General features: G+C 39.8%; 39 protein-coding genes, 3 pseudogenes and 1 riboswitch. Of the genes and pseudogenes, 4 read left to right on the top strand and 38 right to left on the bottom strand.

Features of this window, described 5'->3' with window-relative positions; genetic code table 11:
• Positions 1–158: 158 nt before the first annotated feature.
• The 16 genes from pflA to HMPREF9957_RS04850 form a co-directional block, all read right to left on the bottom strand.
• Entirely contained in the window at positions 159–953 is a 795-nt protein-coding gene (gene pflA, locus HMPREF9957_RS04925; protein WP_001288289.1) for a pyruvate formate-lyase-activating protein, read from the bottom strand.
• 125 nt (positions 954–1078) lie between these two features.
• Positions 1079–2329 carry a diaminopimelate decarboxylase gene (locus HMPREF9957_RS04920; protein ID WP_000856504.1) on the bottom strand — a complete coding sequence of 417 codons (1251 nt, stop codon included), beginning with the start codon at positions 2327–2329 and terminating at the stop codon, positions 1079–1081.
• 66 nt (positions 2330–2395) lie between these two features.
• Positions 2396–3223 carry a pur operon repressor gene (purR, locus tag HMPREF9957_RS04915; protein ID WP_004242125.1) on the bottom strand — a complete coding sequence of 276 codons (828 nt, stop codon included), beginning with the start codon at positions 3221–3223 and terminating at the stop codon, positions 2396–2398.
• Positions 3224–3488: 265 nt separating this feature from the next.
• Positions 3489–4430 carry a 3'-5' exoribonuclease YhaM family protein gene (locus tag HMPREF9957_RS04910; RefSeq protein WP_000703193.1) on the bottom strand — a complete coding sequence of 314 codons (942 nt, stop codon included), beginning with the start codon at positions 4428–4430 and terminating at the stop codon, positions 3489–3491.
• Entirely contained in the window at positions 4420–5676 is a 1257-nt protein-coding gene (locus HMPREF9957_RS04905) for a DNA recombination protein RmuC (protein ID WP_000444775.1), read from the bottom strand. The genes HMPREF9957_RS04910 and HMPREF9957_RS04905 overlap by 11 nt, the downstream gene beginning before the upstream one ends.
• Position 5677: 1 nt before the next feature.
• Positions 5678–6340 (bottom strand): thiamine diphosphokinase, encoded by a 663-nt coding sequence (locus HMPREF9957_RS04900; RefSeq protein ID WP_000006124.1) that lies wholly within the window; start codon positions 6338–6340, stop codon positions 5678–5680.
• The gene (gene rpe / locus HMPREF9957_RS04895; RefSeq protein ID WP_000085014.1) at positions 6303–6959 is read right to left on the bottom strand and encodes a ribulose-phosphate 3-epimerase; all 657 of its coding nucleotides are present in this window, start codon (positions 6957–6959) and stop codon (positions 6303–6305) included. The genes HMPREF9957_RS04900 and rpe overlap by 38 nt, the downstream gene beginning before the upstream one ends.
• Before the next feature lie 10 nt (positions 6960–6969).
• A complete protein-coding gene (gene rsgA / locus HMPREF9957_RS04890; protein ID WP_004242116.1) occupies positions 6970–7848 on the bottom strand; it encodes a ribosome small subunit-dependent GTPase A in 879 nt (292 codons plus the stop codon).
• 1 nt (position 7849) lies between these two features.
• Positions 7850–8722, bottom strand: a complete 873-nt coding sequence (gene rsmA / locus HMPREF9957_RS04885; protein ID WP_001216880.1) for a 16S rRNA (adenine(1518)-N(6)/adenine(1519)-N(6))-dimethyltransferase RsmA — start codon at positions 8720–8722, stop codon at positions 7850–7852.
• A 130-nt stretch (positions 8723–8852) separates the two neighbouring features.
• On the bottom strand, positions 8853–9161 hold the full coding sequence (locus HMPREF9957_RS04880; protein ID WP_000333263.1) for a hypothetical protein: 309 nt from the start codon (positions 9159–9161) through the stop codon (positions 8853–8855).
• Positions 9154–9795 carry an ABC transporter ATP-binding protein gene (locus HMPREF9957_RS04875; protein WP_000565537.1) on the bottom strand — a complete coding sequence of 214 codons (642 nt, stop codon included), beginning with the start codon at positions 9793–9795 and terminating at the stop codon, positions 9154–9156. Before HMPREF9957_RS04875 ends, HMPREF9957_RS04880 begins: the two co-directional genes overlap by 8 nt.
• A gap of 1 nt (position 9796) precedes the next feature.
• Positions 9797–11827 (bottom strand): bacteriocin-associated integral membrane family protein, encoded by a 2031-nt coding sequence (locus tag HMPREF9957_RS04870; protein ID WP_000825233.1) that lies wholly within the window; start codon positions 11825–11827, stop codon positions 9797–9799.
• Between the two features lie 713 nt (positions 11828–12540).
• Positions 12541–13020: a hypothetical protein gene (locus HMPREF9957_RS04865; protein ID WP_000790986.1), complete on the bottom strand. Its 480-nt coding sequence runs from the start codon at positions 13018–13020 to the stop codon at positions 12541–12543.
• A gap of 341 nt (positions 13021–13361) precedes the next feature.
• Entirely contained in the window at positions 13362–14273 is a 912-nt protein-coding gene (locus tag HMPREF9957_RS04860) for a helix-turn-helix domain-containing protein (RefSeq protein ID WP_000904847.1), read from the bottom strand.
• Between the two features lie 71 nt (positions 14274–14344).
• Positions 14345–14905: a ribonuclease M5 gene (gene rnmV, locus HMPREF9957_RS04855; RefSeq protein ID WP_000659992.1), complete on the bottom strand. Its 561-nt coding sequence runs from the start codon at positions 14903–14905 to the stop codon at positions 14345–14347.
• The gene (locus HMPREF9957_RS04850) at positions 14905–15678 is read right to left on the bottom strand and encodes a TatD family hydrolase (RefSeq protein WP_000575603.1); all 774 of its coding nucleotides are present in this window, start codon (positions 15676–15678) and stop codon (positions 14905–14907) included. The genes rnmV and HMPREF9957_RS04850 overlap by 1 nt, the downstream gene beginning before the upstream one ends.
• A gap of 157 nt (positions 15679–15835) precedes the next feature.
• Between HMPREF9957_RS04850 and HMPREF9957_RS12485 the strand changes: the two are divergent.
• Positions 15836–15991, top strand: a pseudogene (locus HMPREF9957_RS12485) (amino acid permease); the annotation flags it as partial.
• A 274-nt stretch (positions 15992–16265) separates the two neighbouring features.
• Here the strand turns inward: HMPREF9957_RS12485 and HMPREF9957_RS12480 are convergent.
• From HMPREF9957_RS12480 to HMPREF9957_RS04820, 5 genes are all read right to left on the bottom strand, one after another.
• Positions 16266–17614 (bottom strand): IS3 family transposase gene (locus HMPREF9957_RS12480; RefSeq protein ID WP_141562067.1). Its coding sequence is split into 2 segments (ribosomal slippage): positions 16266–17173 and positions 17173–17614, totalling 1350 coding nucleotides; the frame shifts between segments, so codons are not numbered across the junction.
• Positions 17615–17667: 53 nt separating this feature from the next.
• A complete protein-coding gene (locus tag HMPREF9957_RS04835; protein WP_000748908.1) occupies positions 17668–19614 on the bottom strand; it encodes a peptide ABC transporter substrate-binding protein in 1947 nt (648 codons plus the stop codon).
• A gap of 138 nt (positions 19615–19752) precedes the next feature.
• Complete coding sequence (gene rpmH / locus HMPREF9957_RS04830; RefSeq protein WP_000831905.1) at positions 19753–19887, bottom strand: 50S ribosomal protein L34; 135 nt, start codon at positions 19885–19887, stop codon at positions 19753–19755.
• A 534-nt stretch (positions 19888–20421) separates the two neighbouring features.
• Complete coding sequence (locus HMPREF9957_RS04825; protein WP_001245371.1) at positions 20422–21621, bottom strand: ABC transporter permease; 1200 nt, start codon at positions 21619–21621, stop codon at positions 20422–20424.
• On the bottom strand, positions 21618–22511 hold the full coding sequence (locus HMPREF9957_RS04820) for an ABC transporter ATP-binding protein (RefSeq protein WP_000895278.1): 894 nt from the start codon (positions 22509–22511) through the stop codon (positions 21618–21620). Before HMPREF9957_RS04820 ends, HMPREF9957_RS04825 begins: the two co-directional genes overlap by 4 nt.
• Positions 22512–22627: 116 nt before the next feature.
• Here HMPREF9957_RS04820 and HMPREF9957_RS13465 point away from each other — a divergent pair, with 116 nt between their 5' ends.
• Positions 22628–22750: a hypothetical protein gene (locus HMPREF9957_RS13465; RefSeq protein ID WP_004242147.1), complete on the top strand. Its 123-nt coding sequence runs from the start codon at positions 22628–22630 to the stop codon at positions 22748–22750.
• On the opposite strand, the gene pheT is transcribed toward HMPREF9957_RS13465, so the two are convergent.
• The 13 genes and pseudogenes from pheT to HMPREF9957_RS04755 all read right to left on the bottom strand — a co-directional run bounded on the left by pheT (position 22747) and on the right by HMPREF9957_RS04755 (position 37973).
• Positions 22747–25152 carry a phenylalanine--tRNA ligase subunit beta gene (gene pheT, locus HMPREF9957_RS04815; protein ID WP_000961522.1) on the bottom strand — a complete coding sequence of 802 codons (2406 nt, stop codon included), beginning with the start codon at positions 25150–25152 and terminating at the stop codon, positions 22747–22749. The two genes, HMPREF9957_RS13465 and pheT, sit on opposite strands and share 4 nt — an antisense overlap.
• Positions 25153–25228: 76 nt before the next feature.
• Positions 25229–25738, bottom strand: coding sequence for a GNAT family N-acetyltransferase (locus HMPREF9957_RS04810; protein WP_000619936.1), 510 nt, complete (start codon positions 25736–25738; stop codon positions 25229–25231).
• Positions 25738–26784, bottom strand: a complete 1047-nt coding sequence (gene pheS, locus HMPREF9957_RS04805) for a phenylalanine--tRNA ligase subunit alpha (protein WP_000103743.1) — start codon at positions 26782–26784, stop codon at positions 25738–25740. Before pheS ends, HMPREF9957_RS04810 begins: the two co-directional genes overlap by 1 nt.
• A gap of 486 nt (positions 26785–27270) precedes the next feature.
• Complete coding sequence (locus tag HMPREF9957_RS04800) at positions 27271–28686, bottom strand: glycoside hydrolase family 1 protein (protein ID WP_000974188.1); 1416 nt, start codon at positions 28684–28686, stop codon at positions 27271–27273.
• Positions 28687–28698: 12 nt separating this feature from the next.
• Entirely contained in the window at positions 28699–30537 is a 1839-nt protein-coding gene (locus HMPREF9957_RS04795; protein WP_000120572.1) for a beta-glucoside-specific PTS transporter subunit IIABC, read from the bottom strand.
• A 17-nt stretch (positions 30538–30554) separates the two neighbouring features.
• Positions 30555–31393 (bottom strand): annotated as a pseudogene (licT, locus tag HMPREF9957_RS13460) (BglG family transcription antiterminator LicT).
• Positions 31394–31619: 226 nt separating this feature from the next.
• Positions 31620–32270, bottom strand: a complete 651-nt coding sequence (locus HMPREF9957_RS04785; protein ID WP_033685717.1) for a phosphatase PAP2 family protein — start codon at positions 32268–32270, stop codon at positions 31620–31622.
• Positions 32260–32823, bottom strand: coding sequence for an ECF transporter S component (locus HMPREF9957_RS04780; protein WP_000185834.1), 564 nt, complete (start codon positions 32821–32823; stop codon positions 32260–32262). Before HMPREF9957_RS04780 ends, HMPREF9957_RS04785 begins: the two co-directional genes overlap by 11 nt.
• 159 nt (positions 32824–32982) lie before the next feature.
• Positions 32983–33201, bottom strand: a riboswitch (FMN riboswitch).
• Positions 33202–33260: 59 nt separating this feature from the next.
• Entirely contained in the window at positions 33261–33764 is a 504-nt protein-coding gene (locus HMPREF9957_RS04775; RefSeq protein ID WP_000181385.1) for a tRNA (cytidine(34)-2'-O)-methyltransferase, read from the bottom strand.
• Positions 33765–33956: 192 nt separating this feature from the next.
• The gene (locus HMPREF9957_RS04770; RefSeq protein ID WP_001148082.1) at positions 33957–34787 is read right to left on the bottom strand and encodes an energy-coupling factor transporter transmembrane component T family protein; all 831 of its coding nucleotides are present in this window, start codon (positions 34785–34787) and stop codon (positions 33957–33959) included.
• On the bottom strand, positions 34772–36454 hold the full coding sequence (locus HMPREF9957_RS04765) for an ABC transporter ATP-binding protein (protein ID WP_000656557.1): 1683 nt from the start codon (positions 36452–36454) through the stop codon (positions 34772–34774). The genes HMPREF9957_RS04770 and HMPREF9957_RS04765 overlap by 16 nt, the downstream gene beginning before the upstream one ends.
• 167 nt (positions 36455–36621) lie before the next feature.
• Entirely contained in the window at positions 36622–37170 is a 549-nt protein-coding gene (locus tag HMPREF9957_RS04760; RefSeq protein ID WP_000403160.1) for an ECF-type riboflavin transporter substrate-binding protein, read from the bottom strand.
• A gap of 18 nt (positions 37171–37188) precedes the next feature.
• A pseudogene (locus HMPREF9957_RS04755) lies at positions 37189–37973 on the bottom strand (SAM hydrolase/SAM-dependent halogenase family protein).
• A 187-nt stretch (positions 37974–38160) separates the two neighbouring features.
• Here HMPREF9957_RS04755 and trkA point away from each other — a divergent pair.
• Together trkA and HMPREF9957_RS04745 are read left to right on the top strand one after the other, a co-directional pair.
• Positions 38161–39510: a Trk system potassium transporter TrkA gene (gene trkA, locus HMPREF9957_RS04750; protein WP_000691696.1), complete on the top strand. Its 1350-nt coding sequence runs from the start codon at positions 38161–38163 to the stop codon at positions 39508–39510.
• Between the two features lie 3 nt (positions 39511–39513).
• A complete protein-coding gene (locus tag HMPREF9957_RS04745; protein WP_004242118.1) occupies positions 39514–40953 on the top strand; it encodes a TrkH family potassium uptake protein in 1440 nt (479 codons plus the stop codon).
• Between the two features lie 125 nt (positions 40954–41078).
• Here the strand turns inward: HMPREF9957_RS04745 and HMPREF9957_RS04740 are convergent, their stop codons facing one another.
• The 4 genes from HMPREF9957_RS04740 to HMPREF9957_RS04725 all read right to left on the bottom strand — a co-directional run.
• Complete coding sequence (locus HMPREF9957_RS04740; RefSeq protein ID WP_000359755.1) at positions 41079–42758, bottom strand: PTS lactose transporter subunit IIBC; 1680 nt, start codon at positions 42756–42758, stop codon at positions 41079–41081.
• Positions 42759–42826: 68 nt separating this feature from the next.
• Positions 42827–44239, bottom strand: a complete 1413-nt coding sequence (gene lacG / locus HMPREF9957_RS04735; protein WP_000429434.1) for a 6-phospho-beta-galactosidase — start codon at positions 44237–44239, stop codon at positions 42827–42829.
• Positions 44240–44248: 9 nt separating this feature from the next.
• Entirely contained in the window at positions 44249–44593 is a 345-nt protein-coding gene (locus HMPREF9957_RS04730) for a PTS sugar transporter subunit IIA (protein ID WP_000836780.1), read from the bottom strand.
• A 167-nt stretch (positions 44594–44760) separates the two neighbouring features.
• Positions 44761–45868: DUF4838 domain-containing protein (locus tag HMPREF9957_RS04725; protein WP_000294311.1), on the bottom strand; the 1108-nt coding region annotated here is incomplete at its 5' end.

The following is a 45868-nucleotide window of genomic DNA, read 5'->3' as shown; positions in this document are numbered from 1 at the left end:
CTAGGAAGCTAGCCGCAGGTTGCTCAAAGCACTGCTTTGAGGTTGCAGATAAAGCTGACGTGATTTGAAGAGATTTTCGAAGAGTATAAAATTTTGTTTTATTTAATTATATATATTTGTGTAAACTTAAAAGCCCGATGTTTCCATCAAGCTTTTTTTTATCCATGTACACGTTTCATATAGTCTTGGTAACTTTCGGTATCCATGAGTTGTTTAGCGTTCTTGACGCGGTCTGCTGTTGGAGGTTTGACCCCTTCGAGGGAATATGGAATTCCCAATTCACGCCATTTAAACTCACCCATAGTATGATAAGGTAGAATTTCAAACTTATCAACATTTTTGAGGGTCTTGACGAACTTCCCAAGTTCAATCAAGTCATCATCTCTATCTGTCAATCCTGGAACTAGCACGTGGCGAATCCAGACAGGTTTTCCAATATCTGATAGATACTGGGCACAAGCCAAGATATTTTTATTGGTTTGGCTAGTAACAATCTTGTGCTGTTCTTCGTTGATTTCCTTGATATCCAAGAGGACCAAGTCAGTGACAGCCATGAGTTTGTCAAACTTTTCAAGGTAACGTGGTTTATTACGGAAAGGCAGTGCACAGGTATCCAAGGTACAGTGGATTCCTTGTTCCTTGGCCTTGGTAAAGAGGGCAATCAAGAAATCAATCTGCAAGAGGGCTTCTCCTCCACTGACTGTAATCCCCCCCTTATTTCCCCAGAAACCGCGGTAGCGCAAGGCTTCCGTCAAGACATCATCTACCGTCCGTTCACGTGACTTATTGGACTCCATAGCCCAAGTGTCCGGGTTGTGGCAATACTGGCAACGCATGTGACAGCCCTGCAAAAAGACAATAAAGCGAATACCAGGCCCATCTACTGACCCAAAGCTTTCTGTCGAATGCACCATTCCTGTCACTTGTCCATAATCAATTGTTTCTTCAGACATATCGTTACCTTCCTTGAAAACGTTTTATAGTTTTATTATATCACGACTTGAAGGAAAAACAAGATTTTTGCCTATTTTTTAGAAAGCAATCTGTTTTTCAATTTTATTTTCAATTAATTATCATTTTATTCTTCAAAATCAAAGCCATACAAGGTTGCAAAGTAGTCCTCAGGGCGCTCTGCACGGCGGATTTGACGGGCTTTTCCTTCTTCGGTATAGAGGATTTCCGCAGAACGAAGTTTGGCGTTGTACTGGTAGCCCATTGAAAAACCGTGAGCACCTGTATCATGAATTACCAGCAAATCACCGATTTCTGTATGAGGCAGTTCGCGATTTACTGCAAATTTATCATTGTTTTCGCAGAGTGAGCCGACCACATCTACCACTTCAGCTAGTCCATCTGGATGGGTCACGTTAGTAATGTGATGATAAGCTCCGTACATAGCTGGGCGCATAAGGTTGACTGCTGATGCATCCACACCGAGATAGGTACGGTAGGTTTCCTTCTTATGAGTCACTCTTGTGACCAAAGCACCGTGAGGGGCTAGCATAAAGCGACCCAATTCGGTGAAAATCTTGACCTGACCAAGACCTGCTGGCGTAAGAACCTCTTCATAAACCTTACGAACTCCCTCACCAATCAAGGCAATATCATTTGGCTCCTGGTCTGGACGATAGTTGACACCAATACCGCCAGAAAGATTGATAAAGTCTAGCGAAATGCCCAACTTTTCCTTGATTTCAACAGCCAATTCAAAAAGCTGACTCGCCAACTCTGGATAATAGAGATGGGTGACGGTATTGGACGCTAGGAAGGAGTGAATCCCAAAAGTCTTAGCTCCTTTTTGCTTCAAGATAGCAAAAGCTTCAAAGAGCTGGTCCTTGGTCATGCCAAACTTGGCTTCTCCAGGATTGTCCATAATGTCTGTCCCTAGTTCAAAAACACCGCCAGGATTATAACGACAAGAGATAATTTCTGGAATGCCTGCTGCACGCTCTAGATGTTCAATATCTTCAAAGGCATCCAAGTTAATGGTCGCACCCAATTCACGCGCATAGGCATATTCCTTATCTGGCGTGTTGTTTGAAGAGAACATAATCTCAGAACCAGGGAAATTCAGTTTATGACTCATCAAAAGTTCTACATAACTAGAGCAGTCCACACCGCAACCTTCCTCTTGGAGAATTTTTAAAATAGCTGGTGTTGGAGTAGCCTTAACTGCAAAATATTCCTTAAAGCCCTTGTTCCACGAAAAGGCTTGGTTGACGGCTCTTGCCTTCTCACGAATCCCCTTCTCATCATACAAGTGAAAGGGAGTCGGAAACTCAGCAACAATCGTTTCTAAGTCTTCTTTATTGATAAATGGTGTTTTCATAAGTTTCCTTCTATTCTATTTGCAAAGAAAGGCTGGGACAATCGTTCCAACCTTTAGTTCTATCTCTTATTTATCTTCGTCAAAGATATTACCAACCTCAACATCGATGGCTTGGTTCTTGACATCAATATTGGTTACCTTCAAGAGTGACTTGTAATCAAACTGCTTTTCACGTTCTTCTTGGGCATTATCCGCAAAGACTGCTACACCTGCCAATTCTGAATCAAACTCGCGCAAGAGACTAATCATCCCATTGACCGTTCCGCCACCTTTCAAGAAGTCATCCACAATCAAGACACGGCTGCCTGCCTTGAGACTGCGTTTTGAAAGGAACATTTTTTCAATGCGGTCACCACTTGAACCTGAAACATAGTTGACACTAACCGTTGAACCTTCGGTAATTTTCAAGTCACGGCGCACAATAACAAAAGGAACATTGAGGACATTGGCAACTGCATTTGCAAGTGGAACACCCTTAGTCGCTACTGTCATAACCGCATCAATTTTTTGGTCCATAAAGCTCTTGGCAATAATGCGACCAATATTTTTCAAGATAGCTGGTGTGCTAAGTAAATCGGACAGATAGATGTAACCACCTGGCAAGATACGGTCACTTTCTGACAACTTGGCACGCAAGTCTTCAACCATTTCCTTAGCATCCTGATTCGAAATAGACGGTGTAAAGATAACACCTCCGCCAGCCCCAGTTACTGTCTGGATATGACCGATTTCAATTTCCTCAAAGGCGCGTTTGATAATCACGATATCTTCTGAGATGGATGATTTAGCAGATTCATACTTTTCAGCAAAAGTATTGAGACTAGTTAGTTTATAAGGATTATTAATCAAATAGTTGGAAATGACAACCATCCGATCACTTCTTCTTAATTTCATTTCTATTTCCTATTCCATTTTTATTCAAAAAATCAAAAAGCAAACTGGAAAGCTGGTCGCTGGTGGTTCAAAACACTGTTTTGAGATTGTCGATAGAACTGACAAATCCTGTAATATACCTGCATATATACATACGACAAGGCGATACTACCCTAGTTTGAAGAGATTTTCGAAGAGTATTCATTTTTGTCTTTTACTTATTATACCATATTCACATAAAAAACGAACATTCTTGTCCTAAAAAATGCTCATTTTTCTTAAATTATTAATCTAAATCTGGTTTATAGAAGGAACGATTGTCCATAGCGAAGATTTTATTGGTCATCTCTCCCTTATCCACCAAAGCCAGAGCTGTTGACATCATCATCATGCTAGCATCCAGATTGTCAATCATATGGATAATCTCTGCTTCCATAATGCGTGGACGGACTGGGCTTCCATACTCAAGTAAGCCGTGGTGACTGAGGATGACGTGACGAAGCAGAACGACTTCTTCCTTGGTATCATCAATACCAAGTTCCATAACTGTTTTAGTAATTTCGCTATCAATTAGAGCAATATGCCCAAGGAGATTGCCTCTGACTGTGTACTCGGTCTGGTCTGGTCCCGTCAACTCGATAACTTTGGCCAAGTCATGCAGCATAATCCCCGCATAGAGCAGGCTCTTATTGAGCTGAGGATAGACTTCGCTAATGGCATCTGCCAAACGCACCATGGTCGCCGTATGATAGGCCAAACCCGTTTCAAAGGCATGGTGATTAGTCTTGGCAGCGGGATAGGAGTAAAATTCCTTATCATACTTGGTGTAGAGCTTTCGGACAATCCGTTGCCAAACAGGATTTTCAATTTTGAAAATCATTTGCGACATGTAGTCACGGATTTCCTTGACATCAACTGGTGACTTGACCTTGAAATCAGCTGGATCATTGGGTTCGCCAGCTTGAGGCAAGCGTAGGGTGATTTGATTGACCTGTGGAGTGTTGTTATAAACTTCTCGGCGCCCTTTCATGTGAACAACCTTACCTGCTGTAAAGGCCTCAACATTATGAGGTTGGGCATCCCAGAGTTTCCCTTCAATCTCGCCACTATCATCTTGGAAGGTAAAGGCTAGGTAGTTTTTCCCAGCTCGAGTTTGCCTCAGGTCAGCTGATTTGATTAGATAAAAGCCTTCAAACAGCTCATCTTTTTTCATGTGACTAATCTTCATATTCTTCCTCATTTTCTTGGAAATGGAGTAGATCAAGCGCAGGCTCACCTTCTGATAATTCAATGTGACGGAGCGTTCGCTCGATAGCTGTAGTGCGACGGTTTAATAATTCATCAATATTGCCAGAGGCATGTTGGAGGTGTTTTTGTGCCTTAACCAAAATCCCACCAAACTTGCCAAACTCGGTCTTGACACTGGCAAGAGTCTTGCTGATATGGTCGGCACTCTTTTGGATATTGAGAGTCTTGAAGCCAACCGATAGGGAATTGAGGAGGGCTGATAGGGTACTTGGACCTGCGACAATAATCTGCTCCTCCCGTCTCAAGTCATCAAAGAAGACCGGATTGCGGACGATTTCTGAGTAGAGACCTTCTGTCGGAACAAACAGAACTCCAAAATTGGTCGTCCGAGGCGGTGCTATGTACTTGCTCTTGATATCCTTGGCAAAGCGCTTGACGCTTGCTAGGAGTGACTTGCGACAGCGTTCAATCTCATCCTTGTCACCCACTTCATAGGCTTCTTCCAAGCGGTAATAATCAGCCAGTGGAAACTTAGAGTCAATTGGTAGATAGACGTATTCCTGGTCGCCTTGTCCAGGTAACTTGATGGCATACTCCACTCGTTCACTGGAGTTTTCAACCGTTGCGTATTCTCGTTCATACTGGGCAGGTGTCATAATGTCTTCGATGATTTGCCCCAGTTGCAATTCACCCAGAATTCCTCGTGTTTTGGTGCCAGAGAGAACTTTGTTAAGAGCTCCAACATCACGGGCAACTGTCTGCATTTCTCCAAGACCACGATTGACCGACTCTAGTTGCTTGGAAACTGTCTCAAAGGAAGCCTGCAAGCGTGTCTGCAAGGTCTTTTCCAACTTTTCCTCGACCGTTTGGCGCATTTGTTCCAAACGTTGCTCATTGGATTCCTGCAAGGCTTGGAGACGTTGGTCAGTCTTGTCTCTGGTTTGGAGGAGACTATCTGTCATTTCTTGACGGACTTGAGTCAGACCTTGGTGCAATTCGATTCGCACTTCCTGCAAACGGTCGCTGACAGCCACTTCCAAATCTTTTTGATCCAACTGGCTGGCTTGTCTGGCTTGTTCAAAACGGTAATCCAACTGGTCTGACAAGTGATCTGCCTGATCCTCCAAGCTCTTGCTGAGATGTTTTTCCTGCTTATCCTGCCTCTGCCAAATCAGAAAGAGTCCAGCTAGGTTGGCAATCAATAATAGAACAAGTAAACTTTCCATTCTACCTCCTGTCCTTGCTATGCAGTACAACCACATAGCCATCTGGGCAAGTCACCGACACTTCCCTATCTATATATTCGTTAGAAGCGTACACTTTTTTAAAGAAAAAATTTTCCTCTGTCAACTCATACTTGGCTCCGAGAATGGTCAGCTGGCTATCCCGAACCGGCATAAAAGCTAGATAGTCGTAGTCTGAACGGGGTTCTAGCTGACTGGTCCCTTCTGGACAATAGGCAATCAAATTTTGCTCATCTTCAATCTCTATTTGACGCATATAGGGAGCCAACTTGGGATTGCTAGGTAGAAAGACGTTAGCCAGCATATGATCAATACGACCACCCAAGGCACCGAAAATAGTGACCTCAGCCTGAGGATTGTTCTCAAAAATAGTCAAGAGAGCCAATTCCAGATCTGTATCATCCTTTTCTGGTCGGGCTTGAACAAAATGCTGGGCACATTTTTGAATCACCTGTCGCTCTTCTTCGGTCACAGAATCAAAATCTCCGACTGCTAGATCTAGAGGAAGTTTTTCCTCTAAAATCCAGAGCGAGCCTCGATCTACACCGACAAAGCAATCAAAGTCCGTCCGATAGTGACCGCGGTCTCCGCCTGCAAAAACAGCAACCCTAGTCCAGTTGTTTTCTGAGAGTTTGTACTCGCTCATTGACATCTCCCTTAAAGACATAGGAACCTGCTACAAAAACGGTCGCACCAGCTTCTTTAGCCTGAGCAATAGTTTGGTTATCAATCCCGCCATCCACTTCGATTTCAAAGTTCAAGCCTTTTTCATCACGAAGAGCAACCAACTCACGAACCTTATCCATTGTTTCTGGCAGAAAGGCTTGCCCACCAAAGCCTGGGTTAACTGTCATGACTAGGACTTGGTCAACTAGATGAAGCACATGCTTAATCGCTTCAACTGGCGTACCAGGGTTAATGACAACCGAAGGCTTAACTCCGAGTGAACGAATTTTTTGGAGGGCACCATGAATATGAGGCGTTGCTTCCACATGGATACTGATGATATCCGCACCTGCACGCGCAAAGTCTTCTAAATGATGCTCTGGGTTTGACACCATCAAGTGGCAATCGAAAACCATCTTACTATGAGGACGAAGACTCTCGACCACACCCGCACCAAAACTGATTTGTGGCACAAAGTGCCCATCCATGATATCGATATGGGCATATTCTGCACCAGTTGCTTCTAGACGTTTGATTTCGCGTTCAAAGTTGGCATAATCTGCTGCCAGAATTGACGGAGCAATCTTGTATTGAGACATAGGTTTCTCCTTATTTTGGAATTTTTTTGCTGACTTTTTTGTAGGTTTCTCTACGATTTTCAATTTCGCTCAGAAATTGCAGGTAGTTGTCAAAACGGAAGGGCGCAATGGTACCTTCTTCAACTGCTGGCTTAACCGCACAAGAAGGCTCATGGGTATGGGTACAAGTACGGAACTTACAATCTCGGCTAACACTAGCAATCTCTGGAAAGGCCTGATTAAGGTCTTCAGACGTTGTAACTTCATAATCCAGCGATGAAAAGCCTGGTGTATCTGCGATTTTACCCCCATTGAGGTTGTAAAAACTAACAGCTCGAGTGGTATGACGCCCGCGACCCAGACTGTCTGAAATTTCTCCTGTTTCAAGATTGAGATCTGGTGCGATTTTATTGAGAAGAGTTGATTTCCCAACACCTGTCTGCCCCATGAAAACTGTAACCTTGCCTGTTAACAAAGGCAGGAGTTCCTCTTTACTGGTCACAAAGTCATAGCCGATGTCACCATAGGTCTGCTGGTAAAAATCCAGTTCTCCCCCGTCTTCCAACAAATCCATTTTAGAAATATAAATGATAGGATGGATGCCCTTGTGTTCTAAAAGAACCAAGAAGCGATCCAGCAAATTGCTGTTGAAGTCCGGTTCCTTGACGGACATGATCACCACGGCTTGGTCAATATTAACAATAGGCGGACGAACCAAACTGTTTTTCCGTTCGTAAATTTTGAGGATATAGCCTTCTGAATTTTCCTCGGCAGAAAAATCTACCCAGTCCCCAACGTAAGGAGTATGACCTTTTTTACGAAAATTCCCACGCGCCCGTGTTTGATAAACCTGACCATCACTTTCCACATAGTAGAACCCAGCCAAGGCTTTAATGATTTGTCCCTGCATCTTAGAGTCCTTGCCCTTTAAGTGCATCTGCTAGGCTGGCAAACTCTTCCAAGCTGAGAGCTTCCCCACGCACACTTGGTGACAAGCCTGATTGGTCCAAAGCCTTGGTCAGCTTGTCCTTGACTTTCTCAGTCTTGCCAAAGTAGTCTGTCAAGTTATTCCACAAGGTCTTACGACGATGAGTGAAACTAGCTTTGGACACCTTAAAGAAGAAGTTCTCATCTTCTACTGCTACAGCTGGCTCTGGACGACGCACCATTTTCAAAATAGCAGAGTCCACGTTTGGCGCTGGCACAAAGACCGTACGAGGTACGATAAAGGCAACCTTGGCTGTCATATAATACTGAACCGCAATTGACAAGCTACCGTAAGCCTTGGTGTTAGGTTGAGCTGAGATACGATCCGCCACTTCTTTCTGCATCATAACCACAAACTCACTAAAAGGAATGCCACTTTCAATCAAGTGCATGAGAATAGGCGTCGTGATGTAGTAGGGTAAGTTAGCCACTACCTTGATTGGCAAATCAGGATTTTTAAAATTCTGGATATGTTGGGCCAAATCGACCTTGAGAATATCCTCGTTGACCACGGTCACATTATCAAAATCACACAGGGTATCTGCCAAAATCGGTACCAAACGGTGGTCAATCTCAAAGGCCATGACCTCTGCTGCACTCTCAGCCAAAAACTCCGTCAAGGCACCAATCCCTGGCCCGATTTCGATAACATTAACCTGGTCATCAATCTCAGCCGTATCCACGATTTTTTGAAGGATATTGGTATCCGTCAGGAAATTTTGTCCGAAGGATTTTTTAAAGGTAAAACCGTGACGCTCCAGCACTGCCTTGGTCACGCTATAATCTGCAATTCTCATCTGTTCTCTTTTCTATTATCTGTTACTACTATTGTAACACATTCCCCTTGTATTTTGGGGGTGAAAATCATATCAAAAAACTATCTTTCCTCATGAAGAAAGATAGTCTTGAAAATCTTTAAAGGTGGATTTATCGTTTCTCTCGAAACATCCGTTCGAAAAAATCAGCTTCTTGATAACTTCGATTTTCAGGTAGGGTCAAATCTACATCCTCCTCCACATCATCCACTGTCAGTTCAACCGTTTGAGGTAAATTTTTCAAACGATAATGCTTTTGCCTTTGCCCTTCAATGCTAGCAAAATCAAGCAAATACCCATTCACTCGGATTTGAACCAAAAGGAGATGATTGGTCATATTTTCCATGATGAGAATATCTTCTAAACCACCTCTGGCACTAGGATAATCAGATACCCTGCGAATACGGATTTTTTCACACATGAGCAAGCTCCCTCATATCAATGATTTCATCAGCCTTATTCCAGACTAGGGGATTATGGGTCGCAATGATGATCATTCGATTTTCATCTTTCAATCCCACCAAGAGATTCATAACCTCCTCTGAATTTTCAGGATCAAGAGCTGCTGTTGGTTCATCTGCCAAAATCAAGGGTGGATTTTTCAAAATAGTCTTAGCAAGGGCAACTCGTTGGGTCTCTCCCCCAGATAAAGTATAAATTTTTTGTTCTAAATCCAAATACCCTAGATTAACCTTTTCTAAAGCCTCCACTTGCCTTTCCAAACGTTCTACTTTTGAGATTTTCTGACCAACAAAGCCCAAATCCAAATTCTCTTTGATTGATTGGTTTTCTAAGAGGCCAAAATTTTGAAAGAGATAGCCCATCTGGTCTCGAAAATACTCACGAGTGGGAATGGTTTTTAAATCTTTCCCCTGATAGAGAACCCTTCCTCCATCTATCTTTTCTAGCTTTCCTAAGATATTCAGCAGAGTCGTCTTTCCACTCCCACTCTTTCCGATTAAGGCATAAACCTTGCCCTTCTCCAACTTGAGATTTAAACCAGAGAAAATCGCGCGCTCATTAAACTTCTTTTCCAATCCTTGAATATCAATCATCTTATTTTCCTTTCAATACTGCCATGCTACCAGCTTCTTCCTTTTTATCCTGCCTTACTAAAATCAAGAGGGCGTTAAGCGTAAATAAAGCTACAACTAGAGCGCTAATCAAGCTATCTCCTGTCAAAACACTAGATAGGATTAGCCCAAGTAAGAGAACTCCTCCTTGCGCCAGTAAGTACTTGCCATGAAGCTCATAGATTGTCATACCAGAAAGACGTTTAATCATGATCTCCCGTCTAAACTGCTCAAAATAGAGAAGATTCATGGAATCAAATAACAAGATAGCCGTAGACAGGGTCAAAATAGTCCCAATAAGGAGAGAGTAGAACTCCATCCGTTTGTCATTTAGTACCTTGGCAAAAAACAGCTGGCTTTTTACCAAATAAGAGACCTTGTGATACAGACCTTGCTCTTTTAGAGCTGTGATACTATCTCCATATCGATCTAGTTTCAAGGCACTATTAGCCGTAGTTCCCCATAACATCCCTGCAACAGGTCTTGTTCCAGTCGCTTGCGGCGTTAAAACTACAATAATCGGATCTTTTAGGTACTGGCGTGTCGTCTTGTACCCATCGTTATAGAGGAAGCGTTCCTGTCCTGTTTCTGTAAAAGCTAGCCTTACCTGTGGGAGGTAGTGTTTCTGACTCGTCACTTCTACACTTTCAGATGAAAAGTTTTGCAGGTAATCTGTAAACAATCCTTGGTAGTAGGCAGACTGTTCTCGCAAGCTCTCAGGCAAGATCAGTCCAAACTCTCCCTCAGACAAGTTTTGCATCTTGTCCATAAACTCTGAAGAAACGGTAATCTTTTCTTCTATCAGATAGCGCGGTGAAACATAGATAACATTCCCTGACGGTGTGTAGTCACTGAGACGATTGCCATCTAGGTCCACTTCTGCTCCATCTGAGAAATTGTCAACATTGCTCATGATATAAAAAGAGTCTGTATTGGCTAACCGTTCTTCAGTAAATGTCTGCCACTCACGATTATCCTTACGCATTCCTTCTTCATCGGCAAATGCACTAGACCAACCAAAGGATAGACGGTAACGGTCTGAGGACTGGCTCCATTTATCGCTTGCCTTCTCCATCTCCTGCATTTCACGGTAGTGGGGTAGGAGAGCTGTCGCACTCGATCCGACAACCAATACAGCTAAGAGTTGCCCCATCATCATCAATGTCAGCATACGTTTGAGAGGGAGTTTCCCTTTCAATAGATCCACCAGACTATTTTCCTGTAAACCAAGTAGATACACGACACTTAGTAAGGTAGAAATCCCGGCCAGGATCAATCCATAAAATAGAAGAGCAATGATGACCAGTTGCACCGTTGCCATAAACAAGGCACCTTGATACCAGAGAATCCCCAATCCCAAAAGACTGGATACCAGCACTGAGCAGATAAGCTGTCTCACATCTTCTAACACTGGTCTTAGAGCCACCCCAAACAAGCTCTCACCAGCGATTAAGCGAATCCCTGCCTGACGAAGGGACTTGATCCGATAAATCAGGGTCAGACTCATAAAAGTCAGCAGAAAAATAGCTAGACTCAGTAGCCCCATTGGGGTAGCAGCCAAGAGGACGACCATCGAAAATGACTCTGTTCTATTCGAGACAACACCATTATAACCCAGTTCTTGCAGGGCGGTCTGTAAGCTCACTCCATCCAGACTCCCTGACACAATCAAGTAAGAACCTAATAAATCACTCGTTTCTGCACTCTCCTCGGAGGAAATGGTCAAACCTTCTGGAAGTTCTCCCTCACCATAAGTAGCATAGGTAAAGCGTGTTTCTCCAGCTTCATTTGGCTCAACGATCCGACGGGCGATGAGACTATTGTGCTCTACTGCCAAGTTACTCAAAGCCTCTGTCACCTCTTCGCGACCAGCTACTGGCTGGTCTAGCCCAGTACCCATCACGTCAACAGAGGGATAGTTACCAAATAAAATCTCTTCTCGATGGTCAACAGAATTTATCACCATATAAAGCGATACCAATACCATTGAAATCAAAATAAATAAGCGTTTCATCATTTCCTCCAAAAAGTTACTTGGTCACTTAGTGAGAAGATGACCACAGTCACTGCCATGTTAAGAAGCTTATTAAGTTCTTTCTGCTAGCAACATCTTCAAATATATTATATCCGTTTTTTCAAGAACTATCAAGGACGTCAATGTCCTTAAAATCTAACTATTTCATATTATTTTTGGCTCATATCTAAAAAAACAGCTCTAAAAACGAACTTTAGAACTGTTTTGATGCGAGAACAAGGACATTTTTGTCATTACTTCGCTATGTTTATAAATATTCTTACCCTATTGTAAAACGAAGGACACATAAAAAGGTGCCTATTTGATGTACTCTGATTGCAAAATACCACAAAGTAAATTTAACATAATCTCCAATCATTCGTATAAACAATTGTGTGAAACTAATCCGAGAAAAATCAATCACTAGTTGTCAGAGACTTTTTTTAGGATTATTGTTTATTACTCGCAAATGGTAAACACGGATTATTCCTACTACTATGAGAACAACTAAATAAGACTGAGTACAGAATTATTTCTTTAAATTATTCGTTTCCTTCTTTATAAAACGGATATGTAACTATTATACCCAAAGTACTAATTATAATTTTAAAGATTGCACCTAAAATATTTAAAGTTGATAAATCAAGTATTCCGTGTATTAGGTATAGTAGACAGAAAAAGAATGGAAGGTATTTTTTTAATTTTTTCATAAACTATAGTGCTATCAAGGTCAAAGCTTTAGCTACTGTCCAAGCCATCCAATCTGGCATACCTGCACGCTTACAAGCCTGGTAGATTCCATCTTCAATCCAACCAGTAAAGTGTTCTAGTGTACTCAATATGGCATTCAATCCTATATATTGATTTATCCATCTTTTAACATTCGAAGGGAGTTTACTATAACCTTTTCGAATAGCTGTAACTGAAAAAGACCACTTTCCTCTGTCCATTTTAGCAGCTTGGATATCCTCTTGCGAAACAGTATCTTTATCAAATTCTAATATACGTCCGTTATCTATGTAGATATGTTTTCCTTCACTATTAGTTGCCGTAGAACGTTTTGAAACTTGAGTTGCTTTATCCGAAACTGAATATGTAGAAGCAAAAGCAGTTGCAGATGGGAGAGCAACAGTACTTAATGTTAAAAAGCAACTTAAAACAATTGCTGTTTTTGTTAAAATCTTATTTTTCATTTTATTTTCTCCTCGAAATATACATTTTTATCATAACTATCCTAATAAACTGACACTTTGCCCTAAAGAATCTATTTTGAAACTAAGTAGACATAACTAAATTTTATTTAAACCACCAAGTAACTAAATAAAATAAACTAAAAAAGTTCATATTGTAATCTCCTTTCACGTTTTAATTGATTATAAATTATTCTTAAATAAACTCCAAGGATATCAATGTCCTTAAAATAGAACTATTTCGTGTCATTTTTAGCTTATATATAAAAAAACAGTCCTAAAGACGAACTTTAGAACTATTTCAATACTAGAACAAGGACATTTTTGTCACTGATTCACTATGTTTATAAATATTTTTTTAAATCTTCTTGCCATTGTTTCTCCAACATAGTAACTAAATAAGAATTTTCTATTATATCAGCAAATAGCTTCGATTTCTGATAGAACTGTTCGGCAGAAACATAATCATTGTTTATTATTAGAGATAATTTCCACTCCAACATTAATATAATTGGTTTCTTCTGAAAATCTTGTGTTTTTTCCATTATATGATTAAGGCTAAAGATATAAGCTCCGAGTGAATCATAAGACGACAAATTATCCAAACAGGCTAGACCCGAAAACAAAGTGTTACTTAAAGCAAACAGATATTCTGGTGCAATTAATTCTACATGATTTGTCAAACGAACTAAAAACGAATGAATTCTGTTAATTTCTTCAATCTGATTTTGACCTTGTTTTATCTTTGTAAGCACTATAGCAAAATATAAATTGATAACTTCTAATTCATTTATCAAAAACAATTCCTTATCATAAATTGTTTTAAAATAATCGTCCAGTACGGTTTCCCCATATTCTGGTCGTCCGCTTCGAATAACATCTATCGTTGCTCTAGTAGCTTCAAACCATATTTTTTCCTCATTAGGAAGTTGCTCATAAAATAAATCCTCTATCTCTTCCAAACACGCTTCCTTCTTATCATACTCCTCTTCTTTACCATAGATTGGTTCACGTAAAATCTGGTATTTCAATTCTAAATAAGCAGGAGGAAGAGCTGAAAAATCCGGCATAAGACTATAAACTGGAACTCCTAGCCGGCGAGCAATATAGTCTAACTTGGGCAAACTCGGTTGCGAAGCTCCACTTTCAATTCGCGACAGTTGACGAACTGTCAGTTCTTGCTCATCTCCACAAAAATCTGGACGACTAATTCCTTTTTCTATCCGAATCTCTTTAATTTTTTGACCAATTAACATCAGATGCCTCCTCTTCTACCTGTTTCGAAAAATACTGTGAAACTTAAAAAATTGTAACGGCTACATCTTTCCTACTCATAAGATTTCATAGCTTCTTCCACTTCTGCCAAAGTAACCCCAAACAACTCTAAGCGCTTGAGGAGTTGCTTACCGTTAGAATAGCCGATTCGGAGAGCATCTCCTAGATATTCTCGTCGCTTACGGCTATCTGCTCCCGCTAGAAAACCAAGGCGAATCAAGTCGCTACGACTAATGTCAAACTCATTCTCGTTTTCAAATTGTTCTGTCACCTGAGCTAGAGCCATTTTCAGATCTTCATAGGTGGCATGCTCAATTCCCAGAGAACGCCCCTTGGTCTTAGACTTGGGAACAGCTTCATCTCGTTTGAGGAAGGCATGCTGAACTGTTGGAATGGCCGTCATAATCATGCGACGAATCCGCTCCCCATTAAAATCTGGGTCTGTAAAGACAATGACTCCATGACGTTGGTGCAAGCGCTGAATCCGCTCTAGATCCTGGTCATTGATGGCAGAACCTCGTGTCTCATAGGTCTCTACATCGAAGTAACGTTTGAGATTGGCCGTATCATCGCGACCTTCGACCACGATAACTTGGGAAATTTTCTCTTTCATTACTTGCTATCCAATCCAAAAATTCGCTCTGCATTTGCAGTCGTTGTTGCTGCTAGCTCTTCTGTAGTCATGTCACGCAAACTCGCTATAAAGTCCACCACATAGCGTGTGTAGGCTGTTTTATTTTCACGACCCCGTTTAGGAACTGGAGCCAGATAAGGCGCATCTGTTTCCACCAAAATTTTGTCCAAAGGTAACTCTTTAGCCGCTTCTTGGATGTCAGTTGCTTTCTTAAAAGTCACCACTCCTGAGAAGGAAATGGTCATGCCAAGTTCGACAAACTTCTCTGCCCATTCAAGAGACCCTGAGAAAGAATGCATAATGCCACCTCGAGGGCCAACTCCCTCGCTCTTGATAATCTCATAGGTATCTTCCAGCGCATCACGGGTGTGGACAACAAAAGGCAAATCCAAGTCCTTAGATAACTGAATCTGACGGCGAAAAACCTGCTCCTGCACCTCTTTGGGCGCTGTCATCCAATGGTAGTCCAAACCAATCTCACCCAAGGCAACCACCTTTGGATGCTTGAGCTTGTCAAGCAAGTAGGCTTCAATCTCCTCTGTGTAAGTTCCAGCTTCTGTCGGATGCCAACCGATAGTCGCATAGAGCTGGTCATACTCATCTACCAACTCCAAAGCACGCTCAATCGTCGGTTCATCAAAACCAACAATATTCATCTGTGTCACACCCATCTCAGCAGCCAAGGCAATTTCTTCTGCCTCACGACCCGCAAATTCTTCTACATTCAAGTGTGTATGTGTATCAAAAATCATCTCTTCTAACCTCGTTTTCTATCTACTATTATAGCAAAAAAACTGACCTCTCTCCTCATCTGTAAAAAATATTCTAAAATCCATCGTCGTCTCTTGACGCTATTTTTTCAAAGCAGTATAATAGCACTTATTGAAATTTTCAGTAAAGGAAAATACCATGTTTACAAAATTAAAACAGACCTTTATAGGCCGTCCTCTTAAATCCTTAACAGAAGGCGAGGGAGGTCTGCTGGGAAAAATGCAAACCTTAGCCATGTCATCAAGCGACGCTCTATCTTCTATTGCCAATGGACCTGAGCAAGTAGTCCTCATCCCCAGTTCCTCCTTAATAAACCTTTGCAAAATATCCTACACAATCAGATGAGTCTCAAACTCAAATATGCCCTTCGTTGGCACCAAGACGTCGTTTTCGCTAGCTACTCCTATCACTCAAAAGAATAAAGAAAAGGCCCTACCAGAACCAATAAGCGTCTGGTAAGGCCTTTTTCTGAATCCTGTCACTAGGCTTAACTAAAAAGCATGACTAGGAATATTATTGAATGTGGTTAGCTAAATCTGTACTGACCCCAAAAAGTTAGACAATTAATTTATCCGAAGGATTTAGTTCTGTATTGCACAGGGCTAAGTCCTTTTAGTTTTACCTTAATTCTCTTGTTGTTGTAATAATCAATATTGTCGACAATAGCTTGTTCCAATTGCTTAAGCGACTGAAACGACTTCTCATAACCGTAAAACATCTCCGATTTCAGAATGCCAAAGAAGGATTCCATCATACCGTTGTCTGGGCTGTTTCCCTTGCGTGACATAGATGCTTGAATTCCCTTACTCTCTAGGAACCGATGATAAGAGTCGTGTTGGTATTGCCAACCTTGGTCACTATGAAGAATCGTATTCTCGTAGTGCTTCTCTGTGAATGCCTGTTCCAACATTGTTTTTACTTGTTCTAAGTTGGGTGAAGTTGAAAGATTATAGGCGATAATTTCGCTGTTGAAACCATCTAAAACTGGTGATAAGTAAAGTTTTTGAGTACTTGCTGGAATGGCAAATTCTGTCACATCTGTGTAGCACTTTTCCATTGTTTTAGAGCCTTCAAATTGGCGTTGAATGAGATTCTCTGCCTTCTTGCCAACGTCTCCTTTATGAGAAGAATATTTTCGTTTCTGTCGCATTTTAGCTTGTAAATTGAGTACTTCCATCAAGCGTTGAACTCTTTTATGATTTACCAGATAACCACGATTTCTTAATTCTAAATGAACCCGACGATAACCATAATTTCCCTTGTGTTCGATAAAAATGGATTGAATTTCAGCTTTAAGCTCTTGGTCCTTATCTGGTTTATCTAGCTGTTTCAAGTGATAGTAGTAGGTCGAACGAGCTAGTTTAATGACTCTTAGAAGAATATCTAACGAAAACTCAGTCATTAATTCTTGAACAATTTCTGTCTTTCTTCTTTCTCTTTTTCCTCCTTCAATCGGAGTTCTCTTAACTTTTTTAGGATGGCATTCTCCGCTCTCAGGTACTCATTTTCTGCTTGAAGACGTTCTAATTCTGTCCTCTCTTCAGGTCTCTTTTTTGGCTTACGTCCCATTTTAGGTACTCTCCCTCTTGTTTTCTCAACAATAGTATACCCGTTTTTCTTGTATTGTGCTAGCCAATTAAGAAGTATCGTACGACTTGGGAGACCGTATTCAAGAGAAACTCTATCTTTAGTCCAGCCTTCATGTATGACTTTATCAATCATTTCTTGTTTTAAATCAGGAGAATAGTAACGATTTTTTCCTTTTTTGACGAACTCTATTCCGTAACGATCAATCAATTTAATCATGTACCTAATATTAGAGTTGTTTATCCCAAATGTATTTGAAAGCTTCTCTAAGCTATATCCTTGTTTTCTAAGTTCATAGATCTGAACTTTATCATCATATGTTAATTTCATAATAAAAATACCCCAAAAGTTAGATTTTTTCTGTCTAACTTTTGGGGTGCAGTTCAATCTTCCTGAGCTTTTTTATTTGACTCAGCTTTTTCTTTTAGCCATTTATCATAGAGTTCCTGGTACTGTTTCGCAGTTACCGGCTCTTTTTGCAGTTCAACATATTTGTAGTTGTCAGCATCTCCCTTATGACCAACGAAAGAGAAGGCTCCTGTGAACGGTACAGTCTTACGGAAGATTGGGTTGGCTCCGCCACTTTGAACTGGTAGGAAGAGGGCGCTGTCAGTCAACCAAGCTTGGACTTCAGCAAATTTTTCATAACGAGCCTGAGTATTTTCAACTTCGCTATCTGCTTCATCTAGTAACTTTTTGTAAGCAGAAAGTCCAATTTTTTCTTTTACTTCATTATCTTTTCCAGCAGTTAACCCAATATTATTAAGCTGTGAACCTGACTCTGGATCCAAGAGATCAAGATAAGTTTTCGGATCTGAGTAATCTCCACTCCAACCTGAAATATCAATGTCATAGTCCTTTTGTTCAGCTGTATCTGCAAAGAATGTAGCTTGATCCTTCTCGTCTGGAGAAAGTTGAATCACGTCAATCACAATGTTGTCCGCCCCAAGGGTTTCTTCCACTGTCTGCTTAAAGGAACTTGCTTGTTGCACATCTAACTTGGCCGTCTGGTCAACTGGCATATCCAAATGAATTGGGAAGGTCACGCCTTCTGCTTGCAAGGTTTCTTTAGCTTTAGCAAATGCTGCCTTGGCTTTTTCAGCATTTAAAAAGGCAGGTTGCGCATCATTCAAATTGATATTCGACCACTCTGTACCATAGTTAATAATCTTTTCATTGACAATATCTCCAAAATTTTTACCACCGATTTGGACAAAATCACTTGGGATAAGCGTGTTACGCAAGATACGGTCTGCTCCATCTTCACCATTTGTCTGCGCTGCATAAGCATGACGGTCAAAGGCAAAGTTGACAGCCTGACGGAAATCCTTATTTTGCATGGCCGCAAGTGAATCTGTCTTTTCCTTATCAGACTGTTTCATGGTCTGCTTGTAGCTTTGACGATTAACGTTAAAAAGATAATAAAAGGTAATTGAGTTTTGTGGTGTGTAGGTGATTTTGTCCTCATTCCCTTTTTTCAACTGATTAAACACTGAACTTGTCGGGAAGATACGACCGTCCGAGTAGTTCCCTTCCAAAAATCCTCTCGCTAAACTATCTTGATCAGAACCGTCAAAGAAAGAGAGCTTCACTTTCTCAATTTTCACATTGTCCTTATCCCAGTAATTAGGGTTTTTATCAAATTCAATCAAAGATTTTGATGAGAAAGATTTAAACAAGTAAGGACCATTTGACAAGATACTGGATGGTGTTACACTTCCAAAGTCATCTCCCTTAGATTTCAAAAAAGCTTCATTTACAGGACTCAAAATGCCCCCAGTAGTCTTAGAATTCCAGTAAGATTCCGGCTTATTCAAAGTATATTGAAGAGTATAGTCATCCACTGCCTTAACACCAACAGTCTCAAAGTCAGATGTTTCCCCCTCAACGTAGTCTGCGAGGCCCTTGATAGAGTCTTGGACCAAGTACAAGTTTTCAGCCTTTTTATCAGCTGCATACTTGAGACCTGTCACAAAGTCATGAGCCGTTACATCCGCATACTCTTCGCCCTCTGAAGTGTACCATTTCGCCCCCTGACGGATTTTATAAGTGTAGGTCAAACCATCTTTTGACACCGTCCATGACTCAGCCATAGATGGAATGAGATTACCATACTTATCATTTTCTAACAAGCCATCAATCAAGTTGGTCGTAATACTAGAAGTGGAACCACGTGTTGACGTAATGTAGTCCAAGGTATCAGGATTACTAGTAAATACATAAGAGTAGGTTTTCTCAGCATTACTTGATTGGGAAGACCCACACGCTGCTAAAGCTAGACCTGCTGTCAAAGCCATAGCTCCAAAAAGCATAACTTTTGATTTCTTCATGATTATTCTCCATTTTTTACAGTATGTGAAATATTATACACCATTTGAGCAAAAATATAAAGCCTTTTTGAACTTTTTTACAAAAATAAAAATCAGTAGACTCGAGTTCCTACTGATTTTTGTTATGGTTCGTTTGGATTATGCAGCCAAAACTTTGCGTCCTTTACGACGACGAGCTGCTAATACGCGACGACCGTTTTTAGTTGACATACGGTTACGGAATCCGTGTTTGCGCGCACGACGAAGTTTACTTGGTTGATAAGTACGTTTCACGATGAATACCTCCTCATAGATTTTGTATTCGTTTAGCCGGCTATAAAGTGATCAGTTACTAAACATACTTTACTATTCTATCTGATTCTTTCACTTTTGTCAATAGCTCTAGACAAATGTTTCCAGCTTTTTGTGATTCGAATGTGATTTGAAAGTTCTATAATGAAGTTAGCCATCCAGCTCTCCTAAAAATTAGATGGTTCAACTAGCTGATAGCTAGTCCTCGATTTCATTTGATAAGAGGCTTGGATCTGTTAGGCTGGCGAGCCAAGGCTAAGACTAGTCTTGGTTTAGCTAACAAAACAGCTTCAAGGGGGCTTCGTGTCAAATGAAATGAAAATAATTGCCCTCAATATCTCCATTTTTGGGGGACATAATCACTTTCGATTGACAGTACATTTTTCAAAAAGTTTACATTACGCCTTTAACCCAGTTGTATCAAGGATGTATCTACTGTCTAAGGAAAAGTACAAAATTTTTAGTTTGAATTCCACTCTTTTTATCTCTAAAAAACCTCGCTTTCGCGAGGCTCTTCTATTTATAAGCTAAGGCACGTTTAAAGGTTTTCCATATTCCTAAATCATCTGTTTGAAGGACTAGACTAGCATACATGCGTCCGATAAATCCGGTTGCTAGCACCGCAAAAATCACTGTAATAGCAAGTGAAATCCATGCTTCTACTCCCCCTGCATAGCCATTAATGGTTCTAAATGGCATAAAGAAGGTCGAAATAAAGGGAATATAAGAACCAATCTTCAAAATGAGATTGTCACCAGCTGCACCTAGAGCTGTCACTCCAAAAAAACCACCCATAATCAAAATCATCAAAGGCGACAAGGCTTTTCCTGAGTCCTCAGGACGAGAAACCATAGAACCTAGAAAGGCTGCCAAGACTACATACATAAAGAGACTGACCAAGATAAAGAACAAGGTATTCAGCGAGAATGCATCTCCCAAGTGATCCAAAATACCAGACTGAGCCAAGAATGGCAAATCTTTAAATAGCAAAATAGCTGCCAGACCACCTACAACATAAATCCCGATATGCGTTAAAATCACCAGAAACAGAGCCATCATCCGCGCATAGAAATAGTGACTAGCCCTTATGCTAGAAAAGACGACTTCCATAATTTTGGTGCCTTTTTCACTAGCAACTTCCTGAGCCGTTACACCCGCATAGGTAATCAGGATCATATAAAGAAAGAATCCTAAGGCGCCTGCTGCCATTGTTTGAATAAACTTTTTATTTTCCTTGGCTTCATCAATCTTTTCTGTGAATTGAATTGTCTGCGCTAAGCGTTTTTCCTGCTCTTGAGACAAGGAGGCCGTTGAACGATTAAGCTGATTTTGCAGTTCATTGAGTGTCCCTGTAACTGCAAATTTAATTCCATTTTCAAGCGATGTTTCGCCATGATAAACTGCCTTTAGAACACTATCTTCTTGATCAATAGTCAGATAGCCTTTTAATTTTTCATCTTTAATCGCTTCTTTGGCGCTTGCTTCGTCTTTATAGTCAAAGTTAACACCATTTACATTCTTCAGTCCTTCTGCTACAGACGGCACTGTTGTCACTACTGCCACTTTATCATTTTTAGCCATTGAAGAGCCTTGGAGATAGGCAATTCCTACAGAGATTCCTAAAAAGAGGAACGGCGAAATCACCATAAAGAAGAAACTCCACGATTTGACATGTCGAAGATAGGTTTCCTTGATTACAACCCACATATTTCTCATACTTCCACCCCTGATTCTAATTTAAAGATTTCATCGATTGTAGGTGCTTGTTGGTCAAAGGTTGCGATATATTGCCCCTGAGTCAAGATTGGGAAGAGTTCTCTACCAGCACTCTCATCCTCCAAGATCAATTTCCAACTGCCTTGCTTGGTCAAGCTTACCTGTTTGACGTGAGGAAGTTTTTCCAATTCTTCCTTGCTTCGTTCACTTGAAACAAAGAGACGCGTTTTCCCGTATTGATTGCGGACATCCTGAACTGGTCCATGCAAGACCACACGGCCATCTCGGATCATGAGAATATCGTCACAAAGTTCCTCAACGTTGGTCATGACATGGTCAGAAAAGATAATGGTCGCCCCACGTTCTTTTTCTTGAAAAATGACTTGTTTGAGCAATTCAGTATTGACTGGGTCCAATCCACTGAAAGGCTCATCCAAGATAATCAAGTCTGGCTCATGAATCAGAGTAATAATGAGCTGAATCTTCTGCTGATTTCCTTTTGACAGGCTCTTGATTTTATCTGTCAGCTTTCCTTTCACTTCCAACCTCTTCATCCATTGAGGGAGTTTTTCCTTGACCTCCTTGGCATCCATACCTTTTAGAGTCGCCAAGTAGCGAACTTGTTCAAGGACTGTCAATTTAGGCATGAGACTGCGTTCTTCAGGCAAATAGCCAATCCGAGCATAGGTCTCCTGATGAATATCCTGACCATCCAGACTGATTTCTCCTTGATATTCTAAAAACTTCAAAATACTATGGAAAATCGTTGTTTTTCCAGCACCATTTTTCCCGACTAGTCCCAAAATACGACCTGGTCGCGCTTGAAAGTCAATACCAAACAAAACTTGCTTGGGTCCAAAACTTTTCTCTAGACTTCTTACTTCTAGCATCTTTCACCTCCGAAATGTCTTGCACTCATTATACTCCTTTTTGATAGCCTTTACAATAACTTCTGTCCATTTTTATCATCCTCATTTTAGTAAAAAATCTTAGGGTACTTTGAGTTATGAGTACATTATACACTGGTAAACTTCAATTTATCTTCTCTGTTCCTCAACTGTCTATTTTTGATCCTGAATTGTTATTTGAAAAGCAAAAATCCACCCTGGAGGATGGATTGATGAGTTAACGTACTTCTGCATTGACTTTTTCTTCAAGTGATGCTTGGATTTTTTCCATGTAGCGTGCGACTTCTTCGTCCGTTAAGCTGTCTTCTGGATTTTGGAAAGTCAAGCTATAAGCCATTGACTTCATACCAAGTCCCAATTTTTCGCCTGAGAAGACGTCAAAGAGTTTGATATCTGTCAAACGTTTCACGCCGGCAGCTTGGATAGCATCTACAACTTCTTGGTGAGTGACTTCTGCCTTGAGGAGAAGGGCAACGTCACGGCTGACTGCTGGGAATTTGGTGATTTCCACAAATGGAGTAGCAGGTTGAAGCGCTGCTTCGATGGCTGAAAGGTTGAGCTCAGCTACATACGTTTCTGGAATATCGTAGGCCTTAGCAGTGACTGGGTGTACTTGACCAAGGAAACCAAGAACTTGGTCACCGAGTGAAATGACTGCTGTACGACCTGGATGAAGGCTAGCAATTTCAGATGTTGCTGTATAGGTAACTTCTAGTCCCAAGCGAGAAAAGAGCGCTTCAAGGATTCCCTTAGCATAGAAAAAATCAACTGGAACTGCTGCTGTTTGGAAATCTTTTTCAGCAACCAAGCCTGTCAAGGCAAGGGCAAAACTGTTGATTTCATTTGGAAGTTCTTCTTTTGGATTGCCAGTTTGTTCAAAGACTTTTCCAATCTCATAAAGGGCCAAGTTTTTATTCTTACGAGCTACGTTATAAGCCACCGTATCAAGGATACCTGAGATCATATTTTGACGGAGGACAGAACGGTCCACTGTCATTGGCCACATGAGTTCAGTAAGGTTACTTGGTTGAGCCGTAAACTCAACTGCTTTTTCAGGAGTTGTTAGAGCATAGGTGATGATTTCTGTCAAACCTGCTCCTTCAGCAATCGTACGAACTTGACGGCGGAGTTTTTGTGTCGCAGTCAATTCACCAGCTGTTCCATCATCTTTTGGAAGACTAGTTGGCAAGCGGTCATAGCCATAGATACGAGCGATTTCTTCAAAGAGGTCTGCCTCGATAGTGATATCCCAGCGACGACGTGGGACGCTGACTGTAAAGCTGTCTGCATTGCCAGAAAGTCCAAAGCCAAGACGACGGAAGACATCTTCGACATCCACGTAAGAAAGTTCTGTACCAAGAACACGATTAACATCGGCAAGAGTTGAAGAAACTTCTACATCGGAAGTTTCAAGCTCACCCGCTGAAACGATACCTTTACGCACCGTCGCACCTGCAAGTTCGGCAATCATACTAGCTGCCGCATCAAGAGCTTCGTTAACAGTTGCCACATTAATGCCTTTTTCAAAGCGAGAAGATGACTCAGAACGAAGGTTGAGGCGACCGCTAGTCTTACGAATTGATTTACCATTGAAGACTGCAGCTTCAAGGACAACACGAGTAGACTTTTCAGAGATTTCTGTTGCTTGACCACCCATAACACCTGCAAGGGCTACTGGCTTGTCTGCGACAGTGATGACTAAGTCATTCACGTCCAAGTCACGTTCTTCACCATCTAAAGTCATCAATTTTTCACCAGCACGCGCTTCACGTACACGGATGTCACCCCCTTCAAAGGTATCCAAGTCAAAGGCATGCATTGGTTGACCAAAGTAGAGAAGGATGTAGTTGGTCACGTCCACTACGTTATTGATTGGACGGATTCCTTCGTTCATGAGAAGGTTTTGCAACCATTGTGGACTTGGTGCAATCGTCACATTATCCAAGATACGAGCTGCATAGTAAGGCGCCTTGTCTGTATCAATGCCCACAGAAAGAGCATCTGCTGCAGCTTCATTTGTTTCTGTTAGGGTAAATTCTTTAAAGTTGACTGCCTTGTCATAGATGGCTGCTACTTCGTGAGCCACCCCACGCATAGAAAGGGCATCCGCACGGTTAGGGGTAATTGAAAGTTCGATAACTTCATCATCCAAGTCTAGATATGAGAAGACTTCCTCACCTGGAACAGCATCTTCTGGCAAGATTTGGATACCATCTGCGAATTCCTTGGGTACAACAGAGTCAGAAATCCCCAATTCTCCAAGTGAACAGATCATCCCAAGTGATTCCAAGCCACGAATTTTCCCTTTTTTAATCTTGTAGTTATCAGCGATACGTGCACCTGGAAGAGCCACCATAACCTTGATGCCAGCACGCACATTTGGGGCACCACAAACGATTTGACGAGCTTCTTCTTCGCCAACGTTAACCTGACAAACATGAAGGTGAGTTTCTGGCACATCTTCGCAAGACAAGACCTCACCAACGACAATTTTTGAGAGACCAGCAGCAGGTGATTCGACACCTTCGACCTCGATCCCTGTAGTTGACATTTTTTCAGCCAACTCTTGTGATGGCACATCAATGTCCACCAATTCTTTTAACCATTTATAAGATACAAGCATAATTTAGTTCTCCAGAATGACAGTTGCCACTCTAGTTCTTTTCCTTTCCTATCATTTCAATAGAAGAATCCTCTTCTTACCTTAATTTCTTTTTCAGTAACCAATCCGTATCTACTTTTTGACCAACCATAAAATGATGTTGGCTAAATTTTTCAAAACCATATCGATTATAAAACGCTTGAGCTTTTGTATTATGCTCCCAAACACCTAGCCAAGCCCAGAAAAAACTATTTTTTGTAGCAAGTTCAAGAGCAAATTCAAACAGTTGCTTACCGAATCCAAACCCTTGGAATTTTTGTAGCACATAGAGGCGTTGAATTTCAAAAGCATCCTCTAATTCTCTCTCAGTCTGAGCACTTCCCCAGTTGACTTTGAGAAAACCAGCTATCTCCTCTTCATGCATAATGAAATAGGTTTCGGATTCTGGATTTTCCAACTCAGTTGACAAAACTCTCAGACTATAAGCCTCTTCAAAGTATTCCTGTAACTGCTCTTCCGTATTATCATGCGCAAATGTTTCACGAAAGGTTTGTTTGGCAATTTTGGACAACACCCCAACATCTGCCTTTTCTACTTTTCTAATCATTATTTAAACTGTTCTGAGAAGCGGACATCTCCTTGGTAGAATCCGCGGATATCGTTGATTCCATAACGGAGCATAGCTACACGCTCTTGTCCCAGACCAAAGGCAAATCCAGAGTAAACAGTCGCATCGATACCACTCATTTCAAGGACGCGTGGGTGAACCATACCGGCACCCATAATTTCGATCCAACCTGTTTTCTTACATACGTTACAGCCTTCTCCACCACACTTGAAGCAAGAAACATCCACCTCAACAGATGGCTCTGTGAATGGGAAATAAGATGGACGCAGACGGATCTGACGCTCTTCACCAAACATTTTTTGGACAATCAACTGAAGAGTTCCTTGAAGGTCTGCCATAGAGATGTTTTTCCCAACAACCAAGCCTTCAATTTGGTGGAACTGGTGACTGTGGGTTGCATCGTCCGTATCACGACGGAACACACGCCCTGGTGAGATCATCTTCAAAGGACCTTTAGAGAAATCATGGGCATCCATAGCACGCGCTTGAACTGGAGACGTGTGAGTACGGAGTAAGATTTCTTCTGTGATATAGAATGTGTCCTGCATATCACGGGCTGGATGATCTTTTGGAAGGTTCATACGTTCAAAGTTATAGTAGTCTTGCTCTACTTCAAAACCATCCACGACTTGGTAACCCATACCGATGAAGATATCTTCGATTTCTTCACTGGTTTGTGTCAAAACGTGACGGTGACCAGTTGCAACAGGACGACCTGGAAGTGTCACATCAATGCTCTCGCTAGCCAGTTGAGCCGCGACTTTCTTTTCTTCCAAAAGCTTAGCTGTTTCTTCAAAGGCAGCTGTCAAGACATCGCGCGCTTCATTGACGTGTTTCCCAATGATTGGACGCATCTCAGCAGAGACATCTTTCATCCCTTTGAGAATTTCAGTAAGCGAACCCTTTTTCCCTAGGACAGAGACACGCAAGTCTTGCATCTCTTTTTCATTTTCAGCAGTAATCTGCTTCAAGCTAGCCAGCGTTTCTTCGCGAAGCGCTTTTAATTGTTCTTCAATAGTTGACATAATTCCTCCATCAGTCTCTCGTAGATAAAAAGAAAACCACACGCCAAAAACTCCACTCGGAGCGTTGACACGCGGTACCATCCGTTTTCATCTGACAAGTCAGACCTTCATTTCTAAATCCATGCGCAAGTGAATTCACCCAGCTTTCATATAGAGAGCTTGCAGTCACGGCTCTCCTCCCTGATATACTTCCCTTGAGTTACTAGTCTTGCAGATTTCTATTCAATTACTACATAGTTTATCAGATTTTTACCATTCTTGCAAGACCTATCTCACTTCTGCTTGTTAGCTTATTCTTATCTAAATTCATATAACCAATCTATCCTAAATTAACTATTTATAATCGGCTCTCTGTAACAAAATTAAATTAATTAATCCCTCTATAAAATAAAGAGGTTTAGAATTTGATGTCTTCCAAACCTCTTTATTTCATATTTAATGAGATGTTGCCTTAACCGTGGTAATATCTAATAATCAATAAACAAACTATTTGAATAAGGATTCTCCATTTGATTCAATCACTCCTTTATACCAAGTAAAGGACATTTTCTTATATCGATTGAATGTGCCACTTCCATCATCGTTTCGATCAACATAAATGAGACCGTACCTTTTAGAAAGTTGTGCAGTGGACATAGAAACACAGTCAATACATCCCCAAGACGTATAGCCCATAATTTCAACACCATCCTGTAGAGCTTCAGCTACTTGCAATAAATGTTCTTTCATATACTGAATTCTATAATCATCTTGGACGGTTAAGTTATTAAATTCATCTTTTATTAGTTGATCTTTAGCACCTAATCCATTTTCTACTATAAATAATGGGATTTGATAACGGTCATAATATCTATTTAAAATTATACGTAGTCCAATTGGATCAATTTGCCATCCCCACTCAGAAGACTCTAAATAAGGATTTACTAAACCACCAATAATATTTCCTTCTCCTGGATTATACTGTGTTGGAAGAGCAGATTGAGTCACACTCATGTAATAGCTAAACGATAAAAAATCTACAGTATAATTTTTTAATAACTCTGCATCTTCAGCTGCAAACTCTATGTTAATGTCATTTTCCTTAAAATATCTTTTTGCATAATTCGGATAATAACCTCTAACATGCACATCTGAAAATAGATAATTTAGATTCTCATACTCATGAGTTGCCCATACATCTTTTGGATTTGGAGTCATTGGATAAGCTGGCATAGCTAATACCATACACCCCACCTTAAACTCTGAATTAATCTCACGAGCAATTTTTGTAACCAAACTCGAGGCGACTAATTCATGATGTATAGCTTGATATAATTCTTGTTTCGAAAGATTCTCCTTAGGTATATCTATCCCTCCACTAGTAAACGGTAATTCCAAAACAGAGTTTACTTCGTTAAATGTAAGCCAATATTTAACTTTATCTTTATACCTTTCTAAAACTGTTCGAGCAAATTTTTCATAAAAATGAATCATTCTCCTATCAACCCATCCATGATATTTTCTTGCTAAATATAATGGAGTCTCATAGTGTGAAAGAGTTACAAGTGGTTCTATCCCGTGAGCATGTAGCTCATCAAACAATTCATCATAATATTTCAAACCAGCTTCGTTAGGTTCTTCCTCATCTCCTTTTGGAAAAATTCTACTCCATGCAATAGAAGTACGAAAAACATTAAAGCCCATTTCAGAAAACAAGGATATATCTTCCTTATATTTATGATAAAAATCAATACCTAACAATTTTAAGTTATCTTCTGTAGGATTTTCTGTTGGTTCTCCTAATCCACCTTTGGGTAACACATCCTGAACTGATAATCCCTTACCATCTTCATTATATGCTCCCTCTACTTGATTAGCTGCAACAGCTCCACCCCAAAGAAAATCATCTGGAAAAATGGCCATAACTTTCCTCCATTATAATATTACCAGTAATTCCTTAGAATGCTCGATTGTCTGATTATTAGGTAATACTAATACATCTAGAAAATCGTTGGTATTCGTTACAATTACTGGTGTAACTGTTTCGTAGCCTTTACTCTTGATTAAATTTAAGTCCATTTCAAAAATCAACTGATTTTTGAAAACTCTGTCTCCTTCTTCTACATGACTAATAAAACCTTGACCTTTTAGCTCAACAGTATCTAATCCAATATGAATTAGTAACTCAACACCCTCATCACTCTTCAATCCAATTGCGTGCTTAGTCGGAAAAATATTTGTAATTTTCCCATCAAATGGTGCATAAACCTTACCTTCACTTGGGATAATCGCTACTCCGTCTCCAATTAGTTTATCTGAAAAGGTTTTATCCTGGACATCGCTTAACGGAATGATTTCTCCTGATATAGGAGAAAATATCATTTTTTTATTTGAAACTCCAGCTTCAACTTCTAAATTACTAGAACTCTCTTCTTCATCGATTCCAAATATATAAGCTAATACAAAGGTAATAACAACCGAAATGACCGCCACAATTAAAGCATTTACAATATTTGATGGTGCATCAGAATAAATAAATTGAGGCAACGCTATCAAAGATGGGACAGCAAATAGATACGCTTTAACACTAGTAAGACCTGCAAATAATCCCGCTAATCCACCACCAATCATAGCTGCATAAAGCGGTTTTTTATATTTTAAAGTCACACCATATAATGCAGGTTCGGTAATTCCTGCAAGTAAGGCTGAGAAACCTGCTGCAAAAGCAATTTGTTTTGTATTATTATTTTTACTCTTTAATGCAACAGCCATCGAAGCAGCCCCTTGAGCTAAGTTTGACCCTAACATTGCTGGAAGAATTAATACGTCTGGAGTAGCAATAGATGCCGCCAAAAAAATAGGTGCAAAAGCCCAATGCATTCCAGTCATAACAATAAATGGCATAATAGCACCAAGAATAGCTAATGTAAGCCATCCAGCTACACCATACATGTGCCCAACTAGATTTGATAATCCTTCACCAACAATTACTCCAATAGGTCCAACTACAACTAAGGCAATAAAGCTTGATACTAATAATACTAGCGTAGGTTGCAAAAAACTCTTAGTAACAGCTGGTGTTAATTTAGCAATCATTTTTTCAATATATTTCATCAACCAAACCATAATAAGAATTGGAATGACAGATGAACCATAACTTGCTGGTGTCACAGGTGCACCAAATAAACTAAGAGGATTCCCTGATTGCACCATTTGAACAAAATTTGGATGGAGAAGTACACCTGCTACAGACATAGCTAATGTAGATGTTACTTTTAATTTTTGTGATGCAGAATAAGCTAATAACAGCGGTAAGAAATAATATGGAGCATCCCCAAAAAATGTTAAAAAAGCAATAGTCTGAGAATCTGATTGCAATATACCAAGCATTGGTAAAATGATTACCAAGACTTTCAACATACCTCCCCCTAACATTGCTGGAATGATTGGAGTCATGGAACCAGCGATATACTCAATGATTCTTTCTAAAATATTCCCTTTGTGCCCTTGATCAACTGAATCTGTTTCAAAATTGCCAAGTTTAATGAATTCTTTATAATAATTGGCTACATCATTACCAAGTATAATTTGATATTGCCCATTCTTTTTCATAATACCTATTACACCTGGTATCTTCTTCACATCATCATCATTGACTAAATTTTCATCTTTTAATTCTAATCTTAAACGTGTTACACAATGGGTAACTCTATTGACATTTTTTTCGCCTCCAATTACATCGAGGATTTTTTGTACCGTATCTTTATAACTCATGGTATTCTCCTATTCTATTAATCTAAATTTTTTGTTAAGCGACGAATATGAGCCATCAAATAAACTAATTCACTAGAAGTCAGCAAATAATTGTACTCAGTTTGTATAAACATTGCCACCTGTTCACCACATTCATATTCTCTAGGATATTTATTTTTCATTAATGCTAACAAGTCTTCATCATCATCGTCACAATAAGTTGTATTTTCAACCAAGCGATGGGCAAATAATTTTATATGAGTTATGAATCTATAATAATCAATAGAATCTTGGTTAAACTCAGTACAATAGAAATCTTGAATGATTTTCTCAATTCCCATAATTATTTCAGTGATTTTATACGACTCTTGAAAATTATTTTCTAAATTAGCATTAACAAAATGAAGCGCTATAAATGCAGCTTCGTCAATTGGAAGTTCAATACCTAACTCTTTTTTATTATTTGTAAAGCCCTTTTCCCAAGCTCAAATTCTTCTTTATAATATTTCGAGATTTCCCAACGTAAGGGATTCGAAATAATAACTCCTTCTTTATAACGTTCTATACTCGAAGAAATATGATCCGTTAGATTTATATAGATAATCTCATCAAAATTATTACCCAATGTTATTTTACCTAGATTAATTATTTTTTCGGTGATGTACACCAATTCCAAAGGAACGTTAATAAACATCTCTGTAAAACGGGTCATATTATCTCTATTTTTGAGAAAAAAACTTTTCTCAATATCAATTGGATTTACTTTATCTCCAATTTTTCTTCCAAAAGCTATTCCCCTTCCAAAAAGAAGAATATCGATATCTTTTTTACTTCGCGCAATTACGGCATTGTGGTTTAGTATTCGTTTTATGATCATAAAATTTCCCTTTTAAAATAAAAGGAACCTACTTAAAAAACATCAAGAAACTTCTTCCGATGTGATTAAATAGGTTCCTGCTCACTTGTATTAGTGATAACATCCTTTTATTTCAATTTTTAATGGTGACATGAAGCTTAAATAATTAATAACCCTGTAACCGTTTTTATTTTATGATATTTCAATCTATTTGTCAAGTACTTGTAGAAATTTTTTATCTTTTTCATCACTTCTGCTTGCCTTTAAATCTCCATTGGAAGCGAAGCTTGTCATAGAAAGGAAACTCGATAAACAAGACTCCCAAGCCTACACAGAGACTAGCAAGAACATCTGATGGATAGTGAACTCCCAGATAGACCCTTGATACCAGCACACTGACTAGGTAGAGGCCTAGCACGATTTGTACAATTTTTCTCCAGACCGGATTTTTCATCCGCTGACTAAGAATAACAATCAAAGTCCCTACCATCAGCGTCACAGCCAGAGAATGGCCGCTTGGAAAGGAAAATCCCTTCTCCTCAACCAAGTGTAAAATAGCTGGTCGTGGGCGCTGGTAGATCTTTTTAAAGGTCACGATTAAAAGAGCTGCCAAAGCCAGATTTCCCAGCATGAAGAAACTTTCTATCTTCCACCGCTTACGATAAAAGACAAAAGCTGTAATGACAACCCAAGTGATAATCACTGGGATATCAATCAAGCGTGTGATGGCTCTGAAAAGAATAGTCAAGTAATCTGGCAAGTCTCCTCGAACGGCAGTCTGTATCGGTTGGTCAAAACCGACAAGCGTTTCAGGGTAAAATTTGACCATATAGCCAAGAATAACGAAAAGTAAAAGGGCAAAACTGCCCTTCATTAAAAATGTTTGTTTATCTCTCATAATGTTTTAAGGTTGGTTTCAAAAGGACGTACAACAACCAGAATGAAACGGAAAAGATTACACCCTCAATCAAGTTAAAAGGTAATACCATGGTCATTAGGTAGTTGGAAAGTCCCAAAATTTTTCCAATATCAAAGTTAGCAAACTTAGCGTACAAAGGAACAGCATAAACATAGTTGAGAACCAACATAGCCACGGTTAAACCAATAGTCCCAGCTAGAGAGCCTAGTAGGAAACGAAGGGTTGTCCGTTCCTTTTTCCAAATCAAAGCAAATACGATGACAAAAACTCCTAAAGCTACGATATTCATCGGCAAGCCAATATAAGTATTCACTCCCTGACTGTTAAGAAGCAGTTTCAAGAGTGAGCGAAGCAAGAGAACTCCTAGAGCAGCAGGCAAATCCATGACCACCAAGCCCACAAGGACTGGCAAGATACTAAATTCGATCTTGAGGAAGGACGCCGCTGGTAAAAGCGGAAAGTCAAAGTACATCAGCACAAATGAGATGGCTGATAAAATCGCAATGGTCGAAAGTCGACGTGTGTTTGTCATAACAGGTTCCTCCAATTTTCTATAAAATCAGAAGAAGTTAGAAAGGATTCCTCTATCTATTCTCACTTTTTATATCCCAAAAGTTCCCTCTCACTCTATTAAAACAAAGCAAGCGGTTACAATTTGGCTATAAATCTATCAGAACAGACAAAGCTATTCTTTCGTCTTCTCCCATCCAGACTATACTGTCGGTTGTGGAATCTCACCACATCAGCTTGCGCTCGCGGACTTATTTGGCTAAGATATTTTAGATTTATCTAGGCGTCGCAGTCGAAGATAATACTTAAAGTATATCGAGACAAGACAACGACGAGAAAGCTAAAATAGCTAGTCAAATTTACCGCCGGTCGGGAATCACACCCTGCCCTGAAGACTCTTTTATCATAACAAAAAACGCTTGCAAGCGCAAGCATTTTGTTCATTTTCATTTTCATTTTTTATTTCAATTTATCTGCTTCATAGGTATGAACAAGCTCAAGACCTGCAAAGTTCTGCTGGCGAAGAGCCTCATAGACAATCATGCAGACGGTATTAGACACATTAAGACTGCGGACATGTTCATCATTCATAGGAATACGGAGAGCTTTCTCAGGATGTTCTCTCATAAAGTCCTCAGGCAAGCCCTTGTCTTCACGTCCAAAGAGAAAATAATGGTCGTCGTCAGTCGATAAATCCACCTCAGAATAGACTTTTTCCGCGAATTTCGAAATCAGATAGAGTTTTCCCTTCATCTGAGACATGAAATCCTCCAAACTCTCGTAAAAATAAATCTCTAGCTTATCCCAATAATCCAATCCAGCTCGCTTCATCTTGCGGTCGTCAATAGGAAAGCCCATTGGCTTGATGATGTGGAGGGGAGAATTGGTTGCAGCGCAAGTACGCGCGATATTGCCTGTATTTTGTGGAATTTGTGGTTCAAATAATACAATGTGATTTGTCATGACTTGCTTCCTTTCACCATTGCAAAAAAATAGCCACACTGCCCGGAGTCAAGCTCAGCAAACAGCGTGGTTAAGGCATCGTTAACTTACCTCACAACAGGTTTGAAGTAAATCAGCGAAACTACTTTCTTAGTATAACACTTTCAGAATCATTGTCAATAGAAACGACTTGATTTTTTCAATTTTTTCAAGCTATTTCCAAGGGTTGTAAAATCGTCCGTGATTCTGCAAGATAAGTAGTAAACTAGCTACTAAAAACAAGATTGCCAAGAACAAGGTAAGATAGTCTCCTTTTTTCAAAGCCTGATAACTATACCAAGTGCGTTTTTTCTCTTTCCCAAAGCGTCGAAGCTCCATGGCGGTCGCGATGGTATCAATCCGTTCTAGCGAGCTAAAAATCAAGGGAGTAATAATGCGCAGATTACCTTTGATTCGTTGCATGAGAGAAGCTTTCTTGGATAATTCCAGCCCACGCGCCTCCTGAGACATCTTGATAGTAAAGAATTCTTCCTGCAAATCTGGAATATAGCGCAAGGTCAGACTGACTGAATAGGCAATCTTGTAAGGCACACCAATTTGATTTAAACTGGAAGCAAACTGACTAGGGTGGGTTGTCATCAAAAAGATAATAGCCAGAGGAATAGTGCAAAGGTACTTAATGGCCAAATTTAGCAGATAAAAGAGCTCTTGGCTGGTCAGAGTGTAGGCACCGATTCCCTGCCAAATCACACTTCTCTCTCCGTAAAGTCCAACCCCATACTCGGGAGAAAAGAGATAGACCATCAAGACGTTTAAAACGGCAAATACCGTCGCAAAAACGGCCACAAAGGAAACATCTTTAAAGCGGATTTCTGACAAATAGAGGAGAAAGACCGAAAAGATGGCAATCAGAACAAGCAGTCTAGTATCATAGCTAATCATGGCAGCCAATGACATGAGAATGAAAAAGAGGAGTTTCCCAGCACCTGACAAGCGATGAATCACAGTATCTCTATGCTGGTAACCGATTAATTTAGCTTGCATTCTTCTCTCCTTTCTTTGTAAAATGCCGTTAAAGCAAGTGGATCCACGTCGAGTTTCTTAGCCAAGTTGAAGATAGAAGTTTCTTTTAGATTGGCTTTTACTAACAGCTCAGGATTGCTCAACAGACTAGCTGGATCGGTATCGGCAATCAGTTCCCCATCCACCATGACAAGAGCTCGGTCTGAATAATCCAGCATCAATTGCATATCATGGGTAATCATGACAATGGTATGCCCTTTTTGATGCAACTCTTCGAGAAATTCCATAATCTCAGTATAGTTCTTCTGGTCTTGGCCTGCAGTTGGTTCATCTAAGAGGATAATTTCAGCCCCCAAGACCAAAATTGAAGCAATGGTGACACGTTTTTTCTGACCAAATGACAGGGCAGAAATAGGCCAATTACGGAATTCATAGAGACCACAGATTTTCAAAGTTTCATAGACTCTCGTTTCAATTTCCTGCTCGTCCACACCTCGCAAACGAAGTCCCAGAGCCACCTCATCAAAAATCATATTTGTTGAAATCATTTGATTAGGATTTTGCAGCACATAGCCTACTCGTTCCGCCCGTTCTGCAACAGAATCTCCTTTTATATCCTGCCCTTCCCAAAGATAGCGACCTTCCGTCTGGATAAAGCTACTTATGGCCTTGGCTAGAGTTGACTTCCCTGCTCCATTTTTCCCGACAATGGCAATCTTTTCACCCTTTTTAATATCTAAATGTAGGGATTTTAAAATCGGTCTATCATCATAAGAAAAAGATACTTCCTCTAGTCTAAAGAGTGACTGCAATTCTTGGGTTTCTTTTGCCAGTTCATTCTGTAGCTGAACCTGACCTTTTGAGATAGACAAGTTGTCCAAATTTGCTAATTGTTCTTCTTTAGCTAAATCCACACCCAATTGACGGAGAGTGGTTAGATAAAGGGGTTCTCGGATTCCATTTTGTGTCAATAAATCAGTCGAAAGTAGCTGGTCAGGGCTCCCATTAAAGAGGATACGACCATCGTTTATCAAGACAATCCGATCCACAGGACGATGCAGAACATCCTCTAAACGGTGCTCGATAATAAGAGTCGTCGTCCCCTCCTCCTTATGAATCTGATCAATCAATTCGATAATATCCTGACCTGACTTGGGATCTAGATTGGCGAGTGGCTCATCAAACAAAAGAATCGGACCCTCATCAATCAAGACACCAGCTAGACTAACTCGCTGCTTTTGTCCACCAGACAAATCCTGAGGACGCTGAGACAGTAAAGAAAGAAGGACCAGCTTTTCAGCCCATTTATGAACACGACTTTTCATATCATCTAGAGCTGTCATATCATTTTCCAGAGCAAAAGCCAAATCTTCTGCCACAGACAGACCGATAAACTGCCCATCAGTATCCTGCAAAACCGTGCTGACCAGATGAGATTTATCGTAGATGCTCATATCAAAGGCCGCTTGCCCCTTGATCAAAAATTCTCCAGACATCTGACCCTTGTAAATATTGGGAATAATTCCATTCAAACACTGACCCAAGGTAGATTTACCTGACCCAGATGGCCCAACAATTAAGACTTTCTCTCCCTTATAAATAGTCAAATCCACCCCTTGCAAGGTCGGTTCTTGTTGTGTTTCATACCGGAAAGAGAAATCCTTCCACTCAATTATAGCTTCTTTCATCTTACTCTCTTCATTCGCTTCTTAGACTTCTATTTTATCATAAATCTACCCCTTCTTGCAGTCTCTTCTCTTAAAATCTTAGCGCCAACAAGATTCCTAGCCTAAATTGCTTACCCGACTAGCCTATAAACAGCAAAAAGACTGGTTTCCCAGCCTTTTCCCTTATATTAATCCTTTTTCAAACTTCCTGCACGAGTTTGAGTTCCTGCATAGGCAAGCAAGAGAAGAGTTCCTGCAATAGCTACAGATACACCATTAGCAATTCCCGCAACAATTCCTTGGGCAAATACTTTTTCTGCAGCTTCTTGATAAATCACAACATCTCCAAGTGGTGCCAAGACACCCCAAACAAGGGCATTTGCAAGTAGTTGAATGAGATTAAAAATAAGAATATCTTTCCAGTCAAAGACACCATTGATCACGCGAACGTACTTTCTAAATAGCCCCACAGCTAGACCAAAGAGCCCACTAGCGATAATCCAAGTCCACCACAGACCGTAACCAGCAAGAGAGTCCTTGATTGCATGACCAATCAACCCGACAAGCAAACCGATAATCGGTCCAAAAATAATAGAAAGTAGCGCTTGTACCGCATACTGAAGCTGGATGCTTGTATTTGGAACAGGGGTCGGAATGTTGATCATCCCGATGACGACAAAGAGGGCAGCGCCAATTCCGACAGCAACAACTTGTTTAATTGTAAATTTGATTTCCATACTATTTATTCTCCTATTTTATCCTTCTATTTTCTTTATTTCAATGGTCCAAGATGAACCGACGCCCACATTATAAGCTTTGGCAAAGGAACCTTGGTTGATAGCCAGACCTAAACGATAGAGAGAGTTGATGTAAAGGATTGGTTGCCCAATTCTCACATCTGCAAATGATTTGCCATAAACAACCTGATTTTGATAGACCAGCATATCAGCGTGATAGAGGTCCATAGCGAGCCGAAACGCACATCCAGAATATCAATGGCTCCCTTCACCAGATGATCTTCAATGATTGTCTCTACGACTGGAAGCTCTACAATATGGTCTACACTGAGCTCTGGCCCCACTTCCTCAAAAGTAATGTGACCGCTGGCTAGTTTAGCACCAGTATAGGCATAGACATCACGACCGTGGAAGGTATAAGAATGCTCTGTATTTTGACGTCTATTGGCTACCTCAGAAATTTCACGAATAGCTACAATGCCAACGTGTTTCTTGATAAAAGAAAGCGTCCCATTATCTGGCGTGACAATGTATTGATTTTTTGCAGTCTTGGCAACCACGCTCTTACGTTTTGAGCCGACACCCGGATCGACAACCGATACAAAAGTCGTTCCCTCAGGCCAGTAATCCACCGTCTGAAAGAGACGGTAACTCCCCTCAAAAATATTATAAGGCGTGATATCGTGCGTCAAGTGATGGATTTTTAAGGTTGGAGACTCTTCTAAAGCCACTCCAATCATAGCCGATACCGCACCATCAACCAGACCAAAGTCTGATTGTAATACCAGTAAATTATTATTCATTTTGTCTCCTTATATACCCTTTATCATACCATATTTCAGAGGAAGTCGCCAATAGCTATTTCAATTGGTTGGGGTATAGTTTTACCTTATAACAAAATTCCATTAAAAGCTCTTGTTACTAGCTAGTAGGTGCATTTTTTCTTGAAAAAGGGTATGATAGTTACATCATGAAAAAGTAGGTTTTAATATGAAAATTATCCTTGTCGGAGGGGGAAAAGTTGGTTTTGCCCTCTGTCGCTCCTTGGTTGCAGAAAAGCATGATGTTTTACTGATTGAGCAAAACGAAGCTGTTCTCAATCATATTGTTAATCGCTTTGATATCATTGGTATCCTTGGTAACGGGGCCGATTTTGCCATTCTTGAGCAAGCCAGCGTCCAAGATTGTGATATCTTTATCGCCCTGACTGAATACGATGAAGTGAACATGATTGCAGCCGTTCTAGCCAAGAAAATGGGAGCTAAAGAAACTATCGTTCGGGTGCGGAACCCTGAATATTCTAACACTTATTTCAAGGAAAAGAATATTCTCGGTTTTTCTCTTATCGTTAATCCTGAGCTCTTGGCTGCCCGCGCTATCGCGAATATCATTGACTTCCCCAACGCCCTGTCTGTCGAACGTTTCTTTGGTGGACGGGTCAGCCTCATGGAATTCACTGTTAAATCTTCCAGTGGTCTTTGCCAAATGCCCATTTCTGATTTTCGGAAAAAATTTGGCAATGTCATTGTCTGTGCGATAGAGAGGGATCATCAAATTATCATTCCAAGCGGTGACATGACTGTACAGGATAAAGATAGAATCTTTGTCACTGGTAACCGTGTCGATATGATGCTCTTCCATAATTATTTTAAATCTCGTGCCGTGAAGAGTCTCCTTATTGTTGGAGCTGGTAGAATTGCCTATTATCTACTAGGTATCCTCAAAGACAGTCGTATCGATACCAAGGTTATTGAAATCAATCCCGAAATCGCTAGTTTCTTTAGCGAGAAATTTCCAAATCTTCATATCGTCCAAGGAGATGGTACTGCAAAAGATATCCTGCTAGAAGAAAGTGCTCAACACTATGATGCCGTTGCGACTCTAACAGGAGTCGATGAGGAAAATCTGATTACCTCTATGTTCCTTGACAGGGTAGGTGTACAAAAAAATATCACCAAGGTCAATCGTACCAGTCTCCTCGAGATTATCAATGCGCCTGATTTTTCAAGTATCATCACACCTAAAAGCATCGCTGTAGATACAATCATGCACTTTATTCGTGGTCGTGTTAATGCCCAGTATTCAGACCTTCAAGCCATGCACCATCTAGCCAATGGCCAAATCGAAACCCTGCAATTCCATATCAAGGAAGCTAATAAAATGACTGCCAAACCTCTTTCTCAACTAAAACTGAAAAAAGGGGTTCTTATTGCGGCCATCATTCGAAAGGGCAAGACTATTTTCCCAACTGGGGAGGATATGTTGGAAGTTGGAGACAAGCTCCTAGTAACAACCTTGTTGCCAAACATCACCAAGATTTATGACTTGATCGCGAGGTAAGAAATGAATAAAAGTATGATTCGTTACCTCCTTTCAAAGTTACTTTTGATTGAAGCTGTTCTCCTCTTGGTTCCTGTGGCTGTTGCTATCTATTACCGTGAATCGAGCCAAGTCTTTACAGCCCTCTTTTCGACCATAGGGATTCTCGTATTGCTAGGCGGTTCAGGGAGCTTACAGAAGCCAAAAAATCAACGGATTTATGCCAAGGAGGGAATCTTGATTGTTGCCCTCTGTTGGATTCTTTGGTCTTTCTTTGGCGGTCTCCCCTTTGTCTTCGCTGGGCAAATTCCCAGCGTTATCGATGCCTTTTTTGAAATCAGTTCTGGCTTTACAACTACTGGAGCAAGTATTTTGAACGACGTTTCGGTTCTCAGCCGTTCCCTCCTCTTCTGGCGAAGTTTTACCCACTTGATTGGAGGAATGGGAGTGCTTGTTTTTGCACTTGCTATTATGGATAATGCCAAGAATAGCCACCTAGAAGTGATGAAGGCTGAGGTTCCTGGCCCTGTTTTCGGTAAGGTTGTATCCAAACTCAAAAATACTGCCCAGATTCTCTATCTCCTTTATCTAGCTCTCTTCTCCCTCTTTGTCATCATCTATTATCTAGCTGGCATGCCCCTATTTGATAGTTTTGTCATTGCTATGGGTACTGCGGGTACAGGAGGATTTACCGTCTATAACGACGGAATTGCCCACTATGGTAACTCACTGATTACCTATCTGGTTAGTATCGGAGTTTTGGTTTTTGGGGTGAATTTCAATCTCTACTACTACCTCATGCTCCGTCGTGTCAAAGCCTTCTTTGGTGACGAAGAACTTCGTGCTTACTTGGTCATCGTGCTGGTTTCTACAGGCTTGATTAGCCTTAATACCCTCTATCTCTACCCAGGATTTTCCAAGAGCTTTGAAATGGCCTTCTTCCAGGTTTCCAATATCATTACGACGACTGGTTTTGGATACGGAGATATTACCAACTGGCCCCTCTTCTCCCAGTTTATCCTCCTCTTTCTCATGGCAATCGGTGGCTCTGCTGGATCAACCGCAGGTGGACTCAAGGTTATTAGAGGCCTCATCCTTTCAAAAATTGCCAAAAACCAGATTTTGTCAATTCTATCTCCCCACCGTGTTTTGACTCTCCATGTGAATAAAACGGTGATTGACAAAGATACCCAGCATAAGATTCTCAAGTACTTTGTCATCTATTCTATGATTTTGCTAGCGCTTATCTTTATTGTCAGCCTAGATAGCAATGATTTCCTAGTCGTTACCAGTGCTGTCTTTAGCTGTTTCAATAATATCGGGCCTATTCTAGGAACCACATCTAGTTTCGCAATCTTTAGTCCTATCTCAAAAATTCTCCTCTCCTTTGCAATGATTGCAGGCCGCTTGGAGATTTACCCAATCCTACTTCTCTTTATGAAGAGAACTTGGTCTAAGAGATAAAATACAAAATCCCTCTTTTTACAATTGTGAAAGAGGGATTTTTATATTAAAAAAGGGGGAACGATTTTAAATCCCATCTTTTCTTTACGCATAGTCCTTACTTAAAGAAAAGATGGAAAAACTAACTACATAACTTGGTAATGCTCCAATACAAATTGTAAGGCTTTACTTGGATTCTTTGTTAAATGAATATATTCCATTCCTCTGGTAGCAACTATCTGAATACCTAATCTTTCTGCATCCACCTTCATCTCTCTATAATAACTCCGAACTTGTGGAGCCAGAATGATCAAATCATAAACACCCATAATATCATAATGAGCTCCGTACGCTCCTGAATTCGCAATCACTCTAACTTCTGCTAATTGAGCGCCCTCGTTAATTGCATTGGCTAATTGCGCACTTGTTCCAGACCCTGCACAAAGAACCAGTACTTTCAACTCCTTACTTTTTATTTCATCTAACTCACCAGGCATTATTTCACTTGTATCCTCCTCTAAAATAATATCATTTGAGCTTGCAACATCTTCTTTCATCAGTAACTGTCTATCATACGCTCTACAGAATGGCAAATAAATCAATATGTCGACAACTAAAATTAAAGATAAAAATACAAAGGAGATAGGTTGAAAATTCGTTCCAATTAACAATCCTAATGGTCCAGGAAAGGCCCAAGGTAACTGGATATAAAATCCGTTCATTCCAAAGAAATCAATAAAGACCTTTCCTAGAAATACATTCACTGGTGGAGTCATCAAAAAAGGGACAAAAAGATAGGGATTCAAAATAACAGGCATACCAAATAGAAGAGGTTCATTTACCGCAAATAAAACAGGAGTAATTGTAGCTTTACCTACCGATTTTAATTGTTTAGACCGCATAAAGAAAATCAAAATAAATGGTACAACAAAGGTAGCCCCCGTTCCTCCAATAGCAGCGATATAATTCCCGAAATTAGGTGTTAAAGAATGATAAGGGAACTGCCCATTTGCAAGGAGTTGAGCATTCTCTTCCATATTGCTTAGTTGTAAAGCTGTAACAGCAGGTAAGACAATAGATGGTCCATGAATTCCAACAAACCAAAGCAAAGCACACATAAACCAAATCAACATCATAGCAGGATATGATTCTGCACCCTTAAAAATAGGAGTCAATAGTTGTTGAAATACTTGGGCAAAAGGAACATCTAAACTAAACCGAGATACAATATCTAACAAACCACTAATAAGTAAAACAAAAGAAAAAGGAAAAATATCTCTAAAAGCTTGTGATATAGCCCCAGGAACTTCCTTAGGTAAATGAATAGTAATGTCTCGCTTAATACAGAATCGGTAAACATTTACAGTAATAAAGGCACTGACAAACGAAGTTATCAATCCTTGAGATCCTAAATAGTTTGTCGACAAACTTGTAGATCCCGTCTTCTCATCAACTACAAGCGTTACAGTTAATACCAGATAACTACATATGGCTGCCAACATTACAGAAGTATCATTTATTACCTTTCCAGGAGGCATTTTTCTATTAACATTTCCAGCCAATGACTTTGCAACTGTCCCTGAAACAATAACACCCAAAACTCCCATGGTTAGCATATACACTTTCCTCATCCAGACAATAGCTGGACTCGGTAACTCTACTCCGAAATTTTTAGGAATCATAATAATAATCATCAAAAAGCTTGAAAACATAATTAAAGGCATAGTAGCAATGAATCCATCTTTAATAGCCATCATATAATTATTAGTAGAAATTTTTTCAAATTTCCCTTGTTGCTTTTCAATGGCAGCGACTAGCTTATCCATAAAACTCCTCCTATAAAAAATTCAACCTCATATTTAAAACATATTAAACATCATTCAAATCGCTAACCTTAATTCCGTTTTAGCCCTTTTACCCAAAGAGCACTTTTCTTAATATATCTCTTCTGTGTTTCATAATCAACAAAGAAAAGACCATATCGCTTATTGTAGCCATTCGCCCAAGAAAATTGATCTTGCAAAGACCATATAAAATAGCCTTGAATATTGACTCCCCTATCTCGAGCCTCTAAAACTTTGTGTAAATGTTGCTCAATATAACGGATTCTTTTACTGTCATCAATAATATCATTCTCGCCCTCTGGCTTAACCTCTTTAAGGGCTGTACCATTTTCAGTTAAATAAATGACCGGATGTTGAGAATATTCTTCTTTGATACGAAGCAACATATCAAATAACCCTTGAGGATAAATATTCCAATCCCAATCTGTTGTCGGAATACCAGGCTTTTTTACAAATTCACCTAGAGCATTTAATTTAAAAGAAGACTGTCCTTTTATTCCTGTTGAATTAAATTCTTGTCTATTTTCACCTTTGTATTCACGAATAAATTCTGAACGATAATAATTCATCCCAAACATCGTATTAAGAGGTGCAGCTCTTTTCATAATTTCTAAGTCACCATCTTCTATAATAAAGCTAGAATTATTAGCTTCCAATATTTGATTCAAGTGAAAAAGCGTGTCATCACTGTAGTAGCCCAAAAAAGTTCCATCTAATAGAAATTTATTATTATAAACATCATACCGTTTAGCTGCCAAAATATTTTCTTTTTGCCCATCAATAGGATAGCCTGGTTTTAAAGCATGAATACAACCTACCTTTCCCTCAATCCCTAATTGATGAAATTCGAGGACTGCAAGAGCATGCGCCAACAACATGTTATGATTCGCTTGAATTGCTTCAGATAATTGAAAATGGTGATTTGGAGGAAACTGACCTCCTATATATTGACCTGCAGCAAGAGACATCAGTTCATTGATTGTAAACCAATGCTTGACTTCTGTAAATTCTTGGAAACAAAAGCAAGCATATCGTATGAAACGATCAATATTCTCTCTATTCAACCAATCCCCTGTTTCTAACATTTTCTGAGGCGAATCAAAATGATGTAAAGAAACAAACGGAATCACATTATGTTTTAAGCAGGACTGAAAGACTCTATGGTAATACTGAACAGCCAATATATTAGGCTCCCCATCTATATCAGGAAATATACGAACCCAAGAAATAGATAAACGCAAAGCCTGCAAACCATGTTCTGCCGCCAAGGCTATATCTTCTTCGTAACGATAATAAAAATCACTAGCTGGATCTGGTAAGAACGGACTATTTTCTTGCAAATAAACATCCCACATATTTATTCCTTTGCCATCTACCCTAGTTGCACCCTCTACTTGATAAGCGGCGGTGGCTGCTCCTAATAAAAACTCTTTTGGTAGGGCATTAACCTGTAAATTTTCCATGACTAATCCTCATTGCAAACCAATATGTTCTTCAATCTTTCGAATTCGTTCATATTCATCAATAAAAAACTTTACCTGATCATACAATAGCATCGTTGTCATCAAGGTATCTTGACCATGAATCATGATAAAACTCACTTCAAAATTATCTCCAGATGCCTCCTCCGCTAATAAATTAGTCTGTTCTCGATGGGCAGACACTATTGAGTCGTTTGCAGACTCAACCAATTCTCTTGCCTGTTCAAAATATCCATCTCTCGCAAACGCCAAAGCATCCATCAAATCTGACCTTGCATCTCCTGCGTAAGCGACAATTGTAAAACCAAGCATATTTATTTCTTCTTTTGATTTCATCTTTCTTCCTCCTCAATCTTGATCCATCTTTTACACATCATTATTAAAATGACTTCGCTACGATACAAATAGAAAGTTGACCCTAAATATCTTAAAAATCCTTAAATTTCATAATATTTAGGATCAATCTTCTCTGAATACCTTGGTTCATTTTCTATACTTATAATTTATAAGTGGAAACCAGCGTAATTTTTTGCTACTTCAATTACACGATAAACATCCAAATTAGATTGGAATAGCAGTTCGTGCCCACGGATATAATTCAACACATTTTTCCACTCACCTTGAGCTTGCCTTGTTTTTCCAGTTGCTTGAAGATATAAAGCCTTCGCCATTTTAACAACATATTCACGATGATAACTGAGCTGTTTCCATTCATCCTTTTGACTATTTAATAACTTAGAAATATTTTCCTCAATAATTGGTAAAAAATTATCAGCTAGATTGTAAGCTATATAATAATGATTCGCTAAAACATCATTTTGACGACTGCCAATTGCATTAAAATAGTCACAAGAGGAATAAATGGATAATTTTTCTAAATATTCAACAACAGACTGCCAATTTTCCCCATACAAAGCAGAAAAGTATTCTTCAATCAATTCTTCATAACTTCTTTTCTTCTTCCAGAGCATTTGCCCCATGACATAATTAGGAAAATTATGAGGGAATCCTGCACGTAATTCTTGACACGAAATGTAACCGTTCAAATGTAGGTTGGAAAGATAAGATACATCTCTGTAAATAGTTTGACTAATTTTCATATAGCCTAAATCGCCATAATGAGCACGCCCTAAAGGATAGTCATATACGAAACTATCTCCTTTAAATGTTTTTTGCCACTCAAAAAGATAAGATAAATTTTCCTCAAGAGAATTCGGAAGTATAATTTTATTACGCATATAAGGTTTAGGCGTAGGTATGGAATTGTCAAAATCTACATCTGCATAACTCATTTCAAATGTTCTTGTAATCGGTGCAAACATCATGGTAAAGCGTTCAGGATTATCTAATTTTTCTTTCTGAGGTGCCCACAACAACTCATGGTAAAGCAGAAAACAAATCTTTGTATCTAATCCCTCACTCGTTAAAGCCCTATCCAATTGATTGAGAATACGAATATACTGATCCGAAACCAATTCTTGTCTACAGTTTTCGCATTCACAAATATTATTACGAGCATCCGACAACCATACATGTAAGTAGTTAACATCAGGTCTTTTCTTGGCATAATCCTTGATAATTTCTACCATCTTATCAGCTACATCTGGATTT

The organism is Streptococcus mitis SK1080 (assembly GCF_000220085.1).
Classification (GTDB): domain Bacteria; phylum Bacillota; class Bacilli; order Lactobacillales; family Streptococcaceae; genus Streptococcus; species Streptococcus mitis_K.
Note: the sequence above shows the minus strand (reverse complement) of the source record. Positions and strands in the feature narration are given on the sequence as shown.

Excerpts from the sequence above, each read along its gene's own strand:
- HMPREF9957_RS04860 (WP_000904847.1), bottom strand. The coding sequence starts at position 14,273 with ATGTTAATTGGTCAAAAAATTAAAGAGATTCGGATAGAAAAAGGAATT.
- HMPREF9957_RS04905 (WP_000444775.1), bottom strand. The coding sequence starts at position 5,676 with ATGGAAAGTTTACTTGTTCTATTATTGATTGCCAACCTAGCTGGACTC.
- HMPREF9957_RS04740 (WP_000359755.1), bottom strand. The coding sequence starts at position 42,758 with ATGGATAAGCTAGTCGCTGCCATTGAAAAGCAACAAGGGAAATTTGAA.
- rpe (WP_000085014.1), bottom strand. The coding sequence starts at position 6,959 with ATGTCTCAATACAAGATTGCTCCGTCAATTCTGGCAGCAGATTATGCC.
- HMPREF9957_RS04765 (WP_000656557.1), bottom strand. The coding sequence starts at position 36,454 with ATGAAAGAAGCTATAATTGAGTGGAAGGATTTCTCTTTCCGGTATGAA.
- HMPREF9957_RS04800 (WP_000974188.1), bottom strand. The coding sequence starts at position 28,686 with ATGGCCATTTTTCCAGATGATTTTCTTTGGGGTGGAGCTGTTGCAGCT.
- HMPREF9957_RS04880 (WP_000333263.1), bottom strand. The coding sequence starts at position 9,161 with ATGTGTGAAAAAATCCGTATTCGCAGGGTATCTGATTATCCTAGTGCC.
- rsmA (WP_001216880.1), bottom strand. The coding sequence starts at position 8,722 with ATGAGAATTGCAGATTATAGCGTGACCAAGGCAGTGCTGGAGCGTCAC.
- pflA (WP_001288289.1), bottom strand. The coding sequence starts at position 953 with ATGTCTGAAGAAACAATTGATTATGGACAAGTGACAGGAATGGTGCAT.
- HMPREF9957_RS04785 (WP_033685717.1), bottom strand. The coding sequence starts at position 32,270 with ATGAGAGATAAACAAACATTTTTAATGAAGGGCAGTTTTGCCCTTTTA.
- HMPREF9957_RS04780 (WP_000185834.1), bottom strand. The coding sequence starts at position 32,823 with ATGACAAACACACGTCGACTTTCGACCATTGCGATTTTATCAGCCATC.
- HMPREF9957_RS04850 (WP_000575603.1), bottom strand. The coding sequence starts at position 15,678 with ATGATTTTTGATACACATACACACTTGAATGTAGAAGAATTTGCGGGT.
- HMPREF9957_RS04875 (WP_000565537.1), bottom strand. The coding sequence starts at position 9,795 with ATGATTGATATTCAAGGATTGGAAAAGAAGTTTAATGAGCGCGCGATT.
- HMPREF9957_RS04865 (WP_000790986.1), bottom strand. The coding sequence starts at position 13,020 with ATGAAAAATAAGATTTTAACAAAAACAGCAATTGTTTTAAGTTGCTTT.
- HMPREF9957_RS04810 (WP_000619936.1), bottom strand. The coding sequence starts at position 25,738 with ATGATTAGAAAAGTAGAAAAGGCAGATGTTGGGGTGTTGTCCAAAATT.
- HMPREF9957_RS04730 (WP_000836780.1), bottom strand. The coding sequence starts at position 44,593 with ATGAAATCAAAAGAAGAAATAAATATGCTTGGTTTTACAATTGTCGCT.
- rsgA (WP_004242116.1), bottom strand. The coding sequence starts at position 7,848 with ATGCAGGGACAAATCATTAAAGCCTTGGCTGGGTTCTACTATGTGGAA.
- HMPREF9957_RS04795 (WP_000120572.1), bottom strand. The coding sequence starts at position 30,537 with ATGAGTTATAAAGATACGGTACAAAAAATCCTCGATGTAATTGGAGGC.
- pheS (WP_000103743.1), bottom strand. The coding sequence starts at position 26,784 with ATGTCAACTATTGAAGAACAATTAAAAGCGCTTCGCGAAGAAACGCTG.
- HMPREF9957_RS04745 (WP_004242118.1), top strand. The coding sequence starts at position 39,514 with ATGAATAAAAGTATGATTCGTTACCTCCTTTCAAAGTTACTTTTGATT.
- purR (WP_004242125.1), bottom strand. The coding sequence starts at position 3,223 with ATGAAATTAAGAAGAAGTGATCGGATGGTTGTCATTTCCAACTATTTG.
- HMPREF9957_RS04900 (WP_000006124.1), bottom strand. The coding sequence starts at position 6,340 with ATGAGCGAGTACAAACTCTCAGAAAACAACTGGACTAGGGTTGCTGTT.
- HMPREF9957_RS04770 (WP_001148082.1), bottom strand. The coding sequence starts at position 34,787 with ATGCAAGCTAAATTAATCGGTTACCAGCATAGAGATACTGTGATTCAT.
- rnmV (WP_000659992.1), bottom strand. The coding sequence starts at position 14,905 with ATGAAAGAGAAAATTTCCCAAGTTATCGTGGTCGAAGGTCGCGATGAT.
- HMPREF9957_RS04835 (WP_000748908.1), bottom strand. The coding sequence starts at position 19,614 with ATGAAGAAATCAAAAGTTATGCTTTTTGGAGCTATGGCTTTGACAGCA.
- HMPREF9957_RS04920 (WP_000856504.1), bottom strand. The coding sequence starts at position 2,329 with ATGAAAACACCATTTATCAATAAAGAAGACTTAGAAACGATTGTTGCT.
- trkA (WP_000691696.1), top strand. The coding sequence starts at position 38,161 with ATGAAAATTATCCTTGTCGGAGGGGGAAAAGTTGGTTTTGCCCTCTGT.
- lacG (WP_000429434.1), bottom strand. The coding sequence starts at position 44,239 with ATGGAAAATTTACAGGTTAATGCCCTACCAAAAGAGTTTTTATTAGGA.
- HMPREF9957_RS04820 (WP_000895278.1), bottom strand. The coding sequence starts at position 22,511 with ATGCTAGAAGTAAGAAGTCTAGAGAAAAGTTTTGGACCCAAGCAAGTT.
- HMPREF9957_RS04825 (WP_001245371.1), bottom strand. The coding sequence starts at position 21,621 with ATGAGAAATATGTGGGTTGTAATCAAGGAAACCTATCTTCGACATGTC.
- HMPREF9957_RS04870 (WP_000825233.1), bottom strand. The coding sequence starts at position 11,827 with ATGAAACGCTTATTTATTTTGATTTCAATGGTATTGGTATCGCTTTAT.
- HMPREF9957_RS04910 (WP_000703193.1), bottom strand. The coding sequence starts at position 4,430 with ATGAAGATTAGTCACATGAAAAAAGATGAGCTGTTTGAAGGCTTTTAT.
- pheT (WP_000961522.1), bottom strand. The coding sequence starts at position 25,152 with ATGCTTGTATCTTATAAATGGTTAAAAGAATTGGTGGACATTGATGTG.
- HMPREF9957_RS13465 (WP_004242147.1), top strand. The coding sequence starts at position 22,628 with ATGAGTACATTATACACTGGTAAACTTCAATTTATCTTCTCTGTTCCT.
- HMPREF9957_RS04760 (WP_000403160.1), bottom strand. The coding sequence starts at position 37,170 with ATGGAAATCAAATTTACAATTAAACAAGTTGTTGCTGTCGGAATTGGC.
- HMPREF9957_RS04775 (WP_000181385.1), bottom strand. The coding sequence starts at position 33,764 with ATGACAAATCACATTGTATTATTTGAACCACAAATTCCACAAAATACA.